Annotated in this window: 40 protein-coding genes and 1 pseudogene; 27 read left to right on the plus strand and 14 right to left on the minus strand. The window is 42.3% G+C overall.

The window, feature by feature from the left end; genetic code table 11:
- Positions 1 to 61 precede the first annotated feature (61 nt).
- The 8 genes and pseudogenes from ACM0OZ_RS36585 to ACM0OZ_RS36620 form a co-directional block, all read left to right on the plus strand.
- Positions 62 to 580, plus strand: a pseudogene (locus ACM0OZ_RS36585) (hypothetical protein); the annotation flags it as partial.
- 248 nt (positions 581 to 828) lie between these two features.
- Positions 829 to 954 carry a hypothetical protein gene (locus ACM0OZ_RS36590; protein WP_414587749.1) on the plus strand — a complete coding sequence of 42 codons (126 nt, stop codon included), beginning with the start codon at positions 829 to 831 and terminating at the stop codon, positions 952 to 954.
- A gap of 10 nt (positions 955 to 964) precedes the next feature.
- Positions 965 to 1,588: a hypothetical protein gene (locus tag ACM0OZ_RS36595; RefSeq protein ID WP_236116444.1), complete on the plus strand. Its 624-nt coding sequence runs from the start codon at positions 965 to 967 to the stop codon at positions 1,586 to 1,588.
- A 173-nt stretch (positions 1,589 to 1,761) separates the two neighbouring features.
- Complete coding sequence (locus ACM0OZ_RS36600) at positions 1,762 to 3,579, plus strand: ribonuclease H-like domain-containing protein (RefSeq protein ID WP_414587750.1); 1,818 nt, start codon at positions 1,762 to 1,764, stop codon at positions 3,577 to 3,579.
- Positions 3,580 to 3,651: 72 nt separating this feature from the next.
- Positions 3,652 to 4,338: a hypothetical protein gene (locus tag ACM0OZ_RS36605; protein WP_414587751.1), complete on the plus strand. Its 687-nt coding sequence runs from the start codon at positions 3,652 to 3,654 to the stop codon at positions 4,336 to 4,338.
- A 499-nt stretch (positions 4,339 to 4,837) separates the two neighbouring features.
- Positions 4,838 to 5,794 carry a DNA polymerase III subunit delta gene (gene holA / locus ACM0OZ_RS36610; RefSeq protein ID WP_414587752.1) on the plus strand — a complete coding sequence of 319 codons (957 nt, stop codon included), beginning with the start codon at positions 4,838 to 4,840 and terminating at the stop codon, positions 5,792 to 5,794.
- Positions 5,791 to 6,684: an AAA family ATPase gene (locus ACM0OZ_RS36615; RefSeq protein ID WP_041041973.1), complete on the plus strand. Its 894-nt coding sequence runs from the start codon at positions 5,791 to 5,793 to the stop codon at positions 6,682 to 6,684. The genes holA and ACM0OZ_RS36615 overlap by 4 nt, the downstream gene beginning before the upstream one ends.
- 79 nt (positions 6,685 to 6,763) lie before the next feature.
- On the plus strand, positions 6,764 to 7,435 hold the full coding sequence (locus ACM0OZ_RS36620; RefSeq protein ID WP_414587753.1) for a hypothetical protein: 672 nt from the start codon (positions 6,764 to 6,766) through the stop codon (positions 7,433 to 7,435).
- A gap of 229 nt (positions 7,436 to 7,664) precedes the next feature.
- Here the strand turns inward: ACM0OZ_RS36620 and ACM0OZ_RS36625 are convergent, their stop codons facing one another.
- On the minus strand, positions 7,665 to 8,858 hold the full coding sequence (locus ACM0OZ_RS36625; RefSeq protein ID WP_414587754.1) for a hypothetical protein: 1,194 nt from the start codon (positions 8,856 to 8,858) through the stop codon (positions 7,665 to 7,667).
- A 238-nt stretch (positions 8,859 to 9,096) separates the two neighbouring features.
- On the opposite strand from ACM0OZ_RS36625, the gene ssb reads away from it, so the two are divergent.
- The 6 genes from ssb to ACM0OZ_RS36655 all read left to right on the plus strand — a co-directional run bounded on the left by ssb (position 9,097) and on the right by ACM0OZ_RS36655 (position 13,717).
- Entirely contained in the window at positions 9,097 to 9,477 is a 381-nt protein-coding gene (gene ssb / locus ACM0OZ_RS36630) for a single-stranded DNA-binding protein (RefSeq protein WP_414587755.1), read from the plus strand.
- A gap of 73 nt (positions 9,478 to 9,550) precedes the next feature.
- Positions 9,551 to 9,970, plus strand: a complete 420-nt coding sequence (locus ACM0OZ_RS36635) for a hypothetical protein (protein ID WP_414587756.1) — start codon at positions 9,551 to 9,553, stop codon at positions 9,968 to 9,970.
- Between the two features lie 402 nt (positions 9,971 to 10,372).
- Positions 10,373 to 11,143: a ParA family protein gene (locus ACM0OZ_RS36640; protein ID WP_041042296.1), complete on the plus strand. Its 771-nt coding sequence runs from the start codon at positions 10,373 to 10,375 to the stop codon at positions 11,141 to 11,143.
- Positions 11,140 to 12,147, plus strand: a complete 1,008-nt coding sequence (locus tag ACM0OZ_RS36645) for a ParB/RepB/Spo0J family partition protein (RefSeq protein ID WP_336229655.1) — start codon at positions 11,140 to 11,142, stop codon at positions 12,145 to 12,147. Before ACM0OZ_RS36640 ends, ACM0OZ_RS36645 begins: the two co-directional genes overlap by 4 nt.
- A gap of 676 nt (positions 12,148 to 12,823) precedes the next feature.
- Complete coding sequence (locus tag ACM0OZ_RS36650) at positions 12,824 to 13,180, plus strand: hypothetical protein (RefSeq protein ID WP_414587757.1); 357 nt, start codon at positions 12,824 to 12,826, stop codon at positions 13,178 to 13,180.
- Between the two features lie 111 nt (positions 13,181 to 13,291).
- The gene (locus tag ACM0OZ_RS36655) at positions 13,292 to 13,717 is read left to right on the plus strand and encodes a hypothetical protein (protein ID WP_041042288.1); all 426 of its coding nucleotides are present in this window, start codon (positions 13,292 to 13,294) and stop codon (positions 13,715 to 13,717) included.
- 85 nt (positions 13,718 to 13,802) lie between these two features.
- Here the strand turns inward: ACM0OZ_RS36655 and ACM0OZ_RS36660 are convergent, their stop codons facing one another.
- On the minus strand, positions 13,803 to 15,059 hold the full coding sequence (locus ACM0OZ_RS36660; protein WP_041042286.1) for a ParM/StbA family protein: 1,257 nt from the start codon (positions 15,057 to 15,059) through the stop codon (positions 13,803 to 13,805).
- A gap of 305 nt (positions 15,060 to 15,364) precedes the next feature.
- Between ACM0OZ_RS36660 and ACM0OZ_RS36665 the strand changes: the two genes are divergently transcribed.
- The gene (locus ACM0OZ_RS36665) at positions 15,365 to 16,315 is read left to right on the plus strand and encodes a ParM/StbA family protein (RefSeq protein WP_414587758.1); all 951 of its coding nucleotides are present in this window, start codon (positions 15,365 to 15,367) and stop codon (positions 16,313 to 16,315) included.
- 34 nt (positions 16,316 to 16,349) lie between these two features.
- Positions 16,350 to 16,652: a hypothetical protein gene (locus tag ACM0OZ_RS36670; RefSeq protein WP_414587759.1), complete on the plus strand. Its 303-nt coding sequence runs from the start codon at positions 16,350 to 16,352 to the stop codon at positions 16,650 to 16,652.
- Positions 16,653 to 16,673: 21 nt separating this feature from the next.
- Here ACM0OZ_RS36670 and ACM0OZ_RS36675 read toward each other — a convergent pair whose 3' ends face one another.
- The 4 genes from ACM0OZ_RS36675 to ACM0OZ_RS36690 form a co-directional block, all read right to left on the minus strand.
- Complete coding sequence (locus ACM0OZ_RS36675; RefSeq protein WP_414587760.1) at positions 16,674 to 17,216, minus strand: hypothetical protein; 543 nt, start codon at positions 17,214 to 17,216, stop codon at positions 16,674 to 16,676.
- Positions 17,217 to 17,857: 641 nt separating this feature from the next.
- Positions 17,858 to 20,608, minus strand: a complete 2,751-nt coding sequence (locus ACM0OZ_RS36680) for a CHAT domain-containing tetratricopeptide repeat protein (protein ID WP_414587761.1) — start codon at positions 20,606 to 20,608, stop codon at positions 17,858 to 17,860.
- Positions 20,599 to 24,201 (minus strand): CHAT domain-containing protein, encoded by a 3,603-nt coding sequence (locus ACM0OZ_RS36685; RefSeq protein WP_414587762.1) that lies wholly within the window; start codon positions 24,199 to 24,201, stop codon positions 20,599 to 20,601. The genes ACM0OZ_RS36680 and ACM0OZ_RS36685 overlap by 10 nt, the downstream gene beginning before the upstream one ends.
- Before the next feature lie 21 nt (positions 24,202 to 24,222).
- Positions 24,223 to 24,363 carry a CHAT domain-containing protein gene (locus ACM0OZ_RS36690; protein WP_414587763.1) on the minus strand — a complete coding sequence of 47 codons (141 nt, stop codon included), beginning with the start codon at positions 24,361 to 24,363 and terminating at the stop codon, positions 24,223 to 24,225.
- Between the two features lie 279 nt (positions 24,364 to 24,642).
- Between ACM0OZ_RS36690 and ACM0OZ_RS36695 the strand changes: the two genes are divergently transcribed.
- Positions 24,643 to 26,697 (plus strand): caspase family protein, encoded by a 2,055-nt coding sequence (locus ACM0OZ_RS36695; protein ID WP_414587764.1) that lies wholly within the window; start codon positions 24,643 to 24,645, stop codon positions 26,695 to 26,697.
- A gap of 232 nt (positions 26,698 to 26,929) precedes the next feature.
- On the opposite strand, the gene ACM0OZ_RS36700 is transcribed toward ACM0OZ_RS36695, so the two are convergent.
- Together ACM0OZ_RS36700 and ACM0OZ_RS36705 are read right to left on the minus strand one after the other, a co-directional pair.
- Positions 26,930 to 27,256, minus strand: a complete 327-nt coding sequence (locus tag ACM0OZ_RS36700) for a hypothetical protein (RefSeq protein ID WP_414587765.1) — start codon at positions 27,254 to 27,256, stop codon at positions 26,930 to 26,932.
- A gap of 127 nt (positions 27,257 to 27,383) precedes the next feature.
- Positions 27,384 to 27,632, minus strand: coding sequence for a hypothetical protein (locus tag ACM0OZ_RS36705; RefSeq protein ID WP_414587766.1), 249 nt, complete (start codon positions 27,630 to 27,632; stop codon positions 27,384 to 27,386).
- Between the two features lie 171 nt (positions 27,633 to 27,803).
- Between ACM0OZ_RS36705 and ACM0OZ_RS36710 the strand changes: the two genes are divergently transcribed.
- The 8 genes from ACM0OZ_RS36710 to ACM0OZ_RS36745 all read left to right on the plus strand — a co-directional run bounded on the left by ACM0OZ_RS36710 (position 27,804) and on the right by ACM0OZ_RS36745 (position 33,031).
- Positions 27,804 to 28,322: a transposase gene (locus ACM0OZ_RS36710; protein WP_414587767.1), complete on the plus strand. Its 519-nt coding sequence runs from the start codon at positions 27,804 to 27,806 to the stop codon at positions 28,320 to 28,322.
- A gap of 2 nt (positions 28,323 to 28,324) precedes the next feature.
- Positions 28,325 to 28,672, plus strand: coding sequence for a hypothetical protein (locus ACM0OZ_RS36715; protein WP_414587768.1), 348 nt, complete (start codon positions 28,325 to 28,327; stop codon positions 28,670 to 28,672).
- Positions 28,673 to 28,894: 222 nt separating this feature from the next.
- The gene (locus ACM0OZ_RS36720) at positions 28,895 to 29,686 is read left to right on the plus strand and encodes a hypothetical protein (protein WP_414587769.1); all 792 of its coding nucleotides are present in this window, start codon (positions 28,895 to 28,897) and stop codon (positions 29,684 to 29,686) included.
- 645 nt (positions 29,687 to 30,331) lie between these two features.
- Complete coding sequence (gene iscB, locus ACM0OZ_RS36725; protein WP_414587770.1) at positions 30,332 to 31,618, plus strand: RNA-guided endonuclease IscB; 1,287 nt, start codon at positions 30,332 to 30,334, stop codon at positions 31,616 to 31,618.
- 262 nt (positions 31,619 to 31,880) lie between these two features.
- A complete protein-coding gene (locus ACM0OZ_RS36730; protein WP_414587772.1) occupies positions 31,881 to 32,108 on the plus strand; it encodes a hypothetical protein in 228 nt (75 codons plus the stop codon).
- 73 nt (positions 32,109 to 32,181) lie between these two features.
- Positions 32,182 to 32,328, plus strand: a complete 147-nt coding sequence (locus ACM0OZ_RS36735) for a hypothetical protein (protein WP_414587773.1) — start codon at positions 32,182 to 32,184, stop codon at positions 32,326 to 32,328.
- A 135-nt stretch (positions 32,329 to 32,463) separates the two neighbouring features.
- Positions 32,464 to 32,796: a DUF6883 domain-containing protein gene (locus ACM0OZ_RS36740; RefSeq protein WP_414587774.1), complete on the plus strand. Its 333-nt coding sequence runs from the start codon at positions 32,464 to 32,466 to the stop codon at positions 32,794 to 32,796.
- A gap of 19 nt (positions 32,797 to 32,815) precedes the next feature.
- A complete protein-coding gene (locus ACM0OZ_RS36745) occupies positions 32,816 to 33,031 on the plus strand; it encodes a DUF4926 domain-containing protein (protein ID WP_414587775.1) in 216 nt (71 codons plus the stop codon).
- A gap of 20 nt (positions 33,032 to 33,051) precedes the next feature.
- Here the strand turns inward: ACM0OZ_RS36745 and ACM0OZ_RS36750 are convergent, their stop codons facing one another.
- The 4 genes from ACM0OZ_RS36750 to ACM0OZ_RS36765 all read right to left on the minus strand — a co-directional run bounded on the left by ACM0OZ_RS36750 (position 33,052) and on the right by ACM0OZ_RS36765 (position 36,963).
- Positions 33,052 to 35,931: a tetratricopeptide repeat protein gene (locus ACM0OZ_RS36750; protein WP_414587776.1), complete on the minus strand. Its 2,880-nt coding sequence runs from the start codon at positions 35,929 to 35,931 to the stop codon at positions 33,052 to 33,054.
- A 113-nt stretch (positions 35,932 to 36,044) separates the two neighbouring features.
- Positions 36,045 to 36,293: a hypothetical protein gene (locus ACM0OZ_RS36755; RefSeq protein WP_414587777.1), complete on the minus strand. Its 249-nt coding sequence runs from the start codon at positions 36,291 to 36,293 to the stop codon at positions 36,045 to 36,047.
- A complete protein-coding gene (locus ACM0OZ_RS36760) occupies positions 36,262 to 36,504 on the minus strand; it encodes a hypothetical protein (protein WP_414587778.1) in 243 nt (80 codons plus the stop codon). The genes ACM0OZ_RS36755 and ACM0OZ_RS36760 overlap by 32 nt, the downstream gene beginning before the upstream one ends.
- Before the next feature lie 300 nt (positions 36,505 to 36,804).
- Positions 36,805 to 36,963: a hypothetical protein gene (locus ACM0OZ_RS36765; RefSeq protein ID WP_414587779.1), complete on the minus strand. Its 159-nt coding sequence runs from the start codon at positions 36,961 to 36,963 to the stop codon at positions 36,805 to 36,807.
- 16 nt (positions 36,964 to 36,979) lie between these two features.
- Between ACM0OZ_RS36765 and ACM0OZ_RS36770 the strand changes: the two genes are divergently transcribed.
- Positions 36,980 to 37,768, plus strand: coding sequence for a hypothetical protein (locus tag ACM0OZ_RS36770; RefSeq protein ID WP_414587780.1), 789 nt, complete (start codon positions 36,980 to 36,982; stop codon positions 37,766 to 37,768).
- 167 nt (positions 37,769 to 37,935) lie between these two features.
- Positions 37,936 to 39,924, plus strand: a complete 1,989-nt coding sequence (locus ACM0OZ_RS36775) for a pentapeptide repeat-containing protein (protein WP_414587781.1) — start codon at positions 37,936 to 37,938, stop codon at positions 39,922 to 39,924.
- 21 nt (positions 39,925 to 39,945) lie between these two features.
- On the opposite strand, the gene ACM0OZ_RS36780 is transcribed toward ACM0OZ_RS36775, so the two are convergent.
- Together ACM0OZ_RS36780 and ACM0OZ_RS36785 are read right to left on the minus strand one after the other, a co-directional pair.
- Positions 39,946 to 40,080 (minus strand): hypothetical protein, encoded by a 135-nt coding sequence (locus ACM0OZ_RS36780; protein ID WP_414587783.1) that lies wholly within the window; start codon positions 40,078 to 40,080, stop codon positions 39,946 to 39,948.
- An 18-nt stretch (positions 40,081 to 40,098) separates the two neighbouring features.
- Positions 40,099 to 40,668 (minus strand): hypothetical protein, encoded by a 570-nt coding sequence (locus ACM0OZ_RS36785; protein ID WP_414587784.1) that lies wholly within the window; start codon positions 40,666 to 40,668, stop codon positions 40,099 to 40,101.
- Positions 40,669 to 41,072: the final 404 nt, after the last annotated feature.

The raw sequence follows: 41,072 nt of genomic DNA on the forward strand, positions 1-41,072 counted from the left end.
CTTTAATCTCGTTGCTCAATCTACGGCGACGGAATGTGTTTCTTAAGAGGTAACCGAAAACCTTGCCAAAGGGGAAGTAACAGCTAACTTACAAATTCTCCAGGACTTAATTGAGTATGGCAAGAACCCGTTCGTCATATACTCAAGTTTAACTGGGTTTCTCAAAGACCTGCTAGTCGCTAAAACTGCTCCTGATAATAGACAAATTACTCAACTGGAGAAAGACACCTGGGAAGAACTCGTAACTATTTCTCAAATGTGGGAAATAACCCAGATTCAAGCAAGTATTGCCCTGTTAATGTCAAGACAACAGTTAATGCGTGACTCGGAGGCAGCTAAACTTTGGTTGGAAGCAACACTAATTGAGTTAAGCAATATCAAAGGAGCAAAACAACCTTGGACTAATTGGAAAACAATCCAAGATGCAATCAATTGGGGTAAGGAACAACTCCCACATTTATCCCAATCTGAACTCGAAATGCACTGGAACAATCTTACTCCCATTAAAGGTAAGAAAGCGCCAGCCTGGGTACAACTGGTACAAAAGCTTCAGATGAAGTCTCAATTACAAACCGCCTAGTTCAAATGTTCGTCACTTTATAAAGACACTCACTTTCCCCGATAAAAAACTTTGGGGAAAGTTTTTTTTAGCCATCAAAAATCACATTAAATATAATACACAAATTGCATCTACAGCAATATCTACCTTGTGTAGTAAGCCCCAATCTTAATAAAGACTGCCCTGATTGGGAAGCAAAAAATTAAGATATCAAACAAGACCACAACAAAATTTAACAACTGGCATTCTGGAAGTATCTGATTAAAATTATGTCAGTTAAAGCAATTAGCCTTCGTACAGGACTTTTATTGCCAGCAGCAATCGCAGATTTCGATACGTATATTGATGAATTACCGCTTCGGCTCCAAATGTTTCGGCGAGTTATGCTTCGCTAAGGGTGAAAAAATGCCACCTTATTGGAGGCATTTTCCAGGCGTAGGAGATGAATGTCCGGATAAATCAGAAATTAGCGGAGTTATCTATTCCCGTCCTAAAACCTTAGACCGTAAACAAACCCTTGCACTATTTAAAAAACGTTTTCTCGAAATTTTAGATATAGCCATTAATGGCACACTAACTATCGATGGACCATTCGCCACCAGACAGCTATCAGAACAAGTTAAGGGAAATTCAGTTCAATGCAGCAATGGAATAGCGCATTTTAAGGACTGTCTGCTTGAAATTGACCGACTTAGAAAACACGTTGACTGTATTCTAGCAGTTGCCTTTAGCTGTGCCAAAAATTTATACAGCACCAATTCAATTCACTCTTGGCAAGTACCAGAAGCAGAAAAAATCCAAATGCTAGAAATAACAATTGCTTACAAACAAACTCATGAGCGATGTGTAGATGAAGCGTGCAAATACATATACAGTAATGGTAGGCAAGACCTTCTTAAAGAATTAGTAGCCTTTGCTTGGCTGGAATACAAGTCAGAGCTTAAAAACATTTACAATCAATTAAAAGTACGCGAATTTCCAGTATGGCTGCTTACAGCAACAACATCAATATTAGCAGCAGTACCCTAGTACAGGATTATGACCGCACTATTAGAAGAAAAAGAACCGTTGGTGCAGCCGCTTTCAATATTCGCACTCCCTAATAATCTGGACATCATTTTTGAGGTATTTTTACCGTAAAAAAAACTCCCTACTAAACCACAAGGATTCATGCCAAGAAAGAGTAATTAATTTTGTAACTTATGAATTACAACCACCGATATTTTATTACAAAATCTGGTAATAAAATCATCCTTAATGAGGAAAGACTTGACATATTCTGGTCAGATACTACCCCAATACCTGAGTGGCATCCTTCGGTAAATATTGCCCCGTACTCTAGTCTCAAAACTCTGGTAGTCGATATTGAGACAGCAGGAATAAATCCAAGAGAAAATCGTATCTATGCAATTGGCTGCATGAGCGAGATAGGGGAAATTGCCATCTTTATGGATCGAGCCGAAAGCAAAATCCTCCAGGAGTTTCTCCTGCACCTAAAAGCAAGCAAATCAGAAGTAATTTACACCTACAACGGAACAGAATTTGACCTACCGTTTATTATCACCCGCTGTGAGTTACACGGCATTCCTCATCCATTTAGAATTGCATCTAAGACACGAATCATCCGAACTGCCCAAGTACGCGGCGAGCCACTGGAGATTCGGGAGGTATTCATCCGCAACTGCCAGCACGTAGATATCTTTATCTGCGTTCTCAGGTGGGATTTTGTCGCCAAGGAACTTACCAACGGGCGATCGCTCAAACAAGTGGTACTGGAAATGAGATTGCGCTCAGAACCGCGACTGGTTCTCCCCTACGAGGAAATTCTCGCTTGCTGGAAAGCTGGTTCTGGTAATCAGGGATGGCAGAAAATTAAGGAGTATCTTACCTACGACCTAGAAGATACTCAACTTATAGCCAACCGGCTTGTGCCCTCTTATTACTATGAAACATTGATTGTACCGGGCATGAACCTCCAGCAGTTAGCTCTGGCAGGTAACGGCACAAAGTGGGAAAGAATTTTTGAGCATTATTATCCTGGACACAAACCCAAACCCGATCGCAAGTACAAATTCCAAGGAGGTTGTGCCGACTCCATTCCAGGACTCTATAGAAAGGTTGGATACATCGATATCAGTTCCATGTACCCCAGAACTATATTGTCGAAAGGAATTGTCTCTCGTAAGGATACAAAGCGAATCGGGCTGAGCATCTTGCAATATTTGGTAACTGAAAAGTCGAAGTTGGAACAACTTGTCAGTACTGGAGACATTGTTGCCAAGGAAAAAAGAGAATCCATCAAAGTTCTGGCTAATTCTCAGTTTGGGTTCTTTGGAACATCTGAACTCGCTTTCAACGATATGGAAGCAGCTGCCTTGGTGACAGCCTATGGTAGGCGCATATTACAGTTCATGATTGAGGTAATCAACAGCGTTGGCGCAACTCCTATAGAAGTTGATACTGATGGGGTGTTCTTTACTCACCCTAAACCAGAAGAAGTGTACGCTACACTTCAATCTCAATTACCCAAAAAGATAAGCGTCAAACTAGAGTTTATCGCCGAAGCGATGTTTATTCCTGAAAGGGGAACTAAGAACTATCTCTTATGGCTAGAAGATGGCAAGATTATCCGCAAAGGTAGTTGGAGAAGCCGTTCTCGCTCCAAGTTAGAGAAAGAATTTCCTGTTGAATACTTAACTTACTTAATCCAAAACCAAGTAGGCGCAGAGGAATATTACGAGAATGTCAAATCTCAGATTTTATCAAGGAAATATCCAAAAGACAAACTTGCCATCACTCGCAGGATTCGTGAGGGTGAAAAGGAACTCCTCAAACTGGGAAAACCTGGTGATGTAGTCACTTACTATTATGGTGTTAGAGGGTTAACCAATATCACTAGTGATGATAAATATTCACATCAGTATTATCTAGACATGATTGAGAAAAAACGAGAAGAAATTCTCACAATAGCTGCTCCCGAAATACTAGAACCTAACAAGCGACAATTATCTCTGTTCTAGATAACCAAACTCCTATCAATTATTGAGCGACTGATTGGTGGGGGTATCATTCATCAATAGAAATGCAATAAAATGAAAAATAAATCCTCATATCGTAAGCCCAGGCTTAACAAAAAACAGCGAGCCTGGGTCAATAAATTTATTGCTTCTCGTCCTAACTCCCGGTTGAGTAACATTATTGAAGGACTAAGCGGCGATCGCATCGTAATTGTCGAATGGTGGGAAAGAACAAACGCAGTCATTCTTGACAGCCATACGCTTATAGAAGGCAGTCTATCGTACAAAATTGAGGTCAAACTCCGCAGGTGCGGCGTCCCCAGGCATACTGCTAAATTTGAGTACAAAATTAACCAACCAGAGAAGAAAACTGTATCCTATAAGCTTTGGGGACAACTTTCACTCTACATTCCCCAATGTTACGCTGTACATACTCCTACAAACCCTATTGTAGTCAAACCAAAACGAAAGGTTAAAATCAAAAAACAGAAAAAATTTGTACAGCACACGCTACCTCTGCAAGGTATTACAGCAGAGCTACATCAGATAAACATTAGGTATGGCGAACTACCAAAAAGCGAGCAAGAACTCCTATCTGAAACCACCCCCCATCTTAACCTAGATACCAATAAAGAAGTCAAACTTCCCTCTGCGATTGTCCAAATTCTTCAAGAGAAAAAAGCATCACTTGATGAGTGGGAATCGGCTATTTCTTTATATCAAGTGGGAGGTCCATCATGTGTATTGCATTACTTGGGCTAAGGCTAGAGAAGCTGTCATGAAGTGCCAAGTACCTTAAAGCATTGATATGGCTACCTTTTAGCCGTTATCCGTCAAAGTATATAAAACTTTACACAGTTCCGAGTTTTAACAGTGTCGGAACATTTTCATAATTTTAGTCTTGAATTTTAGGATTTCAAGCACTAAAAGGAGTGCCAAAAAGAGTAAAGTTCCGGCTCAAAAAATGATTTGGAACTTTCAAGCGGGATATGGCACAAGGTGACACTTTCTCTAGCATTACGCCTACTTGGAAGGTAAGGATTCAATTCGCAAGTTTAATGGGATAAAATCTGTAGAAAATTTAAATCATCAATCAAAAGTTAAAGTCACAACTGTAAAAGTATATGATTTAGACAACTATTCGCCTTGAAGCTGCATCCTAAAAACTAGGCAAGTGGGAAGAGTTAATACTAACTCTTCTATTTTTTCAAACCACCACTTACTACTCACGTCTGATAGTTAGAAATATATCAAAATTATCATGCCTGTATACCTATACTACGGCGAGGATACCTACTCGCTCAATCAAAAAATTGACCAGTTGGTTAATCAAAATGTTTATCCGGACTGGAAAGCTTTTAACTACGTCAGATTATCTGGTAACGAGAAAAATATTGCTGCCAACGTTTTTACTGAGGTAATGACTCTTCCCTTTGGAGAAGGTAGCAAAATTGTTCATGTAGACAGCGAATATCTGATTGGAAGTTTATCAAATGAAGATAACCTAGACCTTGATAATCAGCTTTCTCAAATACCTTCAAATAGCATCCTCTTAATTACTGGTAATAACAAGCCAGATTCTCGTAGGGCAGTAGTAAAAACTATTCTAAAATATGCTCAACAAGAGGAATTCCCTCTCGTTCCCAGTTGGGATAAAAAAGGGATAATTAATTTGATAGGGAAGTATGCAGCTGCTCATCAAGTTAAACTCACACCAGATGTAACTCATTACTTAGTCGAAGCAATTGGCAACAACACCGCACGAGCGAAGAGCGAATTCGCTCTTCTTGCTATCTACGCAGATGGAAAAACCTTAGAGCTTGAAGAAGTATCCCAGCTAGTTAGTAATAATAACACTGACTATTCAGAACTTACGATTGCTATGTTAAGAAACCATCCAAACTTAGCAATAATGCAAATATCCAAACTACTGGATAACAACGAACATCCACTCAAAATAGTAGCAACGCTCACGTCTATTTTCCGCATCTGGTTAATAACTAAAGCTGGATTAGAAGCAAAACTCGCCGAAAACAAGATTGCAGAAATCGCCGAACTGAAAAACCCCAAAAGATTGCATTACCTCAAGGATGAGGTCAAATATGTAGCTGTTCAAAAGCTCAAAAACAGCCTCACTACACTCGTACAACTCGAAACCGAGCTCAAAACTGGAACTCATAGCTTAACTAGCAGAATTATCGAAATCTGCACCGTATGAACAATAAAACTAATCCATTTACGGAAATCATCGGACAACATACCGCCAAACTTCTGCTTACTGAAGCAATCGAACATAATAAGATTGCCCCCGCATACCTATTTACCAGTGAGATTGAAGGAGTGGGAAAAACCAAAACTGCTCTAGCATTTGCAAACACTATTGTGGGAGAAAATCATTTAGACGTCTTGCATATCAAACCGACTTCCTCCAGAAGTTTGCTGGAGGGAACATCCCCCCGGCAACTTCTCTGTGAAAACACCTCTCAACAAAAAGGTATCCCCACTATCCGGGTTGAACAGATACGAGAAGTCATTGAATTCCTCTCAACTAGCGCCATTAATAGCAACCAAAAGGTAGTAATTATCCACTCTTGCGATATGCTGCACCCCAGCGCCGCCAATACCCTTCTCAAAACCCTGGAGGAACCTAAAACTGGAACATTCATCGTTATTTCATCTCATCCCCAAAAGCTACTACCCACTATTAAAAGTAGATGCCAAATAATACCCTTTCATAGACTAACCGATGAGGAGGTTGTGTCTGTTATAAAAAACCAACAAATTGAACTAACACAAGAAATTCTGGCTATTAGTGAAGGCAGTCCCGGTCGAGGGATCGCTCACATAAAGATGTTGTCATCTATACCAAAAGCAATTGTAAGCCAACTAGAAGTACCTCCTAGCGATATCCTCAGCGCACTCAGTTTGAGTAACAGCATCTCAAGTTGGAATCACGAGACGCAGTTATGGCTACTTACCTACCTACAACACAACTGGTGGAAAAAGTTACAAAACACTCAGCTACTCGCTAAATTTACGCAGGCGAGAAACCAACTCTTGTACCACGTTAACCCTAGAAGTGTTTGGGATAGTTTACTTTTGCCATAGCCAAATACATCTATTAGCAGCAATTGCTGCCAGCTAAAAACGTTTTTAGCTGGCAGTATTTATTTACACAAGGAATGATATGAACCAGCAGCAAAGCCTTTTTGATATTGAGCAAACTATCTGTAACAGCAAAAGCCAAAAAGCAAGTGAAATACTTACCCCCAGTACCAGAAAGATACTTCAGCTATTAACCAGCCAAGGGATTCATAAAGCTGTAACCGCCAGCTTACTTAATTTGGCAGGGGCAAGTCCTGAAATTGTTCAGTACGTTGCAGGACCAATTGTAACTCAGCAGAACGACTGGGAACAGTCAATTCCGGCTTGGGTTTGGTGTGCGATCGCTATCGATAGATTGGACGCAGCGCTAGAAGAGATAGACAAAGGGGAAATAGGAAAATTGGCTTCAAGTAGTGAGGTTTTGGCTCTCATGATGCCAATCACTTTCGAGATACCACTTTCACCAGAATGGACGGATGTCTACCTCTGGGCAAGTCATGATGCTCTTACCAAGCACAGACCCTTCAAAAACTACAATTACGATAGTCTCTGGCAAAGGATAGGAACCGACCCAATTCAGTATAAGAAAATCCGCTCCGATTATGAAACGGTAGCCAGTGATATCCGCTCCCGCGTGGTCAAACACGCGGCAAAAGAAGGATGGGGTAAAAAGTCGTTAAACAACAAACAGCCTACAGAAAAACCTCAGACCGAAAGTACCGTCCAGATAGAACAATTATCACTATTTTCATAATCAGTTTTCGTTACTTTTTTTAATATTCCGTTCAAATTCTGATCTCTTCTTCTCTGTAAGGAAAGGTCGTTCTCTTTGTAGTAAAAATTACGTAATACCAATTCAAAAAATGTTTGCGACAGATAGAACCGTTATATAGGCAATCATGTGTCGCATTCTTTTTTCAAAATGGTATAAGTTCTGACACTGAAGTTATTCAAGCTTATTCACAAGTAAAAATATGAAAAATTTATACTAAACCAACACTAATATCTTTCCCTTCCAACCGACCGCACTGGTAAAAATCACGCAGGTTAGGGAAAGCTTTCTCCAAAAGCCAGTCTCGACCGACTTTTGATTCAGGAATACCAGAAGCAGCCATATAGTAACCACTCCGATAAGCAGCTACCCCTAAGCAAGGTTGTAAGCTGGATATCGCCCGTGAAGAAGCTGGGATAGCCATTAATTCATCAATATGACTAGGATGATAATTTGCTCCTACTAGCAAAAAATAAACCAAGGTATGTACCAATCGGGATAAGATAACTGTTCGGTCTTGCCAGCGTTCTAAATGAGACTTGATACGAAAGTATTCAGGGAAATTATTTTTTTCAGATTCATCAAGGAATAAATCACTATGGCTGTCTAGAAAACTGGAATCTAAGCCTAGAAACTGCTTGAGAAAAACAAGGGTATAACCCCAACGTTCATTATCCTTGGTTTGAATGGAATATGCAGCTTGAGAATACTCTGACCCGTACTTCTCTTGTAGTTGTACAACTGCTTCAGTGTCAATATCACTCCGCCAGTCAGAATTAGCAAAAAAGTCTTTTAAAACCTCTTTCAAATAACCTTTGGAAAACTGGCTAATATCTGGTGCATCATCTTCAAAATCATGTTCATAAGTGTTAATAAGAAACTTTCCTAGCTCGATTTCTAACTCTTGCTTTCTATCAACTGGTAGTAGAAATTTAGCTTCTTCTAAAGATAAAGGAAAGTCTAAATAAGGATGACCTTTCGCTAAGTAAGAACCACCCAATTGCTCTAAACTATCAAGCGCAATAGAACGGGCAAAATACTTATCTTGTGGATGTAAGTACACACCATCTAGTTCCAAGTCCACTAGCATCATTGTGATCACCAACAGGGCATACCATGATGCGTCATGCAAGCAAGTCGGTAAATTAGTAACCAAATCTACCAGCTTCAGTTCTAAGATTTCTCCCCACACGCCTATCGTAGTGGTATTAGAAACGTCACAAAAATGCTCAACATCCTCTCCTACGTAGGTTTCCCCTAACCAAGTCAGATTTTCTACCCGCAAAGGGGATGAATAGTCAGGAGCAAGTTGGCTTTGGCTATCCTCATCAGATTGTATCCACATCAAAGCCAGAAGAATCAGCTTACAAATATTTACTCGCTTCAGGAGAAGATATTCAGGCATAAATAATTACTTATATTACTTAAATAAATATCACTTATAGCCATACCACCATAGCACAAAGTAACTTTCCATCCCTTGGTAAAAACCACGATTTTAGGAAAAACAAGGACGAAGAATAACCACCTATGACTGTGGAGTAAAAAGGGTGTGATTGAAGAAAAAACAACTCGTCAAGTGATAAATCCTGAAGGAACTTTTGCTAACGCAGTCAGAAAAAAAGTAAATCAATTCTTGCGATATGAACTATATCAACAAAGTTATGCTAGTTGGCAGATGCGGACAAGACCCGGAGCTAAAGTATTTCGAGTCCGGTGCGGTTAAAGCTAGTATTAGCCTCGCTGTCAGACCTCCCTACAGAAGCGAGCAAGCCCTTTGGTTTGACCTTGTAGCATGGGGACACATCGCAGAAGTTATCAATAACTACGTTCGTAAAGGAACCCAGATTGCAATAACTGGTGAGTTTGGGTTTGACCGTTGGGCAGATAAAAATTCTGGTACCATGCGCCAAAAACCCGTAATCACAATTAACGCGCTCGAGTTATTAGGTTCACCCCGTAAGGAAGAATCTACATCTACTTCTGCACCAAACGAACAGGCTTTTGCTAACGCCAATTTCTAGAAAAGTACTTTTCGCCTACGACGAATACTGTGTAGGCGAAAAACCATCTACTAAATCTACAAACTACAAGAACATGATTAATGCTACTAGCACTGTACGAATTAAGTCTGTAAATCAAACCCACGATAAAGAAGGAAGTTTGATTGCTTTCGGAATTGCCGAATTCTACTACCGGGGAAGAGAGGGAGTTGTCGCTGATGAGATACCCTACCGTTCCAAGGGCGCACCAGCCGTCATCATCAACTCTAAAGGGGTAGGCATACATGGTACGGCGGAAGGGTATATTGACCAGCAGGTTGATATAAGAGAAAACTACAAGGAAAAGATTGCGACGCTTGTAATCAGAAACTTTGTATTAGCAGAACCAATCAGCGAACTAGTACAACGCGACAGCAATGCTCATTCACCTGAAACACCAGAATTTGCTAAGGAATTGCTTGAAGATAATATTACTTCAACGGATGAAGAATTCGACTCTAAGCCTCCTTTATAAGATGAGTAGTTAAAAATAGTGCTAGTACAGACAAGCTCGATTGTTTGTATTAGCATATTTTTTTTACAGAAAGCCAGAATAAAAAACCACAGTTTGATAAAATCGCGCTATATGGTTTAAAAAATCGCTTCAGCTTATATGATATGTAACGCGAACAATTAAGTTTTTTACTAGCAACGGTACTAAACCCTGATTCTGTCGTTGTCAATACTTTTCGCGCATTTCTTTACGGTCGAGCGATTTTTTCACTTCTCTTAACTCTTGCACAAACAATTAAGTTCTTAACTGTCACACATAAATACCCTGGAAATATAATACTCTCATACGGTAAGGGTTTTCGGGCGCGTGTGACAATTAGTTTTGAACCCAATTCCCAACTTTTGAACCCAATTCCCTAGTAACATGACATCAACCAAAATAATTGCCAGTTTCAACCAGTCAGGTGGAGCCGCCAAAACGACCATTACACATAACCTCGGTTATCACCTTGCCCAAAAACACCGGGTACTGCTTGTAGATATGGACCCGCAGGCATCGCTAACAGCTTTTATGGGTTTAGAGTCCGTAAAACTTGAAATTGGGCAAACTGTCTATAGTGCGATCGCCGAAGAAACTCCTTTATATATATGGGAAAAACCCATTTACGGGATGCACCTTGTACCAACAAATATCCAATTAGCAGGTGCAGAGCAAAAAATTCTTACTGACCTGACAATTGACAACCGACAAAGGCTCAAACTCGCGCTAGAAGATGTACTTGACAAGTATGATTATATTTTGATTGACTGTCCGCCTTCTCTTGGAATACTAAGTATTATGAGCTTAGTAGCGGCAACACATATTGTTATTCCAGTCGAAACTCAGTATAAGTGCTATCTCGGCACCAACCAACTGCTGGAAACAATCGCTCGGATCAAAAAAGGAGGACACAAAAAAGTACAAATCGCTTGTTTTATTCCGACTAAATACGATAGTCGCAACCTCCAAGACACAGGAATACTGGAAGAGATTAAAAAGCAAGTAGGAGAGCGTATACACATCACGAATCCCATTCCCAAATCAACCGCTTTTCCTGATGCCGCCCAGGCACATCTGCCACTTGCACTATACAAGAAAAACCACCCTGCCGTTAGCACACTGGAAGAAATTACAAAATATATAACTCAGCTATGAGCCAAAAACGCGAACTCGAAAAACTAACCGGACTCGATAATTTATTTGGTTTGGAAGAGGAACAGCCTTCATCAGATTTTAAAAGCACTTTACCCATTGCCGAAATTACTCTTCCATCCAGCCAGCCTCGTCGTTATTTCGACCCCTTAAAACTTCAATCCCTAGCTGATAGTATCAAACAGGAAGGCTTACTCGAACCTATCGTTGTCCGACCAGTTGGTGAAGTACATGAACTCGTGGCTGGTGAACGCCGTCTTAAAGCTTGTGAAATTGCTGGACTAATAGATATTCCCGTCCGCATTATCGAGTGTGACGAGAAAACAGCACTTCGTATCCGACTCGTAGAAAACCTCCAACGGGAAGAACTCAACGCTTTTGAGGAAACTATCGGTATATTATCGCTAATTTCTACTGAGTTGGAAGTTGAGTCAAATATGGTGGTTTCTCTGCTATATCAGATGAACAATGACGCGAAGGGAAATTCTAACCATAACGTTATGGTTAGTGACGAAGCCCAAGTTATTCAAAGGATATTCTCACAATTGGGCAAGATATCCTGGCAGTCGTTTGTTGCTAACCGCCTTCCCTTGCTCAAACTTCCTCCAGATATCCAAGCCGTATTAGAGCAAGGAAAAATCGAGTACACTAAGGCACAATTAATCGCCCGGCTCAAGGATGATTCAAAACGGCAAGATTTCTTAAATAAAGCGATTGAGGAAAATCTGTCACTGTCTGAAATCAAAGAGAAAATAGGAGATATTCTTCAAACTCAGGATGAGAAAAAGCCACTATCTCGCAAACAAGAAGAAAAAGAGAAAACAGACAGAATATACAAAGCACTCAAAAAGAGTAAAATCTGGGACGATGAGAAAAAGCTAAAAAAAATTAATAAGCTTTTTGCCCAAATTCAAGAGCTTTTAGAAGAATCTAACATAGATAAAGTTTCATCAGTGGAGAATAGTCTAGTGGCAGATAATGGCTTAGAAAAGGAACTTGATGGTTAGAAGTTAACTCATGGGTTAAGTAGGCATTGTCAAGTATGTGAACTAAGCCGTAGGGTGATTTTTTGCATTGCCTGTTGACAAGTATTTATTGACCAAAAATTGGTTTAACAAGACAGAGAAATAACATTACCATACCCTTCAATCAACAAAGGCTTACGCATTGGAATTGCACAAGTTACCTAACACGCACGCTTCGACTATACAATTCCAATGCGCAAGTTTTTGGTATCTGGCTATCTAACGCATGCGTGAAACTGTTTCAAAGGCGCTATCCAGTTTAAAGATGGAGGTTTTCTCGTTCGTACAAACAACTGGTTAGAAACCAAGATTTGTCGTCGAACTGATGGTAGTTGGTACTGGAACAGCGAACATATTGCCGGCCCGGAGCGGAAGACACATATAAGCGATGAGGAGCGGAGATACCCTGATAGTTGGGAATATGAAAGCTGGGAATGGAAATCACTATTACGTCTAAATCTACATCTACAAATCCATAAAAACCGTAAGCAATTAAACACGCTTGCGGTTTTTTTTCACCATTCACTCAATTTGCCCAAAGTAAAAACTGCTACTAACGTAGAAAAAATTCTGCTCCAAAAATCGTATGGAGCAATGATAAAAAGCACTAAAGCTTACGCTAATTCTCTAAGAAATATCTATCGTACAAGAGATAACTATGGCTACTAAAACTAAGAAAGTTAGCTTAATTGATGACGGCGCAATGGGCATTTACCAGATTGCTGACTACAATGAGCGCAAGCTCAAGGCAGTCTACTATGGATTGCAGGAAACCTGGGGCAAGACCATCCAAGCGCAGTCTCAAATTAACTGGAACAAAGCCCAATGGAATGAGTTCAAATCTCGGTTTGTTGCAACATTCGGTACTATCAAAAATCCCAGGTACAACGTAGAACAAATGATTGAGTATTCTATCAAGCACTTTAACAAAGGGCTAGAAGAACTACTCGAAGTCAACAAAAGGACTTGGAAACAACGCGAACGCTGGAAACAACAAGAAACTGCAGACGCTTAATCAATAAGTCTACATCGTAAGGAAATCTCACTCGTGTCTTGAGTGGGATTTCTTTTTCTTTACACGGGCATACGCCCAGCATTCCTGAAAAAAATCATCTAGGAGACAATTATGGCTGGCTTAAAATCTACTAAAACCCAAGCTATTGTAATCGATGATTCGGCTATGGAGCAATTCAAAGTTGAGTCATTTGATGTGCGGAAGTACAATGCAATTTTCTACTCCATCCGAGATTTGTACGGACGCGAATCACAACGACAATTAGGGGCTGACAATTTCGACTGGGCAGCGTTTAAAGCACAGTTTGAAATATGCTTTGGTCGTCCCGAAGACCGCCGTTACACCATCGAACAGTTGTTAATATTCGCACAAAAAAAGTTCAACATGGGTTTGGAAGACTTGTTGGTATACAACCGCAAGTCTTGGAAACGTCGTGAAGAACAGCAGAAGAAATATGCCGAGATGGATGCTCCCACTGTAGATGCTCCCACTGTAACTGATAACTCCACCGAAACCACTGACAATATTTCCAACTAAAAAAGATTCAGCTAGAGCGCAACTGTTCCGCACAGCCATGTTCTAGCTGATTTTTTTTAACCCACTACTCTACATCTACAATAATTCAAGCATTTTCGTTAACTCTTATAAAAACATTGGGGCGGGAAACAGGCGTAAAATCAAATTTAGAAAAAGGGTCGTCTGTGGTTGTAGTTGTACTATCACCTGCACTAACTCCAGAAGATTCAGCTAAAACCACTACTTCAGAGCGCGCATAACCAGTCAGTTTATCAAACTGAATAATTATATGCTGGTGCAGCGCATAGACATCCACCATTCGATTACCCATGCCAGAAGATATCTCATCAGGGATAAAAATGTCGGCGTGCCAGGATACGTTAATCCCCTCTTTTTGGAAGTAAGCGTCTATTTCTGGGCGAATGTAATCAGCAGTCCCTCCACAAAAGATCAGTTCCTCGATATCTTCATCCATTTTTGAGCGCAACCACCTCACAATCACACGCCAATACTCATCTCTGGCAAGCAATAAAGCCTTAGACATCAACTCGCCATCAATTTGAACCTCCTCGCGTTTGCGCTTGCGCGAGAGTTTTTGAAGCACCTGGGGGTCACAACTAACCCCAGCTTCTACCAACACCTCGACAATATTGGGATTATCAGGGCTTAGTCCCGATACCTTAGAAGTGAAATTGTTTACCAGCCAAGACATACCGAAATTACTAGTTATTCCCGCACTCGGAATGCCACCTCGAACAGTGAAAATACTCGCGTTGCGATAACCAAGCATCACGTACATCGAAGCAGGCATATTCTCGTCAAGCACCCTCCTGCGGTGGAAAAATACCCCACTACCCTCAGAAGCTGCATCATAACGAAGCATTTTCACTCGCATCTTACCCGCTGGCGTATCAAACCCTCGAAATGCATCCTTCAAGCGAACTTGTAACTGTTCGGAGTCTTGCACCTCCCCCGGCGGCAGCAGGATACTCAAGTAAGCTGCAACATCGTTATCAAAGTTCAACTTCTCCTTCGCTAGCCAGATTGCACCGCATATCTTGGGGACTGCTAACTCGTATTTAAGTTCTTTTAGTTGCGATATACCCCCGAAACGACGGCGGGCAAGTTCTCCTAAAGCGCAATACTCACCACCTATTCCTACCCAAGCACGAGAAGAGGGGTTACCTTCTGCTTCAACACTTTCAACCGAAGCCTTAGCAACATCAGCTACTTCTGAATCTAAAAGTAAGACCACAGGCTTTCCTTCAGGGTACTCTTGCACAATAGCCTTGGTTTTACTTGCACCCATGTCTATCGTGATGACTATCTTTTTTAAATCTGGTTTCCCCTTGGTCTTAGACATATATAAAGGTTTAAATTAATCTCTACTATTGCTTACAATTTAACCGTTGCCAGTATTATCTTGGTATAGAAAAAAGCCTTCTTTACAACAGCATTACGCTGTTTTAGAAAAAATTTTACAATCACGAATTATGAGATTCTTTAACCGACGATATTTTAATTTTTAATGGGGTATAAATAGGGGCTATAAATACCCCAAAAATTTTTCCAAACTTTTTCGGTAAAATTAACACCTACAAGGGATGTATATGGGGTTCTCTTGGGGTATATTAAACTTATTGAGGCTTTATACCCCACTTGACCCCTATGAGTTCTAAGAACATTCACGCGAATCAAAAGATTTTCTGTGCGGGTTTTGATAATGGCTATGGTAGCGTCAAACTGTTGGTCGATGGTTTTGATGTCGTTAGAATTCCAAGTTACATCTCACGAGAAGAAATGGAAGATGTCCCCGGTCGGGTGGTTTTTAACGGTAATGCCTACACTGTTGGTGAGTCGGCTTTCCGGACTGGGTATTACTTTGAGCGTAATACAGATAATAATATCAATAAAATCAACAACGCGCTTATCACTTTATTGGGTGCATTGGCTCATTTGCCACATCGTAAAGTTTGGCATTTAAAGCTAGTTGTCAGTTTGCATGATGTGGCTCTCACTGATGATTTGCTAAGAGTGCTTAACGGTGAATATCAACCAATGCTCGCTGGCAAGCTATCTGATGTTAAAGTAGAGGTTCTCAAAGTCGTACCTGAAGGTATGGGTGCTTTGTTTGGTCGAAAGCTGCCCAAAAAGTTAACTGTCGTAGATTTTGGGAATGGTACAACACTTTATTCTCGTTACAATCAAGGTAAAAGAGAAGTACATACCCCCTACGCTGCTGGAGTGGAAGTTCTCATCGGTGAGATTGCCAAGAAGATGAAACATCTCAACGGTGGTAAGCTTGGGGACTTATCGAAAATTCGCTTTTGCCTTGAAATGGGACATACCAAATACAGCCGTGATATTGATATCAAAGAAGTTTACACCACTTGTCTTAAAGATTGGTATGAAAGCTATCTGAAAAAGCCTGTCAATCTCGCCCTTGATGCCAAACACCAAGGGGATGAAATTTGGGCTATTGGTGGCGGGTGCTTACTGCCTGGGTTTAAAAAACTGCTCATACAAAACGGGTTTGAAATTCTAGAAAACCCGGTAGAGGCTAATTCTTATGGGCTATTACAAATGGCTAAAGCAATTGTGATGACTGTTAACAGTTAACAGTGAATCGTCAACAGTGAACCACCACAATAACATGGTTTCTCAGCAAGATAAAACTCCAGAAAAAGTCCGAATCAAAGATAGTTACCGCGAGCGTATCTTTGCAGAATCGCAACGATTAGGTAAAAGTTACCTTGAGACGCTTTACTTTATTGTTGATTGCTACTTTGCGTTTAAGCAGGGTGTTTTACCAGTACAGTCTACAGTAGTTAACACCCATACAACCCCCATACAACAAAATCAGCCCACTGTTGATGATTCAACTTATACCTCAAATGACCCCCAAGTTGAATCAGAAGATGGTGAGGAAACTTTTACGCTGGATTGGGAATTGTGAATGAGTTTAGACGGAGTTTTCTCATTCTAAACGAAACCCCGCATCAACTTCTATATCTGCTTTGGCAATTGGGTCATCCTCATCGTCATCAAAAAAATCGTCATCATCGTCTGAAGCTTCCCCTTCATCCAAGTCTGCTGACACCGACACTTCAGTTGCTGCAGCAGATTCAACGGAAGCAGGTTCACTCAAACCAAAAAAAGACTCTTTTGGAGGAACCAAGTTAGCAGTTGTAAGAGTTGCACCCATTGAAGGAACTCCATTATAAGGTTGAACTAGCACTACTTGGGCAAGTCCCTCCATTCCAAATGCCCGTTTTAACTTGACTATCTCAGCTTCTAAATCCGCGATCGCATCCAAAACACAGGAGTGTAGTTCTTCTCCCCGCACGCCAGCTTTACGTAAGTAATACGGTTTATATCGCGGCATGATAGCTGCCATTGCCAAATCGCTCCCTCCCTCTTCACTCTCCTTGATATACTCCAGCACCTTCCCCTCAAGTGTTGACTTTTTCCTTATCACCGTCAGCATCACCGATGACTCTAAATCTTTCTTTCTTGGCATAAATCTCAATAAAATGGGGATTCTCAGCAATTTATTTGTAATTAACACTACAATATCCCACTGATGAGAGTTGTGCCATACCCTACTCTTATCCAACTCTTACTCAGTTATTACTCCACTCTCCAAAAATAAGGTAATTAACAACTAAATGTATATTTAAGTTTATTATTTTAGTTGAAATATCATTCAACAGGGGAAGAGTAAGGTAAAAGTTAAGCCGTACTATACTCGGAGTATTTTCCTACCTTATTCCTAGATATCATGACTTGGGTAAACATGACTGAACTTCGCCCAGAACCCACTCTGTAGCTTGATTTGCGCTCGGTCGCACCCTCTCCCTAAAGGAATTGCCCTACGGTGAAGTCCCAGTTTTGAAACAAGGTATGTTTAGTAGGGTCATTTTTACATTCCCTACTTTCTCAATAACTTTATTTTATTGAAAATAGTTTTGACACTGCACGCCCTCGGATGCAGTATATAGCACTACAATTGTCTTATGACTGCGATCACGTGAGTGTAATGCGAGATTTGCCCAGGGCAGCTCCCAAAGGGAATAACAAGGCTCTGGCAAAGATTTGGAATTATAAACCACCCGAAACTGCTCCAATTAGAATTACTGAGAGAATAAAATTACTAGGGTATTATGCTTCCCCAATTAGGCTAAATGCAGCCCAGTTTTTCGGATTATTTGGATGTTGTTTCATTGTAGTTAACATTGCCTGACGCAAGGCAGAAGCTTTATCAAAACCTCGCTCCAGATTTTGATAAAACTCTGTCATTAATTCCGCAGTTGGAGCATCCGGCACTGCCCATAACGATACAATCATGCTAGGCACTCCTGCTAAAATTAGGGAGCGAGACAAACCTATAACACCGTCACCAGTCAAGCGACCTCGACCTGTGTCACAAGCACTTAAAACTACCAGTTCTGCATTGAGTTGCAGCTTCAATATTTCTCCTGCTGTGAGCAGCCCATCATCTTCCCCTGATGGAGATAACGCGATCGCACCAGGTGTGCCAATTTCATGAAAATCATCTAGTAATCCATGCGTTGCTAAGTGAATAATTTGCGCTTTCAGCATCTTATGCAAAACGGCAACTTTGGTTGCATCTTCACCTATAATAGGCTGAGTATTTAGGAGAGGAGCAATAGCTTTTGCTTCTCGTTCAGCACCGGGTAAAGGTCTTAGCGATTGAGGTGGCTGTCCAATTTTTAAGGAAATTTTTGGCATAATTGGATTTCCTACAACCAATGCATTTCCTAGAGCTAAATCTTGCCTAAAATTTTCTTTTTGTTGAGCAAATAAACCTGAAAGCTTTTGGGTAATGGAAAGCACCTGAATGGAGGGGACTATACGAATGGTGTACTTTTCTATTAAATACTTGTTCGAGGAGTCGCAAAGGGCTGAAAAGGGAATCAGAAACAAGGAACTTTGAGGTATAAAAATTACATGGGTATCAGGTTCTGTTGGTAAAAGGTCTACGATTGGTTCAATGAGAATTTGGTAAAGTTGCTGTAGTCTTTGGTTAGTTGTTGTTCGAGGTTCATTTTTGGTCACTCTGATTGCATCTCGTCCCCTCACCCCAATGGAGTCACGAGTAATTTCTACCAGTTCACTTAGAGGAGTATTTTGTCGCTTCAAAAATGTTATGTCTACCGATCTAAATGTTACATCTCCTGTAGGTTGAATCACCCAAATTAACAGTGCAGAGCTTCGGTATTTTGGCTGCTCTTTCCCTTTAAGACTGTGATAGATAAATGAGTATTCAACCAATGTTGATTTTTGGGCTATGGCAATTTGTTTTATTTGTTCAATTGTCAAAAAATTGGAGGAGGCTTGAGAAACTGTTTCAGGCAAAAATCGGTTAGTTAGGAAATCAACTAGCGCACGTGTACGACCTTGCTCAGCAACTTCCAAAGCAGTGTTAGTTTTTCCTTGAGCAATCAAAACTTCTTGCAAACTACGATAGGTTTTAGCTTGAGTATCAAAAATGGATACTTTATAAGTATCGCGATCGCCTAATTGTGCTCGAATAGAATCCCAAATTGTTATCCCATCTCGTAAGACTTGTTCTGCTCTCTCCAAATCGCCAGAACGAAAGAAAGACATACCCAAATTATTCAATAATCCTGCCTCTGAGACCAATTCTCGCAGCATTCGTGTCAATGCTAAAGCCTGCTGGTAATATTCAATTGCTTGTTCATGGTTTTGTAAGTCATCGTAAGTATTGCCCAAAGTTGTTAGAGCCTTTCTCTCTAATCTGTAGTTGTGGAATTCCCTAGCAATGATCAAACTTTGTTGAGAAAACTCAATGGCTTGGGTGTAATTTGCCTTAAAATAGTAAGTAACTCCCAAACTTGCTAAAGCTTCCCCCTCCCACTCTCTGTCATGGAGTTGCTGTGCGATCACTAAAGACCTCTGTAGGTGTTCAATACCTTCGTCATAGAGTCCTATGTTATAAGCATCACCCAATAATTTTAAAGATTGCGCTTCCATCTCTAAATCTTGGAGTTCCTGGGCAATAACTAAACTCTGCAAATAACATTCAACTGTGGCGGTATGTTCGCCGATTAAATCGTAAACCATTCCAAGTTGGCACAAAACATTTCCCTGCATTCGATGCAGATGTCTTTGTTGTGGGGAAGAAGCTTGAAGTTCTTCGACAATTGCCAAACACTGTTGATAGGATTCAATCGCCTGAACATAGTTGTCTGAGAAATTGTATGCTTGACCTAAATTTTCCAGTACCCATGCTTCATCTTGGCGGTTTTTTATTTCCTGGGCGATCGCTAAACTTTGTTGGTAGCACTCAATCGCTTGGCTATAATTATTGAGACCACAGCAAGCTTCGCCCAAACCGTCGAGTAACCACCCTTCTTCCTGGCGGTATTGAAATTCCCCTGCAATAACTAAACCTTGCTGATAATAATCAATTGCTTCAGAGTACCTTTTGAGAGCTGCATAAGCCAGTCCCAGTTTGTTGAGAGTTTTGACTTCCTCTTGAGGATTTTGAAGATTCTGGATAATCATCAAACTCTGCTGGAAAGACTCGATTGCTTGCGTATTTTCTTCCAGGCTGTAATAAGCATTACCCAGGCTATCCCAAGCTACTTGTTGCTTGTGTTTGTCTCCAAGTTCTCGCGCCAAGGCTAAATACTGCTGATAGAACTCAATAGCATTGACATAATCTTTAAGGTCGTAATATACATCTGCCAGAGTTTCTAGAGCATCAGCTTCTCCCTGATACTCCTCAATCTCTCGATAGATTGTTAGTGCTTGTTGCCAACACTGTATGGCAGCTGATGATTGACCACTATTATACTGCTCAATACCTTGCTGGAGCAGTTGATCGGCTTCAGCTTTAGTGGTTTGCACATCTTTCAACTCCATAAAGATTCAACCTCACCTATTAATGTAAACCCAGCCCAAGCTTTTGGGTTAGGGTTTTGCTTCTTTGTCTCTAGCATTGCTTGACGCAAAGCTTGAGCTTTATCTAAACCGCACTGCAAATTTTGATAAAATTCTGTCATTAACCACACTGTGGCAGCATCCGGCACTGCCCACAAAGAAACGACGATACTAGGCACACCTGCAACAATAAAACAGCGAGACAGCCCAATAACACCATCCCCTGTCAAGTTTCCTCTGCCTGTGTTACAAGCACTTAACACTACCAGTTCCGCATTCAGCTTGAGGTTGAGGATTTCTTCTGCAACCAAAACTCCATCATCGTGTTCAGAAGGTGCCAACGCGATCGCTCCAGGAACTCCCATCCCTTTGCGGTCATCCAGTAACCCATGAGTGGCTAAATGAATTATCTTGGCATCTGGCATTTGTTGTATAATCCAAGTCTTGGTCGCTTGTTCGCCAGTGATTGGTTCGACTTGCAGAAGCGAGGAAATAGCAATTGCTTCCCGTTGTGCTCCTGGCAGCTGATTGAGTTGTTGAGGTGGCTGTCCGACTTCTAGTACAATTTTGGGCATGCTGGGATTTCCTACCACCAAAGCGTGCTTAGTAAATTCAGAAGGGTTTAGTTGTTGCTGTTCGTGCCTTGTGAAAGCAACTTTTCTGGTAATTCCTAGTACCTGAATTGAAGGAGCAGTGAGAATGGTGTGTTTTTCAATCAGGTAGTTTTCATAGGGAGCGCATAAAGCTGGGAATGGTACCAAAAATAGATACGATTGAGGAATAAAAATGACACGAGCGAAATCATCTGTTGGTAGAAGGTCAGAAATCGGCTGAATCAGAATTTGATACAGTTGCTGTAGGCGTTGTTTGTAATTTGTATCTGTAACGTCTTTTGATTTTAGTCTCACCGCGTCACGCTCTTCAGTCTCGATATTCTCATCCCTACTGGTATCGCGCCCCCTTGCACCGATAACTTCACGGCTCGAGGCGACAAGGTTTTCTAAAGAAATGTTGTGTTGCTGGTAAAAAAGTTGGAGATTGACCAAGCGACAGGCAATTTCACCCGTTGACTTGATAACCCAAACGAGTAGGAGATTGCCAGAATCCACAATCGAATATTCCACAATGGTGGAATTTTGTTGTTGAGCGATTTGTTTAATTTCTGACAGCGTAGGTGGCGACTGAGTTAATTGAGTCACCATTTGGAGAGATAACCGTTCAGTCAGTAACTCTACAAACGCTCTAGCACGACCTCGCTCGGAAATGACTAAAGCATCTTCAATTTTATTTTGGGCAACCAAGACTTCTTGCAGAGTACGGTATGTGAGAGCTTGCCCATCAAAAATCGAGACTTTATCAACATCTTCTAATCCACAACGCAGTGACTCCCAAACCTCGATCCCTTGATAAAGTATGCTTTCTGCAGCTGTAAGATTATTAGTTTGAAGTAGAGTTGCGCCGAGATTGTTGAGAGCATTTCCCTCCTGTTCTCGTTCGCCAATCTCTTGAACAAGCTGCAACTGCCTTTGATAATAATCAATAGCCAATTGTAATTCACCTGTGGCTTGGTAAAAGTTGCCCAGATTACCAAGAGCTTTCGCTTCTCCTCTGCGATCGCCAATAACTTGTTTAATCTTTAAAGACTGCTGAAGATAATCAATCGCTTGTTGATATTGTCCTTGGGAAGAAAAAAGGCTACCTAACCCGCCAAGGTAAGCAGCAACTCCTGCCTTGTCGTCTATTTCCCGCGTGATGTCCAGTGCTTGCTGATAACAATCAAAGGCTTGGGGAAATTGCTTCAAAGAGTTGTAGATACCAGCTAGGTTACCTAATGAATTTGCAACGCCTGCCTTGTCGCCTATTTCCCGTTTAATAGCTAATGACTGCTGATGGTAATCAATAGCTTTCTGGTATTGCCTCAGCACTTTGTATATAGCACCCAAATTCCCAAGTGATTCAGCTAAACCTCTCTTATCCCCAATTCTTTCCTTAATGGGCAATGATTGCTGGATATAATCAAGTGCTTTTTGATACTTTCCTAAAGCTTCGTATGTATTGCCTAAGTTGCCCAAAGCAGTCACTTCCCCTGCCAAATTACTAGTTTGTTGGGCAATGTCTAAGGACTGTTGATAGTATTCGAGAGCCTGGAAATATTGTCCCAAGTAAAAGTAAGCATTGCCACAATTTAATAGCACTTGAGCTTGGCTGTGGCGGTTGCCGATTTTTTGTGCGACTGATAGAGATTCTTGATAAGAATCAACGGCTTGCTCGTATTTTCCTTGAAGGTTAAAAACGTTTCCCAAGTTTCCCAAGCAAACCATCTCACCTTCCAAATTTCCAATTTCTCGATGGATGAAGAATGCCTGTTGATGATACTCAATGGCTCGCTCATACTGACTTAAAGCGCAGTAAGCATTGCCTAAACCCGTTAAAGAACTTGCTTCTCCACGGTGGTTCGTAAAGCGATCGCTATTAGGCAAAGTGGCTATTTTGCGTTTAATATCCAAAGATTGTTGATGGTAGTTAATAGCCTGCTGATATTCCCCTAGCAGGTAGTGAAGATTACCTAGTTCTCCTAAAGCATAAGCTTGTAATTGTAAGTTGCCGATTTCATGTGCAAGCGTTAACGACTTCTGGCAATACTCGATAGACTGGTGGTATTGTCCCAAGACACTATATACATTTCCCAAACTTCTTAGGGAGTCAGCTTCTCCAAGGCGATCACCCATGGTTTGCTTCAATTGTAGTGACTGGTGATAGTAATCAATAGCCTGTTGGTATTTACCGAGACGATAGTTGCCAGCACCTAGATGATCCAAACACTCTATTTCCCCAGCGCGATCGCCTATTGTCTGCTTCAACTGCAAAGACTGGTGATAGTAATCAATAGCCTGTTGGTATTGGTTTAATAAGTAGTAAGCTTCACCTATACTTTTGAGAGATTCGGCTTCCCCTTGTAAGTCACCTATTTGCTGTCGCAGCAATCGACACTGGTCGTGGTACTCTACAGCTAGGTAATACTCTCCTAAATTGTAGTAAGCAGCACCAATGTTCTTAAGAGAGTCGGCTTCTTCTGGCAACTCACCAATTTTATGTTGCAAGGTTTGGGACTTTTGATAATACTCTATAGCTTGCCGATACTCTTCTAAATTGTAGTAAACAGCACCAATATCACTTAGAGATTTCGCTGCTATCTGGGAGTAGTTAATTTGTTGTGCAATTTCTAAAGAATGCTGATAGGATTCAATTGCCTGCTGATATTGCTTGAGAAAAAAGTAAGTATTACCCAAAGCATTCAGTGAGTCAGCCTCGCCTTGGAAGTCAGCTATTTCGCGTTTGATTGCTAAAGAATTTTGATGATAGACAATTGCTTGGTGATATTGTTGAAGTGAGTTATAAACACTACCAATACTTCCCAGGATAGCTGCTTCTCCATAGCGATCGCCTATTTCTCGATAAATATTCAACACCTGTTCCCAGGATTCTAACGCAGCTTCAAATTCATGGGTTTCATAATACTCAATTCCTTGCATGAGGAATAGATCGGCTTTTTGGCTGAGAGCATTTTCATCCATAAAGAGCAACTTTCATCAACTTCAATTCACAAAGGCTTCACCGATTAAAGTAAAAGCAGCCCAGTTTCTGAAATGAGCGGCTTTTTCCAAAGTTTTCAGCATAGCTTGACACAACGCTTGAGCTTTGTCGTAGTGTTTTAAGTTCTCATAGAATTGCTTCATCAGCAGAGCGGTAGGTGCATCCGGAATTGACCAAAGAGATACGATACTGAATACCTTGTTCAATCACTTGGTGTGGTTGTGTACTCATCTTTACATTTCTCCAGATTTTTGGTACTGCTCGTATGGAATGAGGCGCAGCCAATTTGTAGGAATATACTGAAGCTACTTACTGATGTGACAGCATTCCGGATCTTTTCGCCGATCTGTTTGCAGAACCAGGAATGTTGCCTCTCTGATGTATGCTAACCGTTCAAAGCATTTAGACAAAAGGTACAGTTGATGCTTGCTAGAACTGAAGAAAGTTGTAAATGGGCTTTACTAATTGGCATTAATAAGTATCAATATCCTGAAATCAATCAACTGTTTGGCTGCGTCAACGATGTAGAACTCATGTCCAAAATCCTGCAAGAGAACTTTGAGTTTCCATCTGACCAGATCGCCGTCTTACGGGACGAACAAGCAACTCGTGACGGTATCTTGGCTGCTATGGATGCATTGGTTGACAGCGTTGGTGAAAATGATATTGTCGTTATTCACTATAGTGGGCACGGTTCCCAGATGACAGACCGGGAGGGAGATGAAAAAGACGGCTTGGATGAAACTATCGTACCTTACGATAGCGGACGCAGCCCCAACCCAAACCGGGATATTACCGATGACGAAATTTATCTGCGTTTGTTGCGGTTGAGCGAAAAGACACCGCATATCACCCTACTCTTTGACTGCTGCCATTCTGGTACGATTAGCCGTGACCCCTTTGGTGCGAATGAACGCTGGGTAGAACCAGACCTACGTCCTATTGAGGAACTGCCTCCTTCGCCAGTTTTAGCTGAGTTGGGTCGAGGTGTGCGGGATAGCGGACCGAGTGGCTGGCTACCTCTAAGTGAGCGTTACGTGCTAATTGCAGCTTGCCGGGATGAAGAGAAAGCCTACGAGTATACACCGACTCAAACTGATAGTATAATTCAGCATGGAGCATTAACGTATTTTCTGGGTCAAGCCTTGCGTAGCGCTCAACCTGGTACTACCTACCGCGACATTTTTGAATGGGTGAGTCCCCAAGTCTCGGCAGTGCGATCACTCCAACACCCGCAAATGGAAGGAGCTCGGGACAGGTTATTGTTTGACACCGAAGAGATTGAGCCGATGCGCTTTGTATCAGTTCGGGAACGTACAGGTAATCAAGTGACTTTGGGTGCTGGTGCAGCACACGGGATGACGCCTGGTTCGCGGTGGGCGATTTACCCTTCAGGAACCAAGCAAGTTACAACAGAAACTCCCAAACTCGGACTTGTAGAGATTACGGCGGTTAGGGCTGTGACTTGTGATGCTCAAATTCTGGAAGAATCTCATGAGGATGCAATTGTAACTGGCACTCGCGCCCTAGAAGAAACTCATTCCTACGGTCGGATGTGTTTAAAGGTGGAAATTCAAGCCCCTATCGGCTACGAAACTGCCGTCAGCGAGTTGATGGATTTAATACTAGTGTCTAGTTTGATACAACATATTTCCGCAGGCGAAACAGCTGATGCACGGATTTATCTAATTCCACCCCGAACAGAAGTCAGAGAAGGGGATGCAGTGCCACAACTAGGGGTTGCCAAGCAACCTACTTGGGCTGTCGTCGGCAAAGATGGTCAACTGATAGTTCCCCCCCAAATCGTTACAAACACGGGTGCAGTTAAGGTAGTCCGTGATAACTTGGAAAAGGTAGTGCGCTATCGTCAGACTTTATCTTTGCAAAATCCTAATCCAGATTGTCTGCTCAAAGACAAAGTCAAATTTATTCTTAAACGGCAAGCAGCCGATGGTTCTTGGGTAGCGGCAGAACCAGAAAATAGTAGCGGGCAAATTGTTTTTAAGGATGGCGAGCAGATTGCTCTAGAAATAGTCAATCAGCACAATGCTCCTATCTACATTGGTATTCTTGATTTTGGTTTGACAGGGGCAGTTAGTTTGCTTCACCCAATTGAGGGGTCTAATGAGCAGTTGGCTCCTGGGCAATCCATTGAGATAGGCGTGCGTTCCGGCGACGAAATTCAGATCGCCATACCCTCTGACTTTCCTTTTGTGCCAGCTGCGAACAAACAAGTACCAATTGGGGAAACTGAAACTTTTAAACTTCTGGCTACAACCCGTGAAACTGACTTTACCCTCAGGGTGCAAGAATCTTTTGAACGCAGACAAGTTAACAACAACCCCTTAAGACAATTACTAGACATAGCATGGATGGGAGATGATGGACGCGATGCAATCCGCAGTCGCCTCCGCAATCATCGCCGACCAGAAGAGGAGTGGACAACGGTAGAGCGATCGTTTTTTCTACAACTTTAAGTAATGTTAAGGTAGAAATTTTCTTGTCATGACTTATGCATCCAAGCTGCAAATATATCCCCACTACCAATAACTGGGGCATGAGAATCATTGGAGCAGAAAACCGGGTTAAGCGATATTACATGAATAATACAGAAGTGTTTGTTAGCTACAACCCTTGTTTTCTCGTTGAGTAGTACCAGTGTGATAATCAAAGGCAACTAACCGTAGCTGGTGTAGAATCCTTATATCATCAGATTTTCAGGCTTAACCCGGTTTTCTGGTCGTTTGCTACTAAGACCCCTATACTGGGTGCTGGCTGTTCGGGCAATGGTTCAGGCTGCTGGTTGTAGACGGCGATTCCTTCCCTTCGGGACGCTTCGCGAACGGAAAGCTTCGCTAACGCATCTTCTAAGCTCATTCCTTCTTTGATAAGTGGAAAGATTCCTCTGAGAATGTCAAAATCTTCTGATGAGATTGGCTCAGTAGTCGGTCTTCCTAGTTGGTCAAGAATGCTCTTGATTTCGGCGATTGTGCCTGCACCTAGTTGGGTTTTTGCTTCTCGGAATGTAAGTGACATAATAGTGTGTAGTTTTTTCTCATAACATGGGGGGGCGAGGCTGAGGCTCTCAGCCTCGTCTTTTTTCACATTAAAAAAGCTGCCCAAAGGCAGCAACGTACAGCGTACAGTTTCTTTGATAATTGCGCTAATTTACTGTACCCTGTACATCTTTAACGAATGCTTTTCTTAGCTCTGGATTGAGTGTTAGGCGCTCGTCAATAGTTGCCAAATGAGTCAATATTTGTGGTCGTGGATTACGTCGTTTGCATGACCAGCTATTCACCGCATCAACACATACACCCAAAAGGCGGGCTAAATCCTCATGCCTCATAGGGTGTTTTGACAGGAATTCTTCCAGGCTTAATGCAGGAATTATGCAGTCGTTTTGCACCATAATAATGTTGCTCCTTCTGTAGGTCGTTTCTACGGATGGGGAAGTCCTTGGCGGGGTCGCGTCCTGCCAAGGGCGTTTAAGTTTTGTTCGTGAAAGTATGCTATCACGTCTAACTAATGTTAGGGTATTTTTATGATGACCTATTTCAATATTACTTAACGGAAAAATGGGATGGCATACCGATTCCCGATGACGTACTACTACATAAGCCCAGAAAACCATGAAAGGCTTACAGCATTTAGGGAGGCAACGGGTGACTCAGAAAAAGTCTTGGTGACTCAGTATGTCAGGGGATGGCTGGGGCGAAATAGGCGGTACTACACCGACCTAGCCAAGATGGATGTTGCTAAAAGGGAGATGGATGTAGATGCATGGGTAGAGACGGTTGTTGACCAAGGAGTTGAAGCACTTCCCCATTACAAGCAACCAATCTTGGATGATGAGATGCCTAAAAATCCACTCGGGCACATCATTCTTCCTGGCAACAGCATGATCCAACGTTGGCTCAACTACATAGAGTTAGGCAAGCAAAACATCGCTTTACTAAAAGTTGCCATTCTTTACGACGGCGGCAGTGTCACTAAATACATTAGCCGAATCATTCAAGAACACATAGATAGAAACTGGGATACTCTTTACGCTGCTCAAGTAGCGGCAGAACACAACAATGATTGGTTAAAAGGAGAATAATTATGCAAGCAACACAACAAGAATTCACTGTTGAACAAGTGAACCGCGCAGTTGATGCAATCATCGATGTCTTAGGTACACCAGAAAATGACCTACACGCCGAAGCTTTATCCGCTTTCCGCGCTGGCAATCATCAACGGGTAAAGCGTTTAGCAGCTACAAACCTGGCTGATTATTACTGTAAAGCGCTGGGATACCTTGGAGGAGCGCTTAAACTTACCCCAAACACTGACACGATTTTGGCAGAGAGCGCTCGAAGTGCTTGTGAATATGTCAAAGAGAGGGCGCTTCGTCATCTCGGTACTAAGATTAACGAAGCGCTTTCTCTTAAACCAGGCGAATTACAATAATATCGCCCAGGTGCTCAGGGTGAGTTAGGCGCTTGGGATGGCTGCGATTGCGATTCGGGGCACTGCGCTTTGCGCAATCGCTATTCGGGGCACAAATTCCCTTGCGATCGCCCTCCAAATTCCTCTGAGAAAATTCCCGCAACATGGTAAAATAAACAAAACAAAGCGCCCCTGTCTGGAAAACTAGGCGCTTTTGTTTGAAACATTATATTTCTTAAAGCCATGATAGCAGAAACCATCACGGATGCGATCGCCTGCCCAGAAAATTCTGGCATCTCCACCGAAACTGACGAAAGATTTCTCAAAATAAGAGAGTGGTTTGAGTTCATCAATGACCAGCAGTTGAAGTTTGGTCAGTATCTGGCGCAAGTAAAAGAAGAAACAAAGCGCCAGTTCGGGAAAGGACTGGAAGCGGTAGGACTGGTAAAAACTCAAATAAACAAGTTTATCAAAGCTGCTGAGATTGCCGATAATCTCCCCGACAAGCTGCCCCCAAAACTCGGCTTATATGTCCTTCTGCAACTCGGACAGAAACGGAATGAGGACGCCAGAGCACACCTCACCGAAGACGATACCCAATTATCCACTGCTGAAAAAATTAAACAGTACCAGAAGCCACCTAAGCCAAAAATGCCCAAGCCAGCGATGGAGTGGGAAAAAAATAAGTACGGCTCGCGCACTCTTGTATTGCGCCTCATTGATGGAGAGGCTGCACTGATTATTGAAAGCGGCTATAAAAAATCCGGCTTACCTTTGCCGCTGTATTTATCAAGCCTCGTGAAGGGAGAACCCCAAATTGAGCCAGACTTACCCCAAACTTGGCAGGAGATGCAGGAAGAAGTAGCACAGTATGTGGATGCTCAATCTGAAGAAGTAGAGGCGCTGGTAGAAGAAATCAGGCGTTGTGAAAAGATTCTCTCCAGTCTGCAAAGCCCGGCGACTCCGACTGAACACATGATGCGACGTGCTGTACTGGAGGACAAGGAGAGGGCAGAAAGGCTACTGGCTTTTTGACAGTTACCAGTTATCAGTTATCAGTTATCAGTTACCAGGTACCCGCAGTATCAAGGAAGCGCAGTATCAAGATGTCCCAAGTCAATCTTCTCACTGCGGCTGGTACCGCAAGGCGGAAGTCAAAAGTCAAAAGTCAAAAGTCAAAAGTCAAAAGTATTATGGAATGAGGTTTCTAGGGATTTTAAATGGTTGCCCTATTTACGCCGCGTTGTACTAGTACCTGCGTAGGTAGCTGTTCACTATTTTAATCATTGCTTATGATACTTTTGGGTTGCCCAGTCGTGAACAATCAGCTTTGATTAAAGTTTCTGTGGAAGAAAGAAGGACAATGCCTCTGCCGTCTAGAACTGAGCAGCAAAGAATGTTGGCTCTTTATCAAGCTAAAGTCAACACCCACGGCTTTAAGCCGTGGGCTTCAGGCAAGGAGTTTAGGCTCTAAACCAAAAAGCCCTAGTTGACCAGACTAAGTACTTCGGTACTATGTTATCAGCAAGAGTTAAAGCTCCTACCTTGGGATGCATTGTCTAGTCCCATGCTCTAGAACCGAATAGTTAAACAAGCGTAAAGGGTTAAAGCTAGTGCTATTTGGAAAGTACCGACTGATAACTTTGTCGAAGCAAACATTACCCAGAAATGGAGGGACTTATGTCCAAAGTATTAGTAATTGACACCGAAAAAAGACCCCTTGACCCCATTCATCCAGCGCAAGCAAGACAACTTTTAAGAAATGGTAAAGCCGCGATATTTCGCAAATTTCCCTTTACGATTCTCTTGAAAGAAGCACGTCCAAATGCCCCAGTGCAGCCTTTAAGAATCAAGATTGACCCTGGTGCAAAAACCACAGGGATAGCAGTGGTTAACGATTCAACGGGTGAAGTTGTATTTGCAGCAGAACTCCAGCACCGAGGTTTTGCAATTCGAGAATCTTTAACTTCTCGTAGACAATTACGTAGATGTAGAAGAAATCGTAAAACACGTTATCGTCAACCTCGATTTGATAATAGAAAGCGTTCGGACGGTTGGCTACCACCAAGTTTAAGGAGCCGTGTTTACAATATAGAAACATGGATTAAAAAGCTAATTCGACTAGCACCAATCACTGCAATATCACAAGAATTAGTTAGATTTGACACGCAATTAATGCAAAATCCTGATATTCAGGGTAAAGAATATCAGCATGGTACGCTTGCCGGATACGAAACTCGTGAGTACTTGTTGGAGAAGTTTGGTAGAAAGTGCGCGTACTGCGACAAAGAAGATGTGCCATTACAGATTGAACACATTCACCCACGGGCTAAAGGAGGCTCTAATAGAATCTCAAACCTTACTTTGAGTTGTGAGAAATGCAACATCAAAAAAGGGACTAAAGATATCAAAGATTTTCTGAAAAAAGACCCCAATCGCTTGAAAAAGATTGAATTTCAAGCTAAAAAACCTCTTGCAGATACTTCGGCAGTTAATGTAACAAGATTTAAATTGCTTGAGGTTTTGAAAGATACAGGATTACCTGTAGAAACTGGTTCTGGTGGTTTAACAAAGTTCAACCGTACTCAACAAGATTTAGAAAAAACTCATTGGATTGATGCGGCTTGTGTTGGTAAGTCAACTCCAAAAAAACTAATCATTAAAGACGTTAAACCATTACTTATCAAGGCATCAGGTTATGGTACTCGTCAGATTGCAGGAACAGATAAATATGGATTTCCTATTCGTTATCGAACCAATAAACAAATTCATTTTGGATTTCAAACTGGCGATATTGTTAAAGCCGTTGTTAAATCCGGAAAAAAAGTAGGAATTTATTTTGGTCGAGTTTTGTGCCGTGCTAGCGGTAGCTTTGATATCTCCACAAGGATGGGCAGAATAACTGGAATTAGCCACAAGTATTGTTCAGCTATTCATAAAAAGGATGGATATTCTTATGGTTTCTAACCGTAAGGGCGTTCAACACGGGGACTAAAGTCCCCTACGGCTTCCTCCCACGCCTCTTGGACGTATGTGGGTTCCGTGCGTCACCCACATACTCGTGGGCTTCCGCCTTTTATTTCTGTGAATCTTGATAAGGCGATATCTCTGCTCGGTAGTTTTTAGTCATTGCATTTATGGAACTCTTGATTCTTAACAGAATTTTCTATTTCCTGTTAAGAATTAAGAGTTAAGAGTTAAGCGTTCCCTTTTAAACTGAGGTGAAATAATGTTAAGAGTTGGAAATAAAATTATCAATTTGAATGCTATTGCCTATGTTGATTTGGAAGCAAAGAAGAGTTATGTCGTCAAAGGGGATGATTTGGGCGTGAGAATTTATCTGCTTTCCTCTGATAGAGAAGGAAACTTGTCAAGCCTGTTTTTTACTGGTGATGATGCAGTGTATCTGCGTAAGTATTTCCAGGCTGTAGGCGAGTTGTGTGGTGGTGTAGAGTAGGTGAAAAAATGTTAGGATTGCTTCAAAAGCAAATGACATTCACTTCTTTCGCTTTGATAACAGGATAGGAAATATGAATATTCAGCTTGTCGAATCTTTAGCCAATGCAATACTAGCTTTGTCTCCTCTTGAACGAGAGTTATTAAACCAAAAATTAACACATCAATTCAATTGGCAAAACTTACGTTCAACAATTTTAGCCAATGCTCAAGCCATTTAGCAACGGCGTAGTGGTCAACCCTTTGAACCGGATATTAATGAAATCGTTCATCAAATGCGAGAAGAAAGAGAGCAAGAGATGATGAGCTTAATACTATAATTCATCATTATATTTTTAGAACTACTGTTTTTTCTAATGCTGATTCCGAATGCAGAGAATGCAGTTGTTGATATTCGTAAACTTCGTGACTACTGTTTAAATCCAGAGCATGATGACGGAAAACATAAAGCTCGGCTCTTCTCATCGAAACTGGGTATGACGGCTGATGATGCTGAACAACTGCGTCAAATTCTTCTAGAAATTGTCAAAACTCATTCGGCTCAACTGGGAAGACAGGATGAATTTGGACAACGCTACACTTTAGATTTCCAACTTGAATGGCAAAATAGAATTGGAATCATCCGGAGTGGCTGGATTATCGAACATGATTCTGATATTCCGAGATTAACAACCTGCTATCCCCTGTAATACCTGGAGGTGAGATGAGATGACAACCAATTCAGTTAAATTGCTTGATGTGGTAGCCTTGACGGTAGACCTTCCCGAATACAATTTGTGGCGTGGACAAGTTGGTACGGTGGTTGAGATGTTGGCGGGTGGTACTGCTTTTGAAGTTGAGTTTAGCGATCGCAACGGACGCACTTATGAATCAATTGGTTTGCGTCCAAATCAGATTATGGTATTGCACTTTGAGCCTAATTAACAGTTATCAGTTACCAGTTATCAGTTATCAGTTATCAGTTTTTTGTTCACTGCTCCCGGTAGCTGTTCACTGTTATAAGACTGGCGATTATCACGCAATAATTGCAAATTTTCACGGAAAGTGATTGTGTTGGGATGATTCTCCCCTAAGCTGCGTTCAGCAATTTCCAAAGCTTTGATGTAGAGTGGTTCTGCTTCAGTGTACCGTCCTTGGGAATGGTAGAGATAAGCCAAGTTGTTGTAACTTTGGGCGACATTGGGATGCTCATCTCCCAGCAGGCGTTGGTATAGTTCCAATGCTTTGAGAAGAAGTGGTTCAGCATCAGTGTACCGTCCTTGGGAATTATAGAGTAATGCCAAGTTGTTGAAACTTTGGGCGATATCGGGATGCTCTTCTCCCAGCAGGCGTTGGCTTAGTTCCAATGCTTTTTTGTACAGTGGTTCAGCATCAGTGTACCTTCCTTGGGATTCGTAGAGATATGCCAAGTTGTTGTAACTGGTGGCGACATCGGGATGCTCTTCTCCTAGCAGGCGTTGCCTGAGTTCCAAAGCTTTGAGAAGAAGTGGTTCAGCTTCAGTGTACCTTCCTTGGGATTCGTAGAGATATGCCAAGTTGTTGTAACTGGTGGCGACATCGGGATGCTCTTCTCCTAGCAGGCGTTGCCTGAGTTCCAAAGCTTTGAGAAGAAGTGGTTCAGCTTCAGTGTACCTTCCTTGGGATTCGTAGAGATATGCCAAGCCGCTGTAACTGGAGGCGACATCGGGATGCTCATCTCCCACTAGGCGTTGCCTGAGTTCCAATGCTTTGATGTAGAATAGTTCTGCTTCAGTGTACCGTTTTTGGGAACGGTAGAGTACAGCCAAGTTGTTGAAACTTAAGGCGACATCAGGGTGCTCTTCTGGCAGCAGGCGTTGCCTTAGTTCCAAAGCTTTGAGAAGAAGTGGTTCAGCTTCAGTGTACCGTCCTTGGGAATGGTAGAGTCCTGCCAAGCTGTTGTAACTGGTGGCGACATCGGGATGCTCTTCTCCTAGCAGGCGTTGAAAAAGTTCCAATGCTTTGATGAAAAGTGGTTCTGCTTCAGTGTACTGTCCTTGGAAACGGTAGAGATTAGCCAAGTTGTTGAAACTTAAGGCGACATTGGGATGCTCATCTCCCAGCAGGCGTTGGTTTAGTTCCAAAGCTTTGAGAAGAAGTGGTTCTGCTTCAGTGTACCGTCCAAGGGATGAGTAGAGTGCTGCCAAGTTGTTGTAACTTAAGGCGACATGCGGGTGCTCCTCTCCCAGCAGGCGTTGGCTTAGTTCCAATGCTTTGATTAAAAGTGGTTCTGCTTCAGTGTACCGTCCTTGGGATTGGTAGAGATTAGCCAAGTTGTTGTAACTAGTGGCGACATCGGAATGCTCATCTCCCAAACGGGATTGTACTACTGATACACATTGCTCTAACCACGGTTGAGCCAGTGCATACAAACCCTGTCCTCGATAAAACCTACCCAAGCCAGTAAAAACCCAAATTAAATTTTCATCACTGACTGCATCAGTTAGATTTTGTGCTACCTCTGCTAAATGTGGAATAGCAGGTGTTAAGGCAGTGATTTGGTTCTGATTAGGTGTTTGAGGAATTTCCTTTGCCACTTCTACCATTGCTTGGCAAAAACTATACTTCTGCTCATCTCTTGAAGCTAAGTTCTTTTGCTTGTTTCTCAGAAACTCGCGAATCAACTGATGTAACTGATAAGTATCTTCGCCCGTAAGCAAGTGCAAGTTTTCTAATTCTACTCTTGCATCTTCCAGTTCTTCTGCGTCTTTCTCAACAGCAGCACGTTCCACCAGTAACCAAGGAATCCCAGCTAAAGCAAATAAACTTAGTAAACATCCTAACTCTTGGGCAGACTCACTTAATTCGGACCAACTCAATTCAAAAGCAGCCGCTACTCCACGTTTGATATCGGAAGTCCAAGTGGAGTCATTTTCTTTTACTTCTAAAGAAGGATGCCCTAGCCCTTTTTCTTCCAAGCGTCGCAGCATTTCTGTCAAGGATATTTTACGTTTTTTTACATACCGCCCGACTAATTGCAACGCCAGAGGTAAGTAGCCTAAACGCTGAACAAGTTCTTTTGCTTTTATTGATTCTTGATTGACCTTTTCTTCTCCAACCAATTCAGTCAGTAATGAAAGTGCATCATCCTCCTGCAAAACTTCCAAAAACAGAGAACCAGCTAAATTTAACTTGAGTCGTGTTGTTATGAGTACTTTAAACTGGGATGATTGAGGTGGTAGATAAGGTTTTATGTGACTGTAATTTTTCACATCATCCACAACCACAAGCGTGTTTCCTTGGTGCCAATGCTGCCAACACCAGCGTACTCGTTCTGGTAACTCCAAATCTTCTGGCGGCTGCAAGCCCAAATCTGTTTTCGCAAATCCTATTATCTGCAAACCAATATCTTGTTCTCTTGCGCGTAGCCAGCAGATACCGCCAGGGTAAGTGTGTAACTGTAAGTATAGCAGTGAGTACTGGATTGCTAATTCTGTTTTACCAACTCCCCCCATACCTTCAACAGATGCAATGACGACTTCATTATTGCGTTGTAACTGTTCATGGAGGCGTTCTAATTCCCGCGCTCGTCCGATAAACTTATCTGTGTTACTGGAGGGAATGTTTTGGGGAAAACCTGTTGGTTTAGGAATATCTCTCAAATTGTCTACAGTTTGGTAAACCTGAGTAATGTCTCCTACTGTTATATTCCCCCCAGCCTGAACATTCTCAAAGATTTTTTGTACAACTAATTGACTATTTCCTTGAAGTTGAATATTATTGTCACCTTGAATCGCTTGCATTCCACCAGAAAGCGTTGAATTTTCTGCTTGCTGCTGGATATTTGGTTCTGGGTTGCTAGTCATAACAGTTATCAGTTATCAGTTATCAGTTATCAGTTACCAAGTACCCGCAGTACCAGTTACCAGTTATCACTGTTCATTGCGGCTGGTACTGCGGCTGGTACTGCTCACGCTCTTTAAGCTTCTTGGTTTAAATTGCCTAAATCAATGTTTGTAGCTTTCACCCCTTTAACCATTTCCTGCTCAACTGCACCATCCCGCGTGGCTTTTTGTGTGATATCTTTTGCTTTCAAGTCACCAGTTAATTCAATCTCACTCAAAACGACCTGACGTATCCTTTCATCTTGTGCTTGTAGCTGTTGGACTAGTTCCTTGAGTTTATTCGTAAATGCTTCATCTGCATCCATCTGAGGAAAGCAGTTCATCTTGTAGCTTCTCTTTATTCTTTTGTGTGGGGTCATTTTCTGCTCGTTTCAGCAGTCCTTCCATTCCCTCTGCTCTAAACTTTTCACGAATGGTATTGACTAATTGAGCAAATGTATCGGTAACGCCCTTAGTTAAAGCTTTTCCACCTTCTTTGATTGCTTCAGAGAAAAATAAGGAAACAATCACTGCTGCCGTTAGAGGTTCTGTCATAAGACTAGCTCATCAGTTTGGTAGTAGTAAATTAAAATACAAACCTTCCCTGTGACTTTCCGGATTTTTAGGTTTATTCTTAGAGGATAAATTTAAGCTTGCCTTAAATCAGTTACCAGTTACCAGTTATCAGTTATCAGTTACCAGTTTTTTGGTCACTGCGGCTGGTACTGCGGCTAGTACTGTTTTAAGCGATCGCCTACGGCGGGTGCTCCGCACCATTGTTACGTTAAGCAGGCGATCGCTCTGCTTCTTGTTCTTCTCTTGAATTCTTTATCTTGCCCATGAAAACCCTAGAGTTCAAATCGCCCAAGTAACTTGTCTATAGATGCGATCGCCTACGGCACTGCCCCTTGGGCGATCGCCCTCCAAATTCCTCTGAGAAATTCCCGTAACATGGTAAAATAAACAAAACAAAGCGCCCCTGTCTGCAAAACTAGGCGCTTTTGTTTGAAACATTATATTTCTTAAAGCCATGATAGCAGAAACCATCACGGATGCGATCGCCTGCCCAAAATTTTCTGACATTTCTGGTGAAATCGACGAGAGATTTCTCAGAGTGAAAGAGTGGTACGAGTTTATTAACGAGCAACAATTAAAGTTTGGGCAGTACCTCGCTGAGGTAAAAGCAGAAACAAAGCGCCAATATGTAAGGGGACTAGAGAGCGTAGGACTGGTAAAAACTCAGTTAAATAAGTTCATCAAAGCTGCTGAGATTGCCGATAATCTCCCCGACAAACTGCCCCCAAAACTTGGTTTATATGTCCTGCTTCAACTCGGACAGAAGCGAAATGAGGATGCCGTCACACACCTCGCCCAAGACGACACTCAATTATCGACTGCCCAGAAAATTAAACAGTACCAGAAGCAACCATTGCCAAAGATGCCTAAGCCTATGATGGAATGGGAAAAAAGTAAGCATGGCTCACGCACTCTCACTCTTCGCCTACCTGATGGAGATACGGCACTAGCTATTGAAAGCGGGTACAAAAAATCAGGCTTACCGCTCCCCTTGTATCTATCTAATCTCGTCCAGCGCCACGAAGATTTATCCCAAAGCTGGCAGGGGGCACAGGAGGAATTAGCACAATATATGGATACTCAGAGCGAAGAAATTCAATCGCTCCTCAGCCAAATCAGGGAAGCCAACGAACTTATCAGCAGGCTTCCGAATCCAAAAGATGCAACTGAAATAATGATGCTGCGCACAGCCAGGGAGGAAAGAGAGAAAGCAGAGGAGATATTGGGCGCTCTCTATTTTTAGCGGCTAAAAAGCGATTGCCGTAGGCACAGAAGCGAATCGCAATCGCCTTTATGCACTGCGCTCCTTTGCATCGCCCTCTCATTTTTTTTAGTAATTTTTTCTTAAACAAACGGAAAAGACATTGTAGAAACTGTATCAAATCTTGACGTAATCTTCGTAATCTTGCTATGCCACCAGACGACTACTCCGGTCAAAATCTCCGTGGGCGCTCCTTTAGAAATCAAAACCTTGAAGGGGCAAATTTTAGCGATGCAGATATCCGAAGCGCAAATTTTACTGGTGCAAAACTCAGAGGTGCAAACTTCAGTCATGCCAAAGCGGGATTGCAAAAGCGGTGGGCGGCGTCCTTAGTGCATGTTTCGTGGTTAATTGCTGGATTGGCAGGATTTGTATCGGCTTTGATTGGAGCATTAATAAGTTATGTATATAAAAGTTTAAATTTAAGCAATCAACTTTCAGGTTGGGCTGCCTTAATAGTAGTCATTGTTGTCTTTATAGTTATAATTCGCCAAGGGTTAATAAATTCAGCCTTCGCCGGAGCCGGAGCCGGAGCCGTCGCCTTCGCCGGAGCCGTCGCCTTCGCCGGAGCCGTCGCCTTCGCCGTCGCCGGAGCCTTCGTCTTCGCCTTCGCCGGAGCCTTCGCCTTCGCCGGAGCCATCGCCGTCGTCGTCGCCGGAGCCGGAGCCGTCGCCGGAGCCTTCGCCGTCGCCGTCGCCATCGCCGGAGCCTTCGCCTTCGCCTTCGCCTTCGCCGGAGCCGGAGCCTTCGCCTTCGCCGGAGCCTTGGTATTACTCAGTATTTATATCAGTTGGCGATCGCTCAAAGGAGATGAAAAGTATGCCCTTATTCGCAACATGGCTGTTGCTTTTGCTGCTACTTTTGGTACAAGTTTTCGTAATTCAGACTTAAGCGATGCTAATTTTACCGGAGCCACGCTCAAAAGTACAGATTTTAGAAAAGCTATTCTGACTCGTACCTGTTTCCACAAAACCAAAAAACTTGATTTTGCTCGTCCTGGTGAAACCTATCTTCAGAAGGCACAAGTGCGAGACGTGCTGGTGACAGGACAGGGACAGGATAAAATTTTTGACCGCCAAGACTTACGCGGGGTCAATTTTAAAAAGGCAAAGTTGGTAGATGCCAGTTTTATTGCTGCAAACTTAAGTGAAGCTAACTTGCAAGATGCTGATTTATCGAGAGCAAAACTGGTACAAGCACAATTAGACTCAACCGACTTTACAGGCGCGACTCTCACGGGTGCATACATAGAAGATTGGGGTATTACCAAGGACACAAATTTTAATGGAGTGCGGTGCGAATACGTTTATATGCGGCTCCCCACCAAAGAAAACCCAGACCCCCTGCGTAAACCAGATAACAGAGAAGAAGTGTTTGCAGATGGCGAGTTTGGTGATTTTATCAAACCGATTGTTGACACACTTGACCTTTATCATAACCAAGGCGTTGACCCCAGGGCTATTGCAATTTCCTTCAAGCAGTTAGCTGAGAACCATCCAGACGCAGAACTTGAAATCGTAGCAATGGAGAAACGTGGCACAGATAAGTTTTTGCTTCGTGCTAAGACTGCGCCAAATGTAGATAAGTCAGAACTGAGTGCAGAATATTTTGATACTTATAATGACATTAAAAGCTTACCAGAGCGCGAAATTAAATTACTATTAGTAGAAAAAGATAACAGAATTCTTAGTTTAGAAAATATGATACATACGGCGTTGCAACGCCCTAACTTTTATTCAAACGTTGAACAGGTAGGTACTATGACTAATAATCCTAGTGGAATCTCTCAAAATGTCAGCGGTGGTAACGTTTACGGTGGAATGCAAGCAGCACAGGGTAATAATAATCAGCAAACTTCAAACACTTACGCATCAGAACAAAAACAAAATTTAGCTTCAACTGCAGCAGAAATACAACAGCTACTAGAACAATTAAGTCAGTCAATTCCTACTAATACAACCTCTGGAAGAATGGCTGTTGCTACAGAAGCTATTCAACGCATTGAAAATAATCCCACTTTGATGCAAAAAGTCATCAGTGCATTAAGGGCTGGTGGTGCAGCAGCTTTAGAACAATTGCTCAGTCATCCAGCAGCCAGCTTTGTCATTGCTGCATTAGAGGATTGGGATAACCAGTGAACAGTTATCAGTTATCAGTTATCAGTTATCACGTACCCGCATCATCAGTTTTTCACTGCGGCTGGTACTGCGGCTGCTACTGTTCACTGTTTTAAGCGATCGCCTACGGCGGGTGTGTTCCGCACCATCGCCCGTAAGGGCACTGCGCTCGCGCAATCGCGCGGTGGCGGTCGCTTATTTAATGGGGTGGTAAAGCCCATCTTTTGAGTGAAATCGCCACGCATATTTACTGGGGTCACGCTGTTTGCACCAAAGTTCAAAATCTTTGGAGCTAACAGTTGCCCGTTTTTCCTGGAGCGTCGAAGCGCTGGTATTAAGCCGTAGTGCCAAGTCTTTTTCCTCCAATGGCATCAACTGCGCTGGCGCTCCTTGAGTGTAGTAAGGTGATGATTTACGACTGTACGATGAACGAGTATTGAGGTGATTCTGCACCGTCATCAGGGCAGATTCAAATTGAGCAAGACGGGCTGTGACTGTTTCGAGTTTGATTTCTAGGCGAGTCAGGCGTGTTTCTGTACTGTCGTCAATACGTGTGTCGCTACCGTTTGCTAGTAATTCTTCTAGTTGGGCAAGACGAGTTTCTACACTCGTTTCTGTACCAGGAACATCGCCCAAAATGTGTTGCAGACCCTGGATAACTAAATCGGTGGCAGTGGTGTTACGTTCTCTGGCTGCTTTGCGTAGCGCTGCTGCTAAGGGTTTGGGCAATTTGAAGTTAATCGATTCTCGTATCACCTTAACCATGTCTACATCTACATCTACATATACACTTAGGTGTAGATAGTTTACATCAGTTATCAGTTATCAGTTATCAGTTATCAGTTATCAGTTATCAGTTACCAGTTACCAGTTACCAGTTACCAGTTGCCAGTTACCAGTTACCAGTTACTAGTTATCAGTTACCAGTTACCAGTTACTAGTTATCAGTTTCATCGTTTCCTGGGGGAAACACCACACTCCTGTGCACCTTTATGCGTTGGTGGCGGGTCGCGTATGCCCCATTATACGCACTGTGGCTGGTACTGTTCACTGGTCACTGTTCACTGTTCACTGTTCACTGGTCACTGGTCACTGTTCACTGTTTACTGATAAGTGGGGGTACGCCGCGTATTTTTCGGCATCACTCCACAAAAAGCCAAGGCTTTATA

It is taken from the genome of Scytonema sp. PCC 10023 (assembly GCF_963920835.1).
Taxonomy (GTDB): domain Bacteria; phylum Cyanobacteriota; class Cyanobacteriia; order Cyanobacteriales; family Nostocaceae; genus Kalymmatonema.

Bases quoted from the DNA above. Each gene is read 5' to 3' on its own strand.
- ACM0OZ_RS36750 (WP_414587776.1), bottom strand. From the start codon at position 35,931: ATGACTAGCAACCCAGAACCAAATATCCAGCAGCAAGCAGAAAATTCA.
- ACM0OZ_RS36600 (WP_414587750.1), top strand. From the start codon at position 1,762: ATGAATTACAACCACCGATATTTTATTACAAAATCTGGTAATAAAATC.
- ACM0OZ_RS36765 (WP_414587779.1), bottom strand. From the start codon at position 36,963: ATGTTTCAAACAAAAGCGCCTAGTTTTGCAGACAGGGGCGCTTTGTTT.
- ACM0OZ_RS36690 (WP_414587763.1), bottom strand. From the start codon at position 24,363: ATGAAGCAATTCTATGAGAACTTAAAACACTACGACAAAGCTCAAGCG.
- ACM0OZ_RS36670 (WP_414587759.1), top strand. From the start codon at position 16,350: ATGGTTTCTCAGCAAGATAAAACTCCAGAAAAAGTCCGAATCAAAGAT.
- ACM0OZ_RS36700 (WP_414587765.1), bottom strand. From the start codon at position 27,256: ATGTCACTTACATTCCGAGAAGCAAAAACCCAACTAGGTGCAGGCACA.
- ACM0OZ_RS36665 (WP_414587758.1), top strand. From the start codon at position 15,365: ATGAGTTCTAAGAACATTCACGCGAATCAAAAGATTTTCTGTGCGGGT.
- ACM0OZ_RS36625 (WP_414587754.1), bottom strand. From the start codon at position 8,858: ATGCCTGAATATCTTCTCCTGAAGCGAGTAAATATTTGTAAGCTGATT.
- ACM0OZ_RS36705 (WP_414587766.1), bottom strand. From the start codon at position 27,632: ATGGTGCAAAACGACTGCATAATTCCTGCATTAAGCCTGGAAGAATTC.
- iscB (WP_414587770.1), top strand. From the start codon at position 30,332: ATGTCCAAAGTATTAGTAATTGACACCGAAAAAAGACCCCTTGACCCC.
- ACM0OZ_RS36695 (WP_414587764.1), top strand. From the start codon at position 24,643: ATGCTTGCTAGAACTGAAGAAAGTTGTAAATGGGCTTTACTAATTGGC.
- ACM0OZ_RS36675 (WP_414587760.1), bottom strand. From the start codon at position 17,216: ATGCCAAGAAAGAAAGATTTAGAGTCATCGGTGATGCTGACGGTGATA.
- ACM0OZ_RS36770 (WP_414587780.1), top strand. From the start codon at position 36,980: ATGATAGCAGAAACCATCACGGATGCGATCGCCTGCCCAAAATTTTCT.
- ACM0OZ_RS36740 (WP_414587774.1), top strand. From the start codon at position 32,464: ATGCTGATTCCGAATGCAGAGAATGCAGTTGTTGATATTCGTAAACTT.
- ACM0OZ_RS36655 (WP_041042288.1), top strand. From the start codon at position 13,292: ATGGCTGGCTTAAAATCTACTAAAACCCAAGCTATTGTAATCGATGAT.
- ACM0OZ_RS36645 (WP_336229655.1), top strand. From the start codon at position 11,140: ATGAGCCAAAAACGCGAACTCGAAAAACTAACCGGACTCGATAATTTA.
- ACM0OZ_RS36650 (WP_414587757.1), top strand. From the start codon at position 12,824: ATGGCTACTAAAACTAAGAAAGTTAGCTTAATTGATGACGGCGCAATG.
- holA (WP_414587752.1), top strand. From the start codon at position 4,838: ATGCCTGTATACCTATACTACGGCGAGGATACCTACTCGCTCAATCAA.
- ACM0OZ_RS36590 (WP_414587749.1), top strand. From the start codon at position 829: ATGTCAGTTAAAGCAATTAGCCTTCGTACAGGACTTTTATTGCCAGCA.
- ACM0OZ_RS36755 (WP_414587777.1), bottom strand. From the start codon at position 36,293: ATGAACTGCTTTCCTCAGATGGATGCAGATGAAGCATTTACGAATAAA.
- ACM0OZ_RS36615 (WP_041041973.1), top strand. From the start codon at position 5,791: ATGAACAATAAAACTAATCCATTTACGGAAATCATCGGACAACATACC.
- ACM0OZ_RS36620 (WP_414587753.1), top strand. From the start codon at position 6,764: ATGAACCAGCAGCAAAGCCTTTTTGATATTGAGCAAACTATCTGTAAC.
- ACM0OZ_RS36680 (WP_414587761.1), bottom strand. From the start codon at position 20,608: ATGGAGTTGAAAGATGTGCAAACCACTAAAGCTGAAGCCGATCAACTG.
- ACM0OZ_RS36640 (WP_041042296.1), top strand. From the start codon at position 10,373: ATGACATCAACCAAAATAATTGCCAGTTTCAACCAGTCAGGTGGAGCC.
- ACM0OZ_RS36595 (WP_236116444.1), top strand. From the start codon at position 965: ATGCCACCTTATTGGAGGCATTTTCCAGGCGTAGGAGATGAATGTCCG.
- ACM0OZ_RS36710 (WP_414587767.1), top strand. From the start codon at position 27,804: ATGGCATACCGATTCCCGATGACGTACTACTACATAAGCCCAGAAAAC.
- ACM0OZ_RS36760 (WP_414587778.1), bottom strand. From the start codon at position 36,504: ATGACAGAACCTCTAACGGCAGCAGTGATTGTTTCCTTATTTTTCTCT.
- ACM0OZ_RS36785 (WP_414587784.1), bottom strand. From the start codon at position 40,668: ATGGTTAAGGTGATACGAGAATCGATTAACTTCAAATTGCCCAAACCC.
- ACM0OZ_RS36745 (WP_414587775.1), top strand. From the start codon at position 32,816: ATGACAACCAATTCAGTTAAATTGCTTGATGTGGTAGCCTTGACGGTA.
- ACM0OZ_RS36775 (WP_414587781.1), top strand. From the start codon at position 37,936: ATGCCACCAGACGACTACTCCGGTCAAAATCTCCGTGGGCGCTCCTTT.
- ACM0OZ_RS36715 (WP_414587768.1), top strand. From the start codon at position 28,325: ATGCAAGCAACACAACAAGAATTCACTGTTGAACAAGTGAACCGCGCA.
- ACM0OZ_RS36735 (WP_414587773.1), top strand. From the start codon at position 32,182: ATGAATATTCAGCTTGTCGAATCTTTAGCCAATGCAATACTAGCTTTG.
- ACM0OZ_RS36720 (WP_414587769.1), top strand. From the start codon at position 28,895: ATGATAGCAGAAACCATCACGGATGCGATCGCCTGCCCAGAAAATTCT.
- ACM0OZ_RS36730 (WP_414587772.1), top strand. From the start codon at position 31,881: ATGTTAAGAGTTGGAAATAAAATTATCAATTTGAATGCTATTGCCTAT.
- ACM0OZ_RS36635 (WP_414587756.1), top strand. From the start codon at position 9,551: ATGATTAATGCTACTAGCACTGTACGAATTAAGTCTGTAAATCAAACC.
- ssb (WP_414587755.1), top strand. From the start codon at position 9,097: ATGAACTATATCAACAAAGTTATGCTAGTTGGCAGATGCGGACAAGAC.
- ACM0OZ_RS36605 (WP_414587751.1), top strand. From the start codon at position 3,652: ATGAAAAATAAATCCTCATATCGTAAGCCCAGGCTTAACAAAAAACAG.
- ACM0OZ_RS36660 (WP_041042286.1), bottom strand. From the start codon at position 15,059: ATGTCTAAGACCAAGGGGAAACCAGATTTAAAAAAGATAGTCATCACG.
- ACM0OZ_RS36685 (WP_414587762.1), bottom strand. From the start codon at position 24,201: ATGGATGAAAATGCTCTCAGCCAAAAAGCCGATCTATTCCTCATGCAA.